Here is a 50637-nt window from a genome sequence, read left to right as displayed (position 1 = left end):
GGTTATAACGATATTGTCAATAAATGTTGTGATGCTTGGAATCGCTTCAGTGAAGACAAAAATAGAGTCATCTCACAATGTTATAGAGACTGGACCAATCTGGAAACTTAATTATCGGAATTGGTATAACCGCCTCAGATAAAGCATAAATTGTATAAGTATAGTTTTTATCTCCGGGTCCTTGAGAGCAAGGCGGGCTGTATTCATTTAAATCATTTAGATTATTAATACCAATCTCACCAAGTACTTGATCACTTTTAACTTGATCGTTACTTGCATCAATATTGTACAGATTCCAATAGGAATGCACGTCATCAAATGCGTTGTGATGCATCATCAATGCATAATACTTTGTTCCTTGAGGTGAACCACTCCAACTAAGAGGGGGGGTAACGCCTTCACCATCACAAGTATATGTAATAGGTAACTGCCCGCCATCAGTCATTGCTGAACTCGTTAATACAAAACGACTTTCATTAGATTGTGCTAATGAATCACTATTACTTACATCACACGCACTTAACGTAAAAGAGCATGCACTAATCAATAAAAAGACCTGCGACTTTTTCATTACTTAAAACTCCGATAAATAACATTACAAATAAGGTAATTAGCGGATCAGAATAATGACTAAATGTGTGGTAATTATGTAGATGGGATTATGTAGATGGGATTATGTTAATTAATTAAAACGAAGTCCTCCCCCACTTCCATTTTAAAATAGAAAATATAAAATATAAAATATAAAATATAAACCTAATTATGATGATAAAACCCCTTATGTTTCAATACATTGATAACTTATACTCGGAGGATTTAGGGTATTTTTTCATTTGTAATTAAGACATGAATTAGAGAAAGTTTATGAAAATAAAGAGAAAAAGTTAAAATATACAAACAATAAAGCCCCGATACTTTTAAAGTATCGGGGCTTTATTGTTTGTATATGGTGCCCGAGGACGGACTTGAACCGTCACTCCTCTCGGAAACGGATTTTGAATCCGTCGCGTCTACCAATTTCACCACTCGGGCTGAGTGACAAAGATTATACCTATGCTTCTTCTACAAACAAGGATTTTCAATCACAAAAAGTGTAAGCGATTAAAAAGCAATCGATCCTTACCTATAAAGAATCAAAATCATACTTAAATAAATAAAATGCCAAGCGATTAGTCATTTGTTACACTGTTTTTTCAAACTTTTAAGGGATTATCATGGTCAAGCATAACAATACAAAAACAGCAGAGTTGAGCCTAGCGGAACAATACCAAAGTTGTGAACGCGCATCATTTTTTAAACGTTTAGGTGCCTATATCTACGATTTATTTGCACTTGGTGCGGTATTAATGCTGGCAACTATATTAGCATTATTGGCCGTTGTTATTGCCAATAAAGCAGGCTTTATTGATTTAAGTGTTTATAAAGATACTGCTGATTATTTAGGGAAAAGTTTAGTTTTCTTAATTTACTTATCGGTTGTCATTATTGGTTTTTTTACTTATTTCTGGAGCCAAGCAGGACAAACAATCGGCATGAAAGCATGGCGCTTACGAGTACAAAATAGCGATGGTACTAATATCAGCTTTACCCAAGCATTAATTAGGTTATCAACATCAGCTTTTGGGCTAGGTAACGTTATGTCATTATTAAAAGATCGTAATGCCTTTCAAGACTTATGGGGTGAATGCGAAGTGATTGTGATGACCAAAGAATTAAGTAATTGGAAAGGCTTTAAAGGCATGGCATTTATGGATGAAGATAAGAAATAAATCATTTGACTGTGCAGTGCTTACTAATTGATTACAAATTAGAAAGCACTTACTAAGCAATCATTATAAGCTCTCATTAATAGACGAACACTGCTAGGCAATCATCACAAGCTAATGACTTGCTAGCTTTACCAAACAACATAAGTTGTAATTTATCGCCTTCTAAATATACAGCAGTCAGTTACTAGGCATTTAATATGAATCAATGCTTAACAACTGGCTGCTCATTATTTTTCTAAGTTTGTTTTCTTAATAAGTACATAGCAATTAGCAATACCAATATACTTGGCAATACCGCCCCTAATATAGGCGGTAACCCAAAGACTAAACTTGCAGGACCAAAGAGCTCACCTGATACATGGAATGCAAAACCACTCGCAATACCAAAGATTAAACGCGTCCCCATCGGTACGGTTCTTAACCCACCAAAAATGAATGAAACTGACAACAACATCATTACGACGACAGTAAAAGGCAATACTGCTTTGCGCCACAACGTTAACCAATAGGTATTTGCATCTTGATCATTACTTTCTAAATAAGTGATATAACCATATATATCACGCATCGACATTTTATCGGGCTCACTAATAATCACTTCAAACTTTTTCGGTGTTAGCTCTGTCTCCCAAGTAAATTCAGGGAAATTTTCAACTGATGTTTTATATTCAAAAAAACTGGTCTTGCTAACATCTTCTAATAACCAATAACCTTCTTTATAAGTCGCTTTATTAGCAACCATTGCATAATCTAACGTCAGTTCTTTAGTAAAGAAATAAAGTTGTACATTGTAAAGCTCTGCTTTGCTATTCATTCGTCCAATGCTAACAAAAGAATCGGCATCTTTAGCCCAAATCCCATATTTATTCTCTACTTTTTCACTACCATTTTTTAATTGGTCTCGCATAAAGTAGGCTTCTTTATCGGTCTGAGGCGCAACAAATTCGCCTAATAACATAACGGCAATAACCATTGGAATGGCCGTCTTTAATACCGAATTTGCAATTCTAAACTTAGACATGCCAGCAGCCTGCATTACTACTAGTTCACTACTACTTGCCAACGAACCTAACCCAATAAGCGCACCAATTAAAGCGGCCATTGGAAAGAATAATGCAATTTCAACTGGCATTTTTAATAATACAAAATAAGCAGCAGAAAATACGGTGTACGCCCCTGTACCAACACTTTTCATTTGCTCAACAAATTTAATAATGCTGCTCAAACCAATTAATACGAATAGGCTTAAAAATGTAGCGGCAAAAATAGTACGGCCAATGTATCGGTCTAAAATACCCATTTATTTATCCACCTTAGGCGTTTCAACATTTTTCAACTTTTGTTTTTTTGGCTTAACATTAAATTTCCCGATAGTTTGCAAATGTAATATAACGCCAATAAAAAAGAATAATATTTGTACTGCCCAAATACCAAAGTAAGGGATCACTCCGTCTTCAATTAAACTCTTTGAAGCACTTAATAACAAAAAGAAGCTTAAATAGAGTGCTAAAGCCGGCAATAGTTTTGCGTAACGCCCTTGACGAGGATTAACTTTAGCCATAGGAACGGCCATAAAAGTAATTAATAATATAGAGACGGGAATAGCAATACGCCACTGCAACTCAGCTTGATAACGTGTGTCATTAACACCAATGAGCGCTGAAGTAGGTAAAGCATCAACACTGCGTTTTTTATTCTCTACTGCTGCATTAGCAATATGTACTTGGTAAGTTGAAAATTGAGAGTTCTCGAATTCATTTTTACCTACAATACCAGCGTAACGTTGACCATCTTTTAAAGTTAGCCAAGTGCCGTCTTTTTTATTCGCAACATTACCTGTTTTAGCCGTGATCACTGAAGGAGATATTCCTTCTTCCTCTTTTGGCCAATGGGCAGCAAAAACATTAACTAACGTTTTATTTTTTTCATATTTTTCAACATAGACTACTCCACCATTACCAGATGCTTTATGAAAACGCCCTTCAATTAAGGTTGCAGTACCTGCATTGGCTTCAGCTTTTTCAATAACAGAAACCATTTCATCTTCTGCGGTAGGCGCTAAATATAAGCTATTAAAGCTAGCAAAAACAAAAGTGAGTACTGACAACATTAATGTTGCTTTCAGCACTTTATTTGGACTATAACCACAAGAGGTCAATGCCACCATTTCACTTTCACTGTGTAACCGACCATGCGCAAATAATATCGCGAGATAGAAACTAATGGGTAACATTAACGTACCCAAGGTAGGCATATTTAAATATAAAACAGTTAATACTAAATCGGCAGGGATAACACCATTAATAGCTTGAGCAAGGATAGTAATAAATTTCTGACTAACAAATATAAGAACTAAAACAAAGAGAATGCCAACTTGGCTTTTAAATGTTTCTAACATTAAATAACGAAGAATTATCAAGCTGATCTCCAATGTAAAATAAGATGCTACAAAAGCGGTAAAATAGTGGATTAAGCAAACTATTACGGTAAAATTGCTATTTTAGTAAGTTTATATTACGTTTCAAGGTCCACAATGACCAATGATAACTGCATTTTCATAAAAATAGCACAGTTAATCTCAATATAATCGTTTTAAGGATACATATGGAATTTCTCGTAAAAAGTGGTAGCCCAGAAAAACAGCGCAGCGCATGTATCGTTGTTGGTGTATTTGAACCTCGACGTTTATCTCATGCAGCTGAAGTTTTAGATGAAATCAGCGAAGGTTATCTAAGTTCATTACTACGTCGTGGTGATATTGAAGGTAAAGTAGGACAGGTATTATTTTTACACCATGTACCTAACGTATTAAGCGAAAGAGTTTTATTAGTTGGCTGTGGTAAAGAGCGAGAGCTAACTGAAACACAATACAAACAGATCATTGAAAAAACCATTTCAACATTAAATGATACAGGCGCACTTGAGGCCATTTGTTTTTTATCTGAATTGCATATTAAAGGTAGAGATAGCTATTGGGCAGTTCGCCAAGCGATCGAAGCAACGCAAGATAGCTTATACAACTTCGACCAATTCAAAACCAATAAAGACAATACTCGCCGTCCATTACGTAAATTAACGTTTAATGTACCAAGTCGTAAAGAATTAACGCGTGCAGAATTAGCCTTACAACATGGATTAGCTATATCTGCAGGTATGAAATTATGTAAAGATTTAGCGAATATGCCGCCAAATATTTGTACTCCGCTGTATTTAAGCCAACAAGCACAAGAGCTTGATCAACGCTTTGATAAAATCACAACTGAAGTGGTTGATACAGAGCAAATGAAAGCGTTAGGCATGAACAGTTACCTAGCAGTAGCACAAGGTTCGGCGAACCCTGCTTATATGTCAATTATCAATTATCAAGGCGGTCCAACGGATCAAAAACCGATTGTACTTGTTGGTAAAGGATTAACCTTTGACTCTGGTGGTATTTCATTAAAACCAGGCGCAGGTATGGATGAAATGAAATACGACATGGGCGGCGCTGCATCAGTCTTTGGTGCATTAGAAGCAATCGCTCAACTAGACTTAGGTATTAACGTGATTGGTGTGATTGCAGGTGCTGAAAATATGCCATCAAGCAAAGCATACCGTCCTGGTGATATCTTAACGACCATGGCTGGACTCACTGTTGAAGTATTAAACACCGATGCTGAAGGCCGTTTAGTCTTATGTGACGCATTAACTTATGTAGAACGTTTTGACCCAGAATGTGTTATCGACGTAGCGACCTTAACAGGTGCTTGTATAATGGCATTAGGTCATAACATCAGTGCACTAATGAGCCCACATAAAGGTATGGTTCATGAGATTTTAGGTGCATCAAACCAAACGGGTGATAAAGCATGGCAATTACCGATGGACGATGATTTCCAAAAGCAACTTGATAGCCCATTTGCAGATATGGCAAACATTGGCGGTCGCCCTGCTGGTTCGATTACAGCGGCTTGTTTCTTATCTCGTTTCACTAAAGCTTATAACTGGGCACATTTGGATATTGCTGGTACAGCTTGGCGCTCAGGCGCTAACAAAGGTGCGACTGGCCGCCCTGTTCCGTTATTAACACAATTTGTCATTAATCGTAGTGAACAAGAAATAGCGGAATTAGACGCTTAAATGTTAACGTTCAATAATAAGTTGAGTTCATAATGAGCCAAGTTATCTTTTATATTCACTCAGAAGATACTTTAGCATCAACAGCTGAAGCGAGTTTGCCAACACATTTTGTGCAAGCTTGCCAGCTCGCGGCTTTTTATTACCAACAAAATAAAAAAGTGTTTATTTATACTGAAAATCAACAGGATGCTTTTACTGTTGATGAGTATTTATGGCAGTTTGATGGCGATAGTTTTGTCCCGCATAACTTAATTGGTGAAGGTCCTCGTTATGGATCTCCGGTTGAGATTAGTTGGCTTGCACCGCAACACCCGCGTGCAGTGCTGATTAACCTCAGCCAAAACATTCCGGAATTTAATTTAAACTTCCAACAAATTATTGATTTTGTGCCAGCACAAGAACAACTAAAAATTAATGCGCGAATGCGCTACAGTGCTTATAAAAAATTAGGCCACACCCTCTCTACTCAAGATGTTAAGACTGCATCTCAAGAGTTAACTAACCAGACAGAAGACAAATGATGGAAAAGATATACAACCCAAGTGCGATTGAGCAAAGAAATTACCAAACCTGGGAAGAAAAAGGTTACTTCAAACCACACGGCGATACTGATAAAGAAAGTTTCTGCATCATGATCCCACCACCAAATGTCACTGGTAGTTTACACATGGGTCATGCATTCCAAGATACGATTATGGATACGCTTATTCGTTACCAACGTATGCAAGGTAAAAATACGTTGTGGCAAATGGGGACTGACCATGCTGGTATCGCAACACAAATGGTCGTTGAACGTAAACTTTTTGCAGAAACAGGTCAAACGCGTAAAGAATTAGGGCGTGAAACCTTCATCGAAAAAATCTGGGATTGGAAAGCCGAGTCTGGCGGTAATATTTCTCGTCAAATGCGTCGTTTGGGTACCTCTGTAGACTGGGATCGTGAACGCTTTACCATGGATGATGGCCTTTCTGAAGCCGTTAAAAAGACCTTTGTTGATTTGTATAATGATGACCTTATTTACCGTGGCAAACGTCTGGTTAACTGGGATCCTAAATTACAAACTGCTATTTCAGATTTAGAAGTAGAAAATAAAGATGTTAAAGGGTTTATGTGGCATTTCCGCTACCCATTAGCAAATGGCGTCAAAACAGCTGATGGTAAAGACTACATAGTAGTCGCAACTACTCGCCCAGAGACAGTATTAGGCGATACAGGTGTTGCTGTTAACCCTGAAGATCCACGTTATAAAGATCTCATCGGTCAAAGTATTTTATTACCTTTTGTTAATCGTGAAATTCCAATTATTGGTGACGATCATGCTGATATGGAAAAAGGAACGGGTTGTGTGAAAATCACCCCTGCGCATGATTTTAATGACTATGAAGTAGGTAAACGCAACAAATTACCAATGATCAACGTCTTAACCTTTGAAGCTTGTATTCGTGAAAGCGCTGAAGTATTTAATACTAACGGTGAAAAAAGTGAAGATTACCCAGCTGATTTACCAGCACAATTCCAAGGTTTAACTCGTGAGGCTGCGCGTAAACTAGTGGTTAGTGAATTAGATGCATTAGGTTTATTAGAAGAAGTTAAAGACCATGATTTAACAGTACCTTACGGAGACCGTGGCGGTGTTGTGATTGAACCAATGCTAACAGACCAATGGTATGTGCGTGTTGCTCCTCTTGCTAAAACAGCAACAGAAGCGGTTGCTAATGGTGATATCAAATTTGTACCACAACAATACGAAAACATGTACAACTCATGGATGAATGATTTAAATGATTGGTGTGTTTCACGTCAATTATGGTGGGGGCATCGTATCCCAGCGTGGTATGACGAAGCAGGTAAAGTTTATGTTGGACATACAGAAGCTGAAGTACGTGCGAAACATTACTTAGATGACAGCGTTGTATTACGCCAAGATGATGACGTATTAGATACGTGGTTCTCTTCAGGTCTTTGGACATTCTCTACACTAGGTTGGCCAAACCAAACAATGGATCTTAAAACCTTCCACTCTACTGATGTATTGGTAACCGGTTTTGACATCATATTCTTCTGGGTTGCGCGTATGATCATGATGACCATGCACTTTATGAAGAATGAAGATGGCACGCCACAAGTTCCCTTTAAAACGGTTTATGTAACAGGCCTAATTCGCGACGAAAATGGCGATAAAATGTCTAAATCTAAAGGTAACGTATTAGATCCTTTAGATATGATTGATGGTTTAGACCTAGAAAGTTTAGTGACTAAACGTACTGGCAACATGATGCAACCACAGCTTGCTAAGAAAATTGAAAAAGATACGCGTAAAACATTTGCAGACGGTATCGAAGCACATGGTACAGATGCACTACGTTTCACTCTAGCAGCAATGGCATCAACCGGTCGTGATATCAACTGGGATATGAATCGTCTTGAAGGTTACCGTAACTTCTGTAACAAGTTATGGAATGCGAGCCGTTATGTATTAATGGATGCAGAAGATCAAGATTTTGGTTTTGGCGATAACAAAGCGATGCAATTTAGCCTTGCCGATCGTTGGATTCAAGGTCAATTGCAAAATATGATCAAAGAGTTCCGCCAAGCATTAGATACCTACCGTTTTGATATCGCTGCAAACATTCTTTACGATTTCATCTGGAATGAATTCTGTGGCTGGTACTTAGAGTTAACTAAACCTGTTTTATTCAAAGGCAATGAAGACGAGCAACGTGGTACTCGACATACGCTAATCAGCGTATTAGAAACATTATTACGTGTTGCACATCCAATGCTACCGTTTATGACTGAAGAAATTTGGCAACGTGTGAAAGCCATCACAGGTCAAGGTGGTGACACTATCATGCTTGAAGCTTACCCTGAATATGATGCAGCGCAGGTTGATGAACAAGCCGTGGCGGACCTTGAATGGGTTAAGCAAGTGATTGATGCAGTGCGTAACATTCGTGGTGAAATGGATATTAGCCCGAAAGTACCGCTTAACGTGTTAGTTAGAAATGCAAGCAGTGAAGATACGCGTCGATTTGCTGATAATGAAGCATTTTTAGCGGCATTAGCAAAATTAGAAAGTGTTACTTTTGTTGCTAAAGGTCAAGAAACACCAGCGTCTGTTACCGCTTTAGTAGGCGGCTTAGAGTTGTTGATTCCAATGGCTGGTTTAATTGATGTTGAAGCTGAGCTAGCACGTTTAGCGAAGCAACTTGAGAAAGCAACGAAAGAGCTAGACAAGGTATCAGGCAAGTTAAGTAACGAACGTTTTGTGAGTAATGCACCAGAAGCGGTTATTACTAAGGAAAAAGCGAAACAAGCTGAATTCCAAACAACTTGCGACAAACTAAATGAGCAAATTGAGACAATCAAAGCGCTTTAATATAATGATTAATTAGTTTGACATTAACTAAGTAAAAACTAAAAAGGGACTTAATTTAAGTCCCTTTTTTATGACATATTGTCCAAATTAACATTTCAATGAATAAAATGATAAAGCTCAGCGTGCAAAGCGCACTTTAACCTATTAGTACTTTAAATTTTAATGATAAGAATATGCTGAAATTAACCATTTTGATGATCACTATACTCTCAATTATTTTTTCATCCGTCGGTCACGCTAAAGAAAAATCAGTTGTGCCTATTTCACCGAAAAAAATAATTGTTTGGCAACATACTATTGATAATCCTACCAAAGTAATTATGCAAATACTTAACCAAGCACTTGATATTACAAAAGAAGAATACGGTGATTATGAAATAGTTTCATCAATACCGATGGAACAAAGAAGAGCAATATCGAAGTTATCTAAAAAGCACAAAGGAGAGTTGGACATTGCACATTTTGCAAGTAGCGAAAGCAGAGAAAAAAGTGCAATTGCAGTTCGTATTCCACTACTTGAGGGGTTATTAGGCTATCGAGTTTGTTTAATCAGAAAGAACCATCAATATAAATTCTTTAACATTAACAACATGCAAGATTTCATTGATAAGAATATCACAATTGGACAACAGCAGGATTGGCTTGATACCAAAATATTAAAAAATAATGGGCTAAACGTTCAGACATCCTATAAGTATTCTTTGTTATTTAGACAATTAGAAAAACAACGTTTTGATTGCTTTTTACGAGGTATTAATGAAATTGGAGATGAGCTTGAGCTACAGAAAAACTCTAATTTAGTCGTCGAAAACAATTTACTTTTCCATTACCCTTTTCCATTATTCTTTTTTGTTAATGGCGATCGTCCAGACTTAGCTGAACGATTAACGGTAGGCTTAACATCACTTCAAGAAAAGGGTGTATTAACGCAATTATTAGAAGATTATTTTAAAGATAAACTTGAAGCATTACACTTGAATACACGCAAAGTTTTTCATCTCGAGAACTCTTTTATCTCTGAACAATCACTACACTCAATTAATACCATTCCTTGGTTACCTTTATAACGAGTGCACTCTCATATATAAGTTTAATTAATTGATTGCTTGAGTGATTGTTTACGGTTTAAAACAGTCAATGAATTAAGTATGAATATCCACTAATTAAAGCTACTCAATAAGCGGTCCATCGCTCGATAGTTTAACGCTTCACACAAGTGTGCTTTAGTAATATTTTGTTGCTGCTGCAGATCGGCAATGCTCCGAGCGACTTTCAACAAACTATGCCAAGCCCGAATAGACAATCCCATTTTCTCAATCGCTTGCTCTAAAAACAATGCATCCTCCTTCGTTAATACGCAATATATATTCACCTCTTGACTTGATAAGTAATGGTTTAACTTACCTTGACGTTGTAGTTGAATATTACGAGCAACTAAAACCCTTTCTTTAATATCTGCACTTTTTTCAGTTGAATTATGTAACCCTTGCTGTGAATCAGCCAACATTCCCTTAGGTAATAAGGGCACCATAATAGCCAATGCAAAACGGTCTAAAAATGGCCCTGATAAACGATTTAAATAACGTAAGATCTGATCTGGAGTACTGCGCCTGAGCTGTCCGGATATATGACCACAAGGACTTGGGTTCATGGCCGCAATCAGTTGAAAATGAGCGGGGAAAGTGACTTGATTGGCCGCGCGAGAAATAGTGACATTATGGTTTTCCATTGGCTGGCGTAAACTGTCTAACACTTGTCTTGGAAATTCAGGTAACTCATCGAGAAATAAAACACCATGATGAGATAAAGATATTTCACCCGGTTTAGGCTTTCCACCGCCCCCCACTAATGCAACCGCTGATGCACTGTGATGCGGAGCTCGATAAGGAGGAGAAAACCAATCATCACGTTGCTTGCCACATACTGAATATACAGCCGCCGTTTGTAATGCTTGCTGCTCTTCCAAATTAGGCAATAACGTCATAAACCGCTCAGCTAACATACTCTTTCCAGTACCAGGCGGACCAATCAGTAGTAAATTATGGGAACCAGTCGCAGCAATTTCTAATACCCTTTTAGCTTGCTCTTGTCCTAATACATCACTGAAATCAAGGTGAGAATGTTTGGCTGGCGGCGCTTCACTTTGCTCTGCTGAAGGTAATGTTAATTGTTGCTGTAAAAAGGCACAGACATCAATCAAATGTTTTGCAACAAAACCTTGTGCGCCAGTCAATGCACATTCATGCTCGTTGTCAGTACACACAATCACTTGTCGCTTTTGTTGTTTAGCCGCTAAAGCACAGGGAATGATACCATCGACGCAGCGTAACTCCCCAGATAAGGATAGCTCCCCATAACATTCAAAGTTTAATATTTCAGGACACTTTATTTGGTCTGATGCTAATAAAATGCCGATAGCAATCGCTAAATCAAATCGACCACCTTCTTTAGGTAAATTAGCAGGCGCTAGATTGACAGTGATTCTTTTACTTGGGAATTTAAAGTTACTATTCAAAATAGCACTACGTACTCTATCCTTAGCTTCTTTAACCGACGTTTCAGGTAAACCAACCAAAGAAAAGCCGGGTAACCCCGTACCAAGGTGCACTTCAACCTCTACTTCAGGTGCATCGACTCCTGAAATAGAGCGACAAACTAATCTTGCTAATGCCATGAAACTCCCTTTGATATTCATTAGTTAAAGAATTAATTAACGGTGTAATCAAACAAGTATAGAAGTCAAAAATTATTCAGCAAAAAATAGCACAACAATAACCGTGATTAAGTTATTTAATATATAAAATTTCAACCTAAATAGTTTAAGAATTCAATACAGTTACTTTTTATAATTAGTGATGGTTAGGACGGCGATTATTTAGCATAAAGGGTATTTAAAGTGGGTGGTTCTTCACGGTATTTTTTTATATTAAATAGTATCGTATGACAACTTAAACAATAATGAATGAATCAAGAACGAGGAAGTTTAAAATGAGAAGCAATAAAGAAATTGCATTAGATGCCATCGATTTAGTCACTCCAGCAATACTTAAATTATTTGAACGCACTAATCGAAAAGAGCTACACATTGTGATCATGGATCCTACGCTAAAACCATGGGAATCAGACTTTGATAACGCCATTTTAGTTGAACAATCACTAGGAAATCCAAGTGAATGGACTATTCCTTTTGACAAGTTAGCGAGAAAAAAAGCATACCAAGCTTGGCGTAATGGTTGTGCTAATGTTGATATTCAAAATAAACACCCTTCTTCATTACAAGATGACGACATTTTATTTTACGGTTCTTTCGTATATGGCAATATCGTTGTCGGTTGTAGTGGTGTTGAACAGCATTACGATATGTTAATGAGCAGTTGGATAGCATTAGCCTTTGAGCAATTAACCGTCGCAGAATACACAAAGAGTAAAGCTGAAACGCCAACAAAAGCGTTTAGATAATTTATTGTTATTTTGTTATTAATTCTAAAAAGGCTTCTAGCTGCTAGAGGCTTTTTTTATGTTTGCCATATAAGTCTTAATTTTTAAATATCTATCACTGCAAAACGCTATGGTCCCCAAGATCATGAAGGAAAGTCAAAAATAAAAGATTCACTTATTTACAGCTTTTGACCTAACTTTCTCGACCCTTCGAAGTTAATTACCTGTTGGTTTTAAAACAGAAATCACCACGAAACGCTGCGCTTCACGAAGGACACGAAGGAAAATCAAAACATCAGAACTATTTTTTAACAATAAATACAATATTTAGTGTTTTACTTATATAAAAGTTTTGACCTTACCTTCTTCACCCTTCGTGGCTTCGTGGTAAATTCACTTTTGATTTTAAAAAACAAAATTAACCACGAAGCGCTTCACGAAAAACACAAAGGAAAACAAAACATCAAAACTACTTTTTTAACAAAAATACAATATTTAGTGTGTTACTTATATAAAGGTTTTGACCTTACCTTCTTCACCCTTCGTGGCTTCGTGCTAAATCTGCTGTTGATTTAAAAAAACAACATTAACCACGAAGCGCTACGCTTCACGAAGAACATCAAGGAAAATAAAAACATCAAAAATATTTTTTTAACAATAAATACAATATTTAGTGCTTTACTTATATAAAAGTTTTGACCTTACCTTCTTCACCCTTCGTGCCTTCGTGGTAAATTCACTGTTGATTTTAAAAAACAACATTAACCACGAAGCGCTACGCTTCACGAAGAACACGAAGGAAAATCAAAACATCAGAACTATTTTTTAACAATAAATACAATATTTAGTGTTTTACTTATATAAAAGTTTTGACCTTACCTTCTTCACCCTTCGTGGCTTCGTGCTAAATCTGCTGTTGATTTAAAAAAACAACATTAACCACGAAGCGCTACGCTTCACAAAGAACATCAAGGAAAATAAAAACATTAAAAATATTTTTAACAAATAAATACAATATTTAGTGTTCTATTTATATAAAGGTTTTGACCTTACCTTCTTCACCCTTCGTGCCTTCGTGGTAAATCTGCTTTTGATTTAAAAGAACAACATTAACCACGAAGCGCTTCACGAAGAATACGAAGGAACAACAAAATATAACGCCTTCTTTCTATTTGATTTATATAAAAACTCGACCTAACCCTCTCCCCCCTTTCGAGGCTAATCCGCTTTTGATTTTAATAAAACCAAGCAATCCAAAGGATGATATCAGTGCTTATTTTATATTTAACAACTTACTAGTGAATATATGTTCAACAATCTGTTTAAAAATGTGACAAAAGTTGTTTGATAAGCGCTTTTTTGCTATAAATAGCACCCTTTTAAAAATCAATCTAGCCCCACTTTACAAGCGATTGATTGACCATCATTATTTCAGGAAGAACCCATGAACGGTGCACATTTTGTTGTACAGGCTTTAAAAGAACAAAACGTAACACAAGTGTTTGGTTATCCAGGTGGAGCCATTATGCCTCTTTACGATGCGCTTTATGATGGTGGCGTTGACCATCTATTATGTCGTCATGAGCAAGGTGCAGCAATGGCTGCCATTGGCTATGCTCGTTCAACAGGTAAAGTCGGCGTTTGTATTGCCACTTCAGGCCCCGGTGCAACTAACCTCATCACGGGACTAGCAGATGCATTACTAGATTCAGTCCCTGTCATTGCAATTACCGGACAAGTCCCAACGCACTTAATTGGCACTGACGCGTTCCAAGAAGTTGATGTGTTAGGTCTATCATTAGCCTGTACTAAACATAGCTTTATGGTCCAAACTGCTGAAGAATTAGGTTCAGTCATCGAACAAGCTTTCGAAATAGCGACGACTGGCCGCCCCGGCCCTGTTTTAATCGACATACCAAAAGATATTCAAGTTGGCCCTAGTGTTGCACACGCACTTGCTAAACTAATGAATACAGAAAAAACACTTAATATTGCCGCGATTGATCAAGCGAAAACGATGATCAGGGCGTCTCAAAAGCCACTTATTTACGTCGGTGGTGGTGTTGGAATGGCCAACGCAGTTAGTGAATTACGAGACTTGATTGCTGCAACAGAGATTCCAAGCGTTTGTACATTGAAAGCGATTGGTTGTATCAAACATGACTCCCCTTATTTCATGGGTATGGTAGGAATGCACGGTAGCAAAGCTTCTAACTTGGCGATTCAAGAATGTGATCTGCTTATTGCTATTGGCGCTCGCTTTGATGACAGAGTAACAGGCAAACTAGATGAATTTGCACCAAATGCAAAAGTAATCCATTTAGATATTGATGCAGCAGAAATTGATAAATTGCGACAAGTTACTCTCTCAATGACTGATGACTTAAAACAAGTGCTACCTGCTATTACAATCAAACCGAACATTGAACAATGGCAACAACATATTGCAGAAATGAAAGTGCAACACGTGAGTCGTTATGATCACCCTGGCGAACCTATTTTTGCACCTGCATTACTTCGCCAACTAGCACAAACAATGCCTGCCGATACCGTAATTTGTAGTGATGTAGGTCAACATCAAATGTGGGTTGCACAACACATGTTTGTAGACCGCCCTGAGAATCATATTTCAAGCTCTGGCTTAGGTACAATGGGATTTGGTGTCCCCGCAGCGGTTGGCGCGCAAGTTGCTCGTCCAAATGATACCGTGATCGCTGTTTCTGGTGATGGTTCATTTATGATGAACGTACAAGAACTGGGCACGATTAAACGCAGAAAATTACCTGTTAAAATTTTACTTATTGATAACCAACGTTTAGGCATGGTTCGTCAATGGCAGAAATTATTCTTTAACGGTCGTTATAGCGAAACCATTTTAACGGATAACCCAGACTTCGTAACATTAGCCAGTGCATTTGATATTCCTGGTGAAACCATTGCGACAAAATCGCAAATAGACCAAGCATTACAACGTTTATTAAATAGCGATGGCCCCTACTTATTACACGTGTCAATTTCTGAAGAAGAAAATGTGTGGCCATTAGTACCACCAGGCGCACCTAATGACAGAATGATGGAGAGTGTAGAATGATTAACGCATTAACAGTTGAAGCTAAAAATAGTCCAGAATTTTTAGAGCGTTTATTACGTGTCTGCCGTCATCGAGGTTTCACAATTCAAAGCATTAATGCGGAAGTGAATAATACACAGCACACAACGCAGATTAATTTAACCGTTTGTAGTGAAAGAGATATCAGTCTCTTAACCAAGCAAATTGACAAAGTCGTTGGTGTTATAGGGCTCACCCTATTGCAACAACCAGAAAACATTAAAGCAAGTGCGTAAATTGTAGATTGTCCCTTTAAGGATTATCTGTTTTACTGCAACTAACTATTATTAATATCAAGGCCAAGTTACTTGGTCGCAAGCAGTTTAAGGAAATAAGAATGCCAGTTTATCGTTCAAAAACATCCACACATGGTCGTAACATGGCAGGTGCTCGTGCATTATGGCGCGCAACTGGCGTAAAAGATGATGACTTTGGAAAGCCAATCATCGCGATTGCAAACTCATTCACACAATTTGTACCGGGTCACGTACACCTAAAAGACATGGGTCAATTAGTAGCACGTGAAATTGAGAAAGCTGGCGGTATTGCTAAAGAATTCAATACAATCGCAATAGACGATGGTATCGCGATGGGTCACTCAGGTATGTTATATAGCTTGCCTTCACGTGACTTAATTGCAGACTCAATTGAATACATGGTAAATGCTCACTGTGCAGATGCAATCGTTTGTATTTCTAACTGTGACAAAATTACACCGGGAATGTTAATGGCGGCATTACGCTTAAACATCCCAGTTATATTTGTATCAGGCGGACCAATGGAAGCAGGTAAAACTAAGCTTTCAGATCAAATCATTAAACTAGATTTAGTTGATGCGATGGTAATGGGTCCTGATAAAAACGTATCAGACGAAGATCTTGAAAAAGTAGAACGTAGTGCATGTCCAACATGTGGTTCTTGTTCTGGTATGTTTACAGCAAACTCAATGAACTGTTTAACAGAAGCATTAGGTTTATCACTACCGGGTAACGGTTCAATGTTAGCAACACATGCTGACCGTGAGAATTTATTCTTAGAAGCTGGACGTCGTATTGTTGACATTACAAAACGTCATTACCAAGAAGATGATTACTCAGTATTGCCACGCTCTATCGCAGGTCGCCCTGCTTTTGAAAATGCAATGGCACTAGATATTGCAATGGGTGGTTCTACTAATACGATCTTACATCTATTAGCTTGTGCACAAGAAGCTGAATTAGACTTTACCGTTGCAGACATGGACAAAATGTCTCGTCGTATCCCACAGCTTTGTAAAGTGGCACCTTCTACACCTGAATACCACATGGAAGATGTACATCGCGCCGGTGGTGTAATGGCTATCTTAGGCGAGTTAGACAGAGCAGGTTTATTAAATAGCGAAATCCCTACTATCCTAAGCCCGACCATGAAAGAGCAACTTGCTCATTACGATATTATGCAAACTAAAGACCAAGCGATTATTGATTTTTATCGTGCAGGCCCTGCAGGTATCCGCACAGTGAAAGCATTCAGCCAATCTTGCCGTTGGGATACAGTGGATAATGACCGTAAAAATGGTTGTATCCGCTCACTAGAAAACGCATTCAGCACAGAAGGCGGTTTAGCAGTATTATTTGGTAATATGGCGGTTGATGGCGCTGTTGTTAAAACGGCAGGTGTTGATGATGATAACCTAACATTTACTGGTCCAGCTAAAATATACGAAAGCCAAGATGATGCTGTTGAAGCAATTCTAGGTGGTAAAGTGGTTGCTGGCGATGTGGTTGTTATTCGCTACGAAGGTCCACAAGGTGGCCCAGGTATGCAAGAAATGCTTTACCCAACGTCTTACCTTAAATCAATGGGATTGGGTAAACAGTGCGCATTAATCACTGATGGTCGTTTCTCAGGCGGTACTTCTGGTCTATCAATTGGACATGTTTCACCTGAAGCAGCAGCTGGCGGAGTGATTGGTTTAATTGAAAACGGTGACATCATCGATATCAATATTCCAACACGCGCAATGGACTTAAAAGTATCTGAAGAAGTACTCGCTGAGCGTCGCGCTAAGCAAGATACTATCGGTTGGAAACCTGTTGACCGTATCCGCCCTATTTCAGCTGCATTAAAAGTTTATGCAATGATGGCAACATCAGCTGATAAAGGTGCAGTACGTGATTTAAGTAAACTTAAATAATCTACTTTTTTTAATACTATTATCCCGTTTGTAATATATTTACAAACGGGATTTTTTTATAGCTTATTATATATGAATAATACGTAACCAGATGGCTACATAGCCTTAAGTTAAACTCATCGTACTCATCTAATAACTATTTTTAATATTCTAACTTACTTCTCATTCACTACTCTATCTTGTGCCAATGCAGAAGCAAATAACCCAGTTGGTACAGCTATTACAGCTAAACCTATCGTTAAAATAACAAATGTAAATATTTTTCCACCAGCTGTTATAGGATACATATCACCATAACCGACTGTCGTTAGTGTAGTCACTGCCCACCATAAACAATGAAAAATAGATTTGAATAACTCAGGTTGTGCAGCATTCTCAAAATAATAAATTCCAACAGCCGACAAATATAATAAAATTAACACGATAAAACCAAATAAAATGAGTTCTTCTTTAACTGATAACAATGCATCTCTGAATCGTTTCAAGGCTTGATTATACCTAAATAATTTTAGTATCCGAATTAAACGTAAAAACCTAAAAATACGTATAGTGCGAAGATCTAGCCCAATGATATAGAAAGGGACTATCGCACATAAATCAACTATGCCGTAAAAACTAAAAACAAATTTGAATTTTCTTTTTGCTGTGATGATCCTTAATAAATATTCAATTGTAAATACCACTATAGTGAACAATTCTATTAAATTTAAAAGTTCGCGATACGAAGCTGAAAGGTCTGGCAGAGTCTCAAGTGAAAATGTCACTAAGGATAATACAATCAACAGCTGAATTGATAACATAAAGGCGACGCCATAAGTTGAATCTTCTCCTTCTAAAATTAATCTTATTCTATTTTTTGATAGCATTTTATTACCTTTATTTAGGAGATATTAATACGGACTTTACCTCTTTTCTTAATATTTATATATTTTAGATATAAAAAAACCGTGTTTAACTATTAACTAGTTAAACACGGTTTTTAAACAAAGAGAAAGTTAGCTAATTATAAAGCGTTAGCTGTTTCTACTACGTTTTTAACAGTGAAACCAAACATTTCAAATAGTTGATCAGCAGGCGCTGACTCACCAAAAGTAGTCATACCAATCACTGCGCCGTTTAGACCTACATATTTGTACCAGTAATCAGCAATACCTGCTTCAATAGCAACACGCTTAGTAACCGCTGCTGGTAATACAGATTCTTTGTATTCAGCTGATTGAAGTTCAAATTGCTCAGTACAAGGAATTGAAACAACACGCACTGCTTTACCTGAAGCTGTTAATTCAGCAGCAGCTTGCATTGCTAATTCAACTTCTGAACCTGTCGCAATTAAGATGATTTCAGCAGGTGTAGCGCTATCAAGCAATACATAACCACCTTTTGCAACGTCAGCTAATTGCTGAGCATCACGCGCTTGTGGTTTTAAGTTTTGACGGCTGAAGATAAGTGATGATGGTGCATCAACAGATTCAATTGCGAATTTCCAAGCGACAGCAGATTCAACACTGTCACATGGACGCCATGTGTTCATATTTGGTGTTAAACGTAAGCTAGCGATTTGTTCAACAGGTTGGTGAGTTGGACCATCTTCACCTAAACCAATTGAATCATGTGTAAACACTTGAATAGAACGTTGCTTCATTAATGCAGACATACGTAATGCATTACGTGCATATTCCATAAACATTAGGAAAGTAGCGCCGTAAGGAACAAAACCTTTATGTAATGCAATACCGTTGATGATTGCAGCCATTGCAAACTCACGTACACCGTAATGCAAGTAGTTACCAGTTGCGTCGTCAGCAGTAATCGCTTTAGTACCAGACCACATAGTTAAGTTAGATGGCGCTAAATCAGCAGAACCACCTAACAACTCTGGCAACATTGCGCCAAATGCTTCGATACAGTTTTGTGATGCTTTACGTGTAGCGATATTACCTTGGTTTGCTTGTAAATCAGCAATGTAAGCAGAAGATTTCGCTTCCCACTCAGCAGGTAATTCATTATTAACACGACGTTTGTATTCACTTGCTAATTCAGGGTAAGCCGCTGCGTATGCTGCGAATTTTTCATCCCAAGATTTCTCTGCTGCTTGACCTTGTTCTTTGTTATCCCAACCAGCATAAACATCAGCAGGAATTTCAAATGGACCGTGGTTCCAGCCAAGTGCTTTACGTGTTGCAGCAATTTCATCGTGACCTAATGGTGCACCGTGACAATCGTGTGTACCTTGCTTAGCAGGAGAACCAAAACCAATAATCGTTTTACAACAAATCATCGTTGGTTTAGTTGTTTCAGCTTTTGCAGAAATGATAGCCGCTTTAATTTCTTCAGGGTTATGCCCGTCAACAGAAATCACTTGCCATCCATAAGCTTCAAAACGTTTAGGTGTATCGTCAGTGAACCAACCTTCTACTTCACCATCGATTGAAATGCCGTTGTCATCCCAGAATGCAATCAGTTTACCTAAACCTAAAGTACCCGCTAAAGAACAAGCTTCATGCGAAATACCTTCCATCAAACAACCGTCACCTAGGAAAGTGTATGTATGATGATCAACAATTTCATGACCTTCTTTATTAAAAGAAGCTGCTAATGAACGCTCAGCAATCGCCATGCCGATAGCATTGGTGATACCTTGGCCTAATGGACCCGTTGTTGTTTCAATGCCCGGTGCGTAACCGTATTCAGGGTGACCTGGTGTTTTAGAATGTAATTGGCGGAAGCTTTTAAGGTCTTCAATTGATAAGTCATAACCTGTTAAATGCAATAGAGAATAGATAAGCATTGAACCATGGCCGTTAGACAGAATAAAACGGTCGCGATCAGCCCAGTTTGGGTTAGTTGGGTTATGCTTTAAAAAATCCGTCCATAATACTTGTGCGATATCAGCCATTCCCATTGGTGCGCCTGGGTGACCTGAATTGGCTTTTTGGACAGCATCCATACTAAGGGCGCGTATTGCGTTAGCTAACTCTTGACGAGAAGGCATCTGTTTCTCCTGATTACATTTTGAATTAATGAAGTTGCGGGTATATGTGGCGCGGATTATCCCAAATACCCAGTGTTTGGGCAATGGTAAAGTTACAATTTGATCACATATTTAAAGAAAATAAAGTTCAACTTGAATAGGTAATGATAAAGCGATTGAATATGAGGGACTGGAATAGGTAAAAGTAATTTAATCGCATAAGGAATAGACTAATATTCCTTATGGAAAATATGAGCGAGGTTAACTTTGTTGTTCAGCATACCCTGCATTTTTATTGGGACCAAAAACAAAAATAATGCCTTTATCTAATAAAATTTGCGTAGTTTTATCAAAAAAGGTAATCGCTTGATCAGTAGGCATATGTTTTAGAATCAACTCGATGGCGATATCAAACCCCGCAGCATCTGGTAATGCTTTAACCAATTCACCTGATTCAATAAAATATAGGTAAGTATTAATTTTTTCTTGTAGTGTAAATAAATGCACATCGTCATGATCCCAAACTAATGAATCAATAATACTTAAGAATACGCGTTTCGCTTCTGTTTCCATTCCAATAGCATCAATGCTATCCGTATCAACTACACTCATCACTAACCTTTTCTTTTATAATTTTCGATCACTACTTTTACTATTTTTTTCAAAAATAGCGCTTTAACTTAATGCGACTAACAACTAAGAATAAAAATATTTATGTCATTGGAAACAGTTGACGCCACATAGCCATGCCACCTTCAACGCTATAGGTGTCCTCATAACCTTGTTCAGCCAAATATTGAGCAACACCTTTACTACTATTACCATGGTAACAAACCACAAAAACAGGTGTATCAAACTCAACTTTATCGAAAAACTCTTTTAGGGTGTCATTATTTAAATTAAATGCACCTTCGGCATGATCAGCTGCATAAGATTGAGCATCACGCGTGTCCACAAGAACAGCTTCTTCATTGTCTAAACGTTGCTTTGTTTCAGCTATTTCTATTAACTTAAATGTGGGCATGCTTTTTCCTCTATTAACATAGTTTAATTTATTTAGTAATTGATTAGGATATATAGATAAAACACTGATATCTCTTTTAACTATGCGTATCATGCACTAAAATAATCCAATTTTCTATCCGACCTAAGTCATATAAGGATGAACGAACTTCATCAACATAGGTCGAGAGTAATGAGGGCCAAAAAACCTTCGCAATACACGCATAAATATCTAACTTGCTTAATATAGAAATGAGATGCAAATAAAATATTTGGACATCATAATACTTAAAAATTAAGTTTTATGATGTTAAGTGAATTAAATATTAATTTAAAACAATAAAACACTTTAACTCATCTTCACCTGAAAAATCGGTACACAATTAACATGAAAACATTTGTTATTAGTTTAAAAAAATCAATAGAGCGTCGAGAACGAATACAGCAAACATTATCTAAAGCTGGAATTGACTTTACTTTTTTTGATGCGATTGATGCCTGTCAAGAAAAGTTTAAATATTATGATAAAACAGCTCCTAAAAAAACTACAAAACGCTTTGGCTATATATTAACAAAAGGTGAAGTTGCCTGTTATGCAAGTCATTACTCAATGTGGAAAAAGTGCATTGAATTAAATGAACCATTACTAGTATTAGAAGATAATGCGTTATTTTCAGACCATATTAAAGAGTGCTTTCCATTATTTAAAGCGCTTATGACTAAATACGATTTTATTAAGTTAGGTGGTATTCATCAAAAAAACAAAAAAAATATAGGTGTAAATATCATAGAAGAAGTTAACGAAAAAGTTAATTTAATTCAATATCGTAAACGAGACTCTGGAGCTCGAGGTTACTTAATTACTCCCCAAGCGGCGAAAAAATTTGTAGAAAATGCCAATGAATTCATAGAGGCTGTAGATGATTATATGGAAAAACCATGGCGACATTCAATTAAATCGTATTGTTTTCAACCTAATTTAGTCATGCGAGCTACCATTCCATCAGTTATTGGCTCAAATAGGAAGAATAAAGAAAAGATATGCTTTAAGCATAAAATCCTTAAAGAATTTTATAGAGTTTATGAAAAAACTCGATACAACTTATATAAGTAACTGATATGTTTAACTTCAACTCGTTTCCTAAAAAGCAGCTAGATAACCTTATTTTATTGCCTTTACTATGGTCCTTTACAGGTATGTTTCTCTATCCAAATGGTAAGAAACTAATGGTTATATTAGTATTATTATCTACTATAGCTTCCATTTACTCCTATGGAGTAAAACCAATAATACAGAATATTAAAAGTAATAAATTAATATGGATTTTAGGCTTTTATTCAATCTTTGCCATTATTGCTAAAAATTATTATGGGTATAGTTCAAGCCTAATGAGAGGGTTAATTTGTCTCTTTGTCTACCTATCTATATTTCCTAATTTACTGACCAATAAAGTTAACTTTAAATATTTAATTATAATTGGCACGATTACTTCATTTTTCTTTGTAATGTATAACACTTTTATTTTAAATCAAGGTCGTATGTGGAGTATTAATCCTATTCCTTATGCTACATTTAGCGCATCACTATCAATCATCGCATTTTATTATTTGCTGCAAAGCAGAACGATTAAACATTGCCTATTATGGTTAATCACTTTTATCGCGGCTGTTATCCCATTATTGTATTCACAATCAAGAGGGCTTTGGCTTGCACTGGCCATTGTAATGATTGTTTCCATAATAAAATCATTATTTAACTATAAAAAATCGGCTTACCTTTTATTTCCTTTTATATTTGCATCTGCATCTGCATATTATATTAGTCATGATAAAATAATACAGCGTATAGATCAGACAAAAATAGAAATTGAACAAGTGATGCAAGGTAATTTAAATACCCCTATCGGTATGAGATTACAAATGTGGAAAGCGGCGACTATACTATCAAAAGAATCGGTGATTATTGGCTTGGGTGATAGTCACATGGCTTATAAAAAAGAGTTAGTGAAGCAAAAAATCATATCAGAGAAAATAGTTAAATTTACTCACTACCACAATCAATTTTTAAATGACTTGGTTAAATATGGTGTTTTAGGCTTAACACTTTTGCTTTTTTCAATAATGTTACCTTTCTATTATTTGATGAAAAATAACAATCAATATACTTGGCCAGGTAGTTTAATTATTACTATTTATGTTATTGCTTCATTAACCGATGTACCTTTTCAGCATGCACAAACACTAACTTTTTACTTCATTATTATGTATTTGCTTTCATCGCACTCTAATCAACATCAAAATGAAACATATAACAATAATTGAAAAGATTCATTATAAAAGGCAAAAATAATTTATGAATATTTTAATCTGCAGCTCATACCTACACGCATGGAACAGTGTGCGCCCTGAAGCAGAAATGTTTATTGGCTTTGTTAAAGCAGGGCATAGTGTCACAATTATGACTCAAGGCGAAGCCGATTATGTAAAGCGTTTTAGAGAAGAAGGGGTAGAGGTCATTGACTGTTACCCAACTAAAAAAGTGTGTTTAAAAACGATTAAAAAAATACATCAAGTTATCAAACAAAAGCACATCGATATTTGTTATGGGTTTAACTCAAAGACCATTCCAAATGCGGCCTTTGCATGTATTGGCACCAAAGCTAAAATGATCGCTTATCGAGGTACAACGGGTGGTTTATATCGCCATGACCCTTCTGCCTATTTAACACAATTACACCCTCGAGTTGATGGCATTATATGCGTATCAAAAGCAGTAGAAAGGGATGTGGCTCAACGAGTATGGAAAAATAAAGAAAATGTAGTAACCATCTATAAAGGTCACAAATTAGAATGGTACCAAGTTGAACCAACGGACCGAAATGAATTTGGTTTAACGAACGAGCATATCATTGCAGTATGTGCCGCTCATGTAAGACCAAGCAAAGGTATTTCCTTGTTACTGCAAGCAACTCATTATATTGATAATCCAAACTTTCATCTATTATTAGCAGGTAGTGGATTTGAACCTTATTTTGATGAACTAAAAGCAAGTCCAATGAGTAAACGTATTCACTATATAGGGCATAGAACAGATATTCCATCATTGATGACAATGGCAGACTTTCAAGTTCAACCTTCTATTAGTGGTGAAGGTTTACCTAGAACAATCATTGAAGCAATGGCTAATGCAACAACATCAGTAGTGACAACAGCAGGTGGCTCACCAGAGCTTGTTATAGATGGTGAAACAGGGTATGTCGTAGAAACTGGAGATGTTAAAGGTTTTGCAGATGCAATGAATAAACTTATTAACGATAAAAACAAATGTATTGAAATGAGTAAAGCGGCACAGATTAGATTAGATAATTACTTCAGCTCTTCTGAAACAATAAAAAAACATCTCACGTTTTTTACCAACTTAATCGTAAATAAATCCAATCTATAAATAACAATAGAAAGCCTTTAATATAAATATTGAAGGCTTTTCAACTAACCCAAAGAAATATCCTCTTTCCAATTAGCTGTAATCTGCTTTAAATTGTAATAATCGCTGGTATTGCTTATCTGTTACTGCTTCAACTACCTTATCAGTACTTAGATAAGTTTCGTTTAGTGCGATCACTTCTTTTAGAGATGTTAATAAAGTATCTGTCCCTTTTTCGCCTTGACCAAAACCAGTAAAAATTAAGTTTCCCCATTTGGGCTTTATTTTAAATGTTTTACTAATAAGCTTTTTCCCACCCACCTCAATCATTTTTAACAGAGGCATCGCTTTTTGAGAAATAAAAGGCAATGAATGAAAAGTTAAATTCAACTGCATGCTCTCTGAAAAGTCATACCATTTCTCTTCACTAAACAATGGTGAGAACTTAACAGGGCTCCACTTAATCCTCATAGCATCTGCAACTATTGCACCATGCATAGCTTCCGTAATAACCCTTTTACAACCTCTAAGTTGTTCCAAAAAGTCTTCTACTGGTTGTTTTGCAGATATAAATTGAATGCCTAATTGATCACATATTTTTTGCCAATCTACATATTTCTCACTGCCATGATGAGGAATAAAACCAATATCATAAATTTTATCAACAGCAGGTAACTCAATTTTTCTTAACAAATAAGCACCATCACCAATGACTTTATCCTCAGGTAACCCTAAGCGTTTCGCCGTTCTTGGACCTCTCACTCCATACACTTTACATTTTTCTGGTAATGAAGGAGCAGAATCTCCCCATGTTCCAGAAGAAAATATAACAATTTCTTTCGCATCAGCTAATTGAACATTTAGCCTTTTTGAAGTTAAAACAGTCCCTATACCAACAAAATAGACTTCATCTTGTTGAGTAAAGAATTCATCACCTAATAATTTTGGCCATAGCCAAGGATTAAGATCATCACCAAAATTATAAGTTTTTGAACGGCAATACTCGATAATCATTATATATTCTCATTTCTATTATTTTCTAATAACCACAAACCAGCATATTTATTAAAATTGCCATGTGCATAACGCATTGCGACAAGAAAGCCAATACTACCATCTAGCATGCCAAGTCTTAATACATAGATATGAAAAAACACCCACATAGAACGTAACAATGCTATAAATAAGCCGTGTGATTTCTTTCCCTTACGGTAATACTTTTGAGATCCTAACCACGCATATTTAGCTGACTTATCTAATCCATGTTTAAAATCACGATGTGTAAAATGTAGTAATATGCCTTTTAATGTACCAATATTTTCACCAGCTGGAATCACTTTTTCATGTACTTCATCTAAAGAAAATGTTGCGCCTTCTCTTTTAAATAAGCGTAAAACTGCTCGAGCACTTCTTCCATACTTAAGTGTCTTTCCATGAATAGTGACTCCCCAGGGAAGCTTATAAGCAACATGTTTTATAGATGACAGCGATAACAATGTACTTAACTCTTTTTGCATAGTTTTATCTAATGCTTCATCTGCATCAATGGACAATACCCAATCACAGGTTGCTTTATCTAGCGCTCGTTGTTTTTGTTTACCAAAGCCGGGCCAATCAGTACAATACACGTGCTCTGTGTATTGTTTACAAATAGCAACAGTATCATCAGTTGAACCACTATCTAAAATGATAATTTCGTCTGCTATATTTTTAACAGACTCTAGACAACAGGTAATCCTATCTGCTTCATTTTTTGTAATCACAATTACAGATAAACTGTATATTTTACTAGTCATCATATTTTCCAATAATTTAATTTTTTACGCATTTTAAAGTTACGTATAATGTTCTTTGGTTTCAAGTCACACCACCCACTCTGTAAAATATTAGAAACTCCCGCTAATACTCTTTTAGATGAATTCCCATCCAAATAAGGAGTAACAGTCGCACCATATTTTTCTATATTTAAGCTTAGTTCCGCTGACGGACAGAGTGCAGACTCAATAGCATTTTCTAAATTATTAACTTCTGTAATATTTATAAAACAGTCAAGCGGTGAACGGTTGTTAATGGTGACAACCGCTTTTTTTAATAGCAAAAATTCTTGAAAAATGGAAGAGTTATCACAAACCATAACATCTGCTCGGTGCATACATTCAATTACTCTATTATTATCCATAAAGATTAGATTATCATTTTCTAATGCTTTATATTTTTTAACTGTGGTGGCCGACATTTTAGGGTGTAACGTTACTAACCACTGCCATTTAGAATCTTTGCTTAGTCGTTGAACCTCTTCATATGCTAATTCAGCACATGAAAGCGATGGACTAAAAGTAGATGAAAACAGTATTTGAGGGCGAGCGTATTCTTCTAATGATTCGTAATTTAAAAGACTATCTAATTTAATCCAACCGGTTTCAATAACATCAAAGTAATCTTTCTTTACTGACGTTTTAGTTAATGAAAAAGTTCTTTCAGGACCTTCAGTACAATACAAGTCAAACAACCCTCTTTCAGGATACTCATTACCCCGTTTACTCTGGTTTAACCCATGGAACACTTCAACTTTAAGCCCAGGAATAAAGTTTGGAACAGTGTTGCCGGGAACAAAAACTGCGTCAGGGTTATATTTAACAGCTAACTTAATCGTCTTAATTTGAATTTCATCTTGATGAAGAAAAAGTGGGTTAACATCTTCCCCTATCAATAGCCAACACACTTCGTGTCCTTTCTTTAAAGCCTCTATTTGTAGAGGACGCAAGATATCAAATGAATAATTTTGCTCTACATAAAACAAAAATTTATATTTAACAGATATATTTGAATTTTGCATAAACTAGCCTTTTAAAAGTATATTTTTATCTAAAAATAAAATTAGTGTAAACTATATAAATACTTAGATAGCGAACTAATTAATACCATATGCGAATATTATATACATTACTACTTACTTTAGTGTCTCCTTTTTTTCTTTATTCTCTCTATAAATCAAAACCTAATAAGCCTAAGTTTGGGAAACGTTGGCTTGAACATTTTGGGTTTACACCAAGATTAAATGATTCTAGTGATCATGTAGTGTGGTTTCATACTGTTTCAGTAGGCGAAACGATTGCTGCAACTCCTTTGATAAAGGCTTATCACCAATGTTACCCAACACATACTATTGTTGTGACAACCACCACCAGCACGGGTGCAGAACAAGCAACAAAAATAGGTGACTTTGTTCAACACCGTTATATGCCTGTTGATTTCTCTTGGACGGTTCGTCGTTTTATAACCATCGTAAAACCACAAAAATTATTTATTATGGAAACAGAGCTATGGCCAAATACATTAACTATGGCAGCACAGCAGCATATTGAAGTCACCATTCTTAATGCAAGGTTGTCAGAGCGATCCTTTCTTCGCTACAAAAAATTTCAAGCCGTCTTCAACTTACTTTCTAACCCTATTAGTCAAATATTATGCCAAACACAGGCAGATGCTGATCGTTTCATTGCCCTTGGCATTGCAACCCGAAAAGTACAAGTGACTGGGTCTCTGAAGTTTGATATTGATATATCGCCTGCTGTCATTGAATCAGGATATAAATTAAGAGAAAGCATAGGTATAAACCGTCCAGTGTGGATTGTCGCAAGTACCCATCAAGGTGAAGACGACATTATATTAAGTGCCCATAAAAAGCTCCTCGAAAAGAGAGGCGACCTATTATTAATCATTGTACCGAGGCACCCAGAGCGTTTTGATCAAGTTGCACAACTAAGTGAACAGCAGGGCTTAAAAATACAACGCAGAACCACCACTAAACAAGCTATTGATTCTTTAACACAAGTTTTTATTGGTGACACAATGGGCGAAATGCTGACCTTCATTGGCGCGGCAGATATCTGCTTTATGGGGGGAAGCTTAATTGGAGAGAAAGTCGGCGGACATAACTTATTAGAACCCGCGGCATTAGCGAAACCTTGTTTAACAGGCCCAAGTTATTACAACTTTAAGTTAATTACAGAGCAATTATTAACCGTCAATGCTTGCACTATCTGTAATGATAGTGAAGCAATCATTACAGCGGTTGAACAGTTAATAGGAGATAAAAATTTACAACTCTATGCTGGGGATGCGGCTTTACAGATAGTTAATACAAGCAAAGGAGCACTGCAAAAAACCTTACAGTTACTGTAGTGATTTTAGGTTATTAATATTCGAGGCTTAAAAAGCTTTAAGCATCGAATATTAATAAGTTTAACGCTATTTAAGTTACTTAACATTCATGATTATTGATAACCACTCATTAAAGATTGCCAATCAGCCTCACACCAATGAATGGCTCTCTTTTTAAGCTCTTTGCGAAAAGATCGTAATAAACGTTTTAGGTTATTCTCTTTCCAACTATCTCCGACTTGTTGATAGCATTTATCAAAGTCAATAATCCAAACCCGACCATTTTTATCTAATAAAATATTATGGATATTTAGATCAGTATGATTTACCTGTGCTTGATGCAGTTTTTTAATTTCTTTACCAATATTTAAATATTCATGTTTCGTTAATTTTCTTTGTTGTAATAGGTCAACGAGATCTGTTGCATCTGGAATTTTTTCTGACAAGATATCAGCTTGGTATAAAAAACCACAACGTTTAACATTAGCGGCAATGGGTGTTGGCACATTAACGCCTTGCCCTTGTAGATGATTTAATAAATGAAATTCTGCGATACTTCGCGCTTTTTGATAACCAGTAAAAAAATAGCTATCAGATACTATTTTTCCAAATAATCCACCTCGTCGATAATGACGTAATGCTGCTTGTATGCTATCAAGTTCAACAAACCAAGTCGTCCCACGCCCTTGCGCGCTGCCGATAACCTTCGCTTTATTTTGCCAATATTGTGGCTCAAAACATTCAGATACATCATCAATCAACTTTTCATTGTAAATGGTATATGCACCTTGGCTTTGAATAATTTTGAACATCTTGTTAACCTTTTAATAAATACTCGCGACTCCAAAAAATATTGAAACCTAAAATAACGTTAGTATTGTATACTGAATAAAATCACTTGGAATATCATACTACTATGCCATTATTTTCAACAGCACCTAAATCGATATGTCTTCTACGTTTATCAGCTATTGGCGATGTATGTCATGCTGTTGCTATGGTACAAGCAATTCAAAAGCAATGGCCAAGTACCAAGATAACCTGGATCATGGGAAAAATAGAAGCGCAGTTATTACATGACTTACCTGATGTTGAAGTGATTATTTTTGATAAAAAAACTGGCTACTCAGGTATGAAAGCAATTTGGAAACAGCTCTCAGGACAACGCTTTGATGCATTATTGCATATGCAACTCGCGTTGAGAGCAAGTGCGCTAACCCTAGGTATTAAAGCTAAATATAAAGTGGGTTTTAATTTTAAACGTGCGAAAGAAGCACAATGGTTATTCACTAACCAAAAAATTTCAGATACCGCTTCACAACATGTTTTAGATAGCTTCTTTGAGTTCGCCTATTACTTAGGTATTGAAAAAACATCACCAACTTGGGATATCCCACTTTCATCTTCAGACGTTAAGTTCGCTCAAACAATAAGCCCACATAATAAACCATTATTTATTATCAGCCCTGCTGCCAGTAAAGATGAACGAAATTGGTTAACAGAGCGTTATGCCGCAGTGGCAGATCATGCCATCACACAAGGTTTTGAAGTGGTATTATGTGGTTCCCCTGCGCCTCGTGAAGTACTGTTAGGTGAAAATATACAAACATTAATGCAGCACAAAGCGATCAATTTAATCGGTCAAACTTCGTTAAAGCAACTCACAGCGACCTTAAAACAAGCTTCGCTAGTGCTAGCGCCTGATTCAGGCCCTGCTCATATCGCAACAACACAAAACACGCCTGTTATTGGTTTGTATGGACACAGCAATCCATTACGAACAGGCCCCTATTTAAGTGCTGAATATGTGATTAGTGTTTATGAACAACATGTACAAGAGCAACATAAAAAATCGTTATCTGAACTACCTTGGAGTGCACGCGCAAAAGGTGAGCACATTATGCAAGACATCTCCACTGAACAGGTCATTGAACAATTTACTGCCATAACAGGCTCTGATCATTAATCATTTTAGATTTTTAGTAGCAGGCTTACGTGTTAAAAAAGACAAGCCAGAAAGTAAAAAGGCTAACAAAAGTTAGCCTTAAAAAGATTATATTCATTAGATTCGATTTATCACTAATAACCGAATCACCATAGAAACTACTTAGCGTAAAAGTCTTTATACCATTTAACAAACTCAGCAACACCTTGCTTCACTGTGACTGCAGGTGTGTAACCTATCACTTTAAATAAGTCAGTAGTATCAGCATAGGTTTGATATACATCGCCTGCTTGCATTCCACGGAAATTTTTCTTCGCTTCTATGCCTAGTTCGCTTTCAATCGCTTGTACAAAATCCATTAAGCTGATTGGTGAGCCGTGCCCTATATTGTAAACAGCATAAGGTGCAGAACTCGTTGCTGGGCTACCCCTTTCAACAGTCCAATCAGGATTTTTAACAGGCTCAACGTCTGCGATACGAATAACACCTTCTACGATGTCATCAATATAAGTAAAGTCACGCCACATATCGCCATTGTTATTGATATCAATCGTTTCACCTTCCAGAATCTTTTTAGTAAAGATGAACGGTGCCATATCTGGACGTCCCCAAGGACCATAAACGGTAAAGAATCGTAAGCCTGTTGTTGGAATATCGTAAAGATGAGAGTACGTATGTGCCATCAATTCATTTGATTTCTTAGTGGCAGCATACAAAGAGATAGGATGATCTACTGAATCATTGGTTGAGAATGGTACTTTTGCGTTTAAACCGTAAACAGAACTTGATGAAGCATAGATCAGATGACCTACTTTATTTTGACGACATCCTTCCAAAATATTGACGTGCCCCACTAAGTTGCTATCAGCATAAGCCAATGGGTTCTCAATCGAGTAACGTACACCCGCTTGTGCGCCAAGATGAATTACGCGGTCAAACTTCTGTTCTGCAAATAAATCTTTAATGCCTTCACGATCTGCCAAATCTAATTTAATAAATTGAAATGATGGATTTTTAATACGCTTTAAACGAGCTTCTTTTAACGCAACATCATAATAGTCATTGATATTATCAATACCAATGACTTGGTGACCCGCTGCAGTTAAACGTTCAACGACAACGCTTCCGATAAAACCAACAGCACCCGTTACAAGGTATTTCATATTGAACTCCAAAAATGTACACATGATTGTATTAACGACATAAACTCAATCATATAAAGCCGCTATAGTAATGGCTTATCTACAATGAGTAAAATACAAAGACAAAAAAACGGTTAACACATATTAAATAATATGTGTTAACCGTTAAACATAATGATAAAAATTTAAATCTAAAACGCTACTTAAAAAAACTTACTTCCACGCTTTCCAAGCATTGATCAAGCCGTTCGTTGAACAGTCGTGACTTTCTACACAATCGTTATTACTTAGCTCAGGTAAAATTTGTCCGGCTAATTGCTTACCTAATTCAACACCCCACTGATCAAAAGTGAAGATGTTCCAAATAACGCCTTGCGTAAAGATCTTTTGCTCGTACATTGCGATCAGTTGCCCTAATGTTTTAGGCGTAATTTTCTTAACTAAAATTGAGTTAGTGGGTTTGTTACCTTCAAATACTTTATAAGGTACTAAATCAGCCACTTCTTCTGCTGATTTGCCAGCAGCCTTAAACTCAGATTCCACTTGCATCTTGGTTTTACCAAAGGCTAATGCTTCAGTTTGTGCAAAGAAGTTAGATAACAATTTAGCGTGGTGATCGCCCGCTGGGTTATGACTAACGGCAGGTGCAATAAAGTCACAAGGGATTAATTTTGTACCTTGATGAATCAATTGATAAAACGCATGTTGACCATTAGTACCAGGTTCACCCCAGATGATCGGCCCCGTTTGGTAATCTACAGGGTTACCGTTACGGTCGGTACATTTACCGTTCGATTCCATATTGCCTTGTTGAAAATAAGCAGGGAAACGGTGCATATACTGATCATAAGGTAAAATAGCTTCTGACTCGGCACCATAAAAATTGTTATACCAAATACCGATAACCGCTAATAAGACCGGAATATTATTTTCAAATTCAGTCGTCGCAAAGTGCTGATCCATCTCATGTGCACCAGCAAGTAGCTCTTCATAGTTTTCAAAGCCAACGGTTAATGCAATAGATAATCCGATCGCAGACCAAATAGAGTAACGTCCGCCGACCCAATCCCAGAATTGGAACATATTAGCCGTATCAATACCAAACTCAGTCACTGCATCTGCATTAGTCGAAAGCGCAGCAAAATGTTTAGCAACAAACGCTTCATCCTGTGCAAAATTTAAAAACCAATCTCGCGCACTATGCGCATTGGTCATGGTTTCTTGTGTGGTGAACGTTTTAGAAGCGATTAAAAATAAAGTGGTTTCAGGGTCTACTTTGGTTAACGTTTCAACAATATGAGTGCCATCAACATTAGACACAAAATGCGTTTCAATACCTTCGACTTTATAAGGGCGTAGGGCTTCAGTGACCATGAATGGACCTAAATCAGAACCACCAATACCAATATTTACTACATCCGTAATACGCTTGCCTGTATAACCTAACCATTCACCAGAATGTACTTTTGCACAAAACGCTTTCATTTGAGCCAATACTTCGTTGATTTTAGGCATCACATCTTCGCCATCAACTAGCACGGGTGTATTACTGCGGTTACGTAATGCAGTGTGTAATACCGCTCGCCCTTCTGTAATATTAATTTTTTCACCAGAAAATTGCGCTTTAATTGCTTCGCTTAGATCGACTTCTTTAGCAAGATCAATCAAGCTAGCTAATATTTCTTCGGTAATTAAGTTCTTAGAGAAATCTAATAAGAAGTCTTCGTTAAATTGACGAGAAAAGGTGTCGAAACGCTGTGAATCTTCGGCAAATAATTCAGATATTTGCATATCAGCATGGTCATCAAATAGGCTTTGTAGCGTTGACCAAGCAGCAGTTTGTGTCGGTTGGATATTTTTCAACATAAGAAGTTCCCAAGTTTATGATATTAAAGCTTTATGAATGGTTATAACGTATTTTCATTTATAACAACAGTCACACTGATCATTAAATATTGATAAAAAAGGTAAAACAATGTGATAGAACAACTAATGTACCTTTTATGTGAAGAGACTTAAATAACTCTGTTAATAATTAACGATATAATCAATATGCTCTGATTTGATTTATTAAACAAATATATACTCGTCATCGTTCAAAATGTAAAAATCAGCAAGTCGTGAGGTAAAAAATCTAGGCATAGAGGTAAAGATCTAACGGATTAAATCGAGACTCTATGACAATGTATAACAATGAAGGTGATTGCCTCTCGACTTGCCCTGCGGGTCGCCAATTCGAAATCAATACCACGTTGTAACATTTGATAAGGACTAGCCAGTCATTGTCATCATGTTATGCCTTGTCTTTATGTTTGAGTTATGAGGTTCGAGTTAACGACTGAATAATGTCTCTTGATTGATAACGGGTATAATATCCAATAATTTAGTAAAGCTTTGTAATAAAGCGTAACATTAAAAACAAAATCAATGATTTAAAACATAAAATTAGGCAAACAATAAAGATCCAAATATTGTTGAAAAATTGCTATCATGCAATGATATCTAATCAAGCAATAATTTTTATCCGGAAGGTAAAGAGATAACCATGCAAGAAACCCCAGACAATAAGACTCACTTTGGTTTCAAAACCGTTGAAGAAGATAAAAAAGTTGAATTAGTGGCTGATGTATTCCATTCAGTTGCCGCTAAATATGACATCATGAATGATGTATTATCTATGGGTATCCACCGCATTTGGAAACGCTTTACCGTTGACTGCTCTGGTGTTCGCCAAGGTCAAAAAGTCTTAGACTTAGCTGGTGGGACAGGTGATTTAACCGCAAAGTTTTCACGTATTGTGGGTGCACAAGGCCAAGTGGTTTTAGCAGACATTAATGATTCGATGCTGAAAGTGGGCCGTACCAAATTACGCGACATGGGTATTGAAGGAAACGTAAGTTACGTTCAAGCCAATGCTGAAGAGTTACCGTTTCCAGATAATCACTTTGATTTAATCACGATTGCGTTTGGTTTACGTAACGTGACCGACAAAGATAAAGCCTTAGCTTCTATTTACCGAGTGCTAAAGCCTGGTGGTCGTTTACTGGTATTAGAATTTTCAAAACCAGTTTATTCGCCAGTTGAAAAATTCTATGATTTTTACTCGTTCAATATTTTGCCTAAGCTAGGTAAATTAATTGCGAACGACAGTGAAAGTTACCAATATCTAGCTGAAAGCATTCGTATGCATCCAGATCAAGATACGCTTAAAGAGATGATGAATAATGTCGGTTTTGAAGGGACAGAGTACTTTAATTTAAGTGCGGGTATTGTCGCTCTACATCGCGGTTATAAATACTAATCCGATATTGCAAACATTAACCAGTCACTTCTATAACGAGAGTCAACATGCCATTAACTAACTTACTGTGCGGTTTATTAGAAACAGGTGTAAATCAATTACATCAATTAGATAGTAGCGCTGTCATAAAACGTAAACAACTTAATGGCACTATCATCTCTGCAAGCTTAAAAGAACTTAATTTCCCGTTGTATTTTGTTATTTCAGATCGACAAGTCGATGTATTAAATAAATTTGAAGGCCAAGCTGATTGTAATATTAGAGTCAGTTTTAGTGCCTTAAATAAGTTGCAAGATAACCATCAACTAACGCATTTAATTAAAACTGGGCAACTAGAAGTTGATGGCGATATTCAATTAGTACAGCAGTTTGCAAAATTATTGACGGATATGGATATAGATTGGGAAGAGCATCTATCTCATAAGGTCGGTGACGTCATTGCGCACAAACTTTGTTATCACGCCAAAAAGATCCATCAAGGGTCGTTGGCTCAATTTAATAAAGTTGAAAAACAAACGGCTTTATATGTAACAGAAGAAATTAAACTGGCCCCTAGCGGTTTAGAAGTTGCTTACTTTTGCGAGCAAGTCAAAACACTAGAAACACAAGCAGATACATTATTACTAAGCCTTAACAATAAGCTAGAGCAGTTAGAAGCAAAGTCTAATAAACGACTCGGCACTAACTCACTAGCTGGAAAATAAATGATAAAAATAACAGAGTTATCGCGCCTATATCAGATAAATAAAACGTTTATTGAATATGGTTTAATTGAGTTAGTCCCTAAAGCACAAATACCTAAAAGTTATTGGGTTTTACGAATTTGTTTATTTTGGTTACGTAATCAACACAAAGAGATGGGATTACCTGAACGTTTGCGCTTAAGTTTACAATCATTAGGGCCTATCTACATAAAACTAGGGCAAATGCTGTCGACTCGTCGTGATTTATTGGCGCCTATTTATGCAGACCAATTAGCGCACTTACAAGATAATGTACCGGCCTTTTCTGGTGATTTAGCGATTAAACAAATAGAAAAATCTTTTCAACGTCCAATTAATGAGATTTTTGATAACTTTAATGAAGTTGCGCTTGCTTCAGCATCAATAGCACAAGTTCATACAGCAACACTTAAGGAAGATGGCAGAGAAGTCGTCATTAAAGTAACAAGACCTGGTATTGCTAAAACCATTGCCGCTGATATTCAATTAATGAAGTGGATGGCTTCATTAATGCAACGTTTTTTAAAAGACGCTAAACGTCTGCGTCCTGTTGAAGTGATCAGAGAGTACGAAAAAACTATTATCGATGAATTAGATTTAATGCGTGAAGGTGCTAATGCAATTCAATTACGTCGTAATTTCTTAAACTCTAAAGTGTTATATGTCCCTGAAATTTATTCAGATTATTGCACTAAAGATGCATTAGTCATGGAACGTATATATGGTATTCCAGTATCAGATATTGAGGCATTAAAAGCACAAAATACCAATTTAAAACTACTTGCAGAACGCGGCGTAGAGGCCTTTTTCACGCAAGTATTTCGTGATAGTTTCTTTCATGCTGATATGCACCCAGGTAACGTATTTGTATCTTACGAACACCCAGAAGATCCACTTTGGATAGGTATTGACTGTGGCATTGTAGGGACATTAACCAATGAAGATAAACGCTATTTAGCAGAAAACTTCTTAGCCTTTTTCAATCGAGATTACAGACAAGTAGCACAATTACATATCGACTCAGGTTGGGTGCCAGCAGATACACCTGCGGAAGAATTTGAATTTGCTATACGCGCGGTTTGTGAGCCTATTTTTGAAAAACCATTATCAGAAATTTCATTTGCTCACGTATTAATAAATTTATTTAATACCGCTCGTCGTTTTAATATGCAAGTGCAACCTCAATTAGTTTTATTACAAAAAACGTTACTCTATATTGAAGGTTTAGGGCGCCAATTGTACCCACAGTTAGATTTATGGGACACCGCAAAACCCTTTTTAGAAAACTGGATGCGAGAGCAAGTTAGCCCTCAAACACTGTTTAACAAACTAAAAGTGAAAGCGCCCTTTTGGTTAGAAAAATTACCAGATATCCCAGAATTGGTTTATCACAATCTAGCGCAAACTAAACAAGTACAACAACAGCAACAATTGTTAATGCAGCGTTTTAATGATCAACAGCAAAAAAACAGTAAAAACCAAGTGATAACATCTTTAGCGGTTACGTTGAGTATTATTACTGCTTTATTCTATCTACAGTCTGATGATAGTTTTAACTTGTATTTAACGATTCCAGCAGTAGTATCATGGGTAATTGCTTGGCGATTTAGTCACAAATCTTAATATCTTTAGTGGCTGATAAAAAATGCGACTAACATTGATTAACTTTAATGGATTATTTACGTAAACAGGCTTTATTTATAAAGCCTGTTTAAATCAATACACACAATGACTTACAACATTATTTACATATAGGAAATATATTATGGGCGGTATCGGAATTTGGCAATTAGTGATTATTGCAGTGATTGTTATTGTTTTATTTGGCACTAAAAAACTGCGCGGTATTGGTGGTGATTTAGGGGGTGCAATTAAAGGATTTAAAAAAGCCATTAAAGAAGAAGATACCTCTTCTCCTGAATTAGATAAGAAATCTGATGCTAGCTTCAAAGAAGAGCAAAAGACGGAAGCTGAAAAAAGCAAACAAGACTAAACCATTGATTTTAAAAGTAGCCTGTGATGTTTACAGTCATCTTTACATAATGGTGAGTTATAGGTGCTTATAAACTTCTAATGAGAAATATATTCTTAAAAAAGGCGGTTATAACAATGACCCGCAACAAGGTGTATTAATTAATGTTTGATATTGGCTTTTGGGAAATCATGTTGATTTCCGTAATAGGATTAGTCGTACTAGGGCCTCAGCGTTTGCCTATCGCTATTCGTACTGTTTTGAAATGGGTTAATACTGCTAAAAGTATGGCGAACTCGGTAAAAAATGAAATATCTCAAGAGCTTGAATTACATGAAATGAATGAGAATATGATCAAAGCCAGTAAACAAGGCTTAGATAAAATAGATCCTGATTTAAAAGCATCAATCGATGAAATGAAAGAGAATGTTGAGCAATTAACACGTCCTTATAAAAACAACGTTGATGACTTAATGAATGCTCAAGCTAAATCTCAAAAAGAAGCGAAAATAGCCGAAGCTCAGACACAAGTTTTAACAGAAAATGAAAAGTCAGAACCGAACATTTCAGAAGCAAAAACTTCAGAGCCAACACCTTCAAAAACAATATCGCAGCAGGAAAAATAATTAATGAGTGAGCAATCGTCAGATCAGGCACAACATAGTTTGCCATTAATTACTCACCTTTTAGAATTACGCGATCGTATTCTCAAGGTCGTTGTCGTAGTGTTAGCGATATTCCTTAGCTTGGTTTATTTTTCTAATGATATTTACCACTATATTGCCATTCCGTTAACCAGTCAGCTGCCTGAAGGCTCAAGTATGATTGCCACTGGTGTCGCAACCCCCTTCTTCACGCCAATTAAATTGACCATCGTACTCTCTATTTTTATCGCAATACCTGCGATCTTATATCAAGTATGGGCTTTTATTGCGCCTGGTTTATATAAACACGAACAAAAACTTGTTGCTCCATTAGTAATTAGCAGCGCATTGCTGTTTTACTTAGGCATGGTATTTTCTTATTACGTTGTGTTTCCTTTGGTATTTTCATTCTTTACCAGCACGGCACCTGAAGGCGTGACCATTGCCACTGATATCAGCAGTTATTTAGACTTTGTATTGAAGTTGTTTTTTGCCTTTGGTTTAGCGTTTGAAATACCCGTTGCCACTTTATTACTATGTTGGACGGGTGCAACAACACCTGAATCTTTAAAAGCAAAACGACCTTACATTGTAGTCGGCGCATTTATTTTTGGTATGTTATTAACGCCTCCAGATGTGATATCTCAAACCTTATTAGCTGTACCAATGCTTATTTTATTTGAATTAGGTTTATTATTTTCGCGCTTTTATGTGAAAAAGCCAGCGTCAGATGATGAGCTAGATCCAGAAGAAAACACTATCCACAAAGAGCCAAAAAACTAATGATTGATATTGGCGTTAACTTAACTAATCAGCGTTTTGATAAAGACTTAGCATCCGTCATTGACAATGCCAAACAAGCAGGCCTCACCAAGTTAATGGTAACGGGTACTAATATTGTTGAAAGTCAGAAAGCGTTAGTTTTAGCCAAAGAAAACCCTGGTTTCATCTACAGTACAGCGGGTATTCACCCGCATGATGCAAGCTCAATGACAGCAGAATCGGTAGTGCAATTACGTGAATTATTAACGCAACCTGAAGTAAAAGCGGTCGGTGAATGTGGGCTGGATTTCAATCGAAACTTCTCAACACCTGCAGAACAAGAAAAAGCGTTTATACAACAACTAGAATTAGCAGTCGAATATCAGTTACCTGTTTTTATGCATGAACGCGATGCTAATCAACGCTTTATTGAGCTATTAACACCTTACATCAAACAACTACCTAGTGCAGTATTGCATTGCTTTACAGGCACTCAAGAAGAACTCGAGCGTTGTTTAGCTTTAGATTTACATATTGGCATTACGGGTTGGATATGCGATGAACGCCGAGGAACACATTTACTAGAATTAGTAAAAATGATCCCCGATAACCGTTTAATGATTGAAACAGACAGCCCTTACTTATTACCTCGTTCAATGCGCCCTAAACCGAAATCAAGTCGCAATGAGCCGAAGTATTTGCCTTATATTGCGCAAACCATTGCACATGCTCGTCAGCAAGATTTGCACGAGTTTTTAATCTCTACTGAAAAAACAAGTAAGGCTTTTTTTAACCTAACTTAAAGCGCATTATTAATGCTAGCCCTAACGTTCAATTTAGCTTCTTTTAATTGGCTTTAAGGTAGTAAATTTTTTCTTTGTATTTAACATTACTTTTGAATGATTACTTGCGAACAACAATTTTCGAACGACTATTGTCGAAGCATTAAATACAAAACTAACCACTCACACAGGGGACACCATGACTCTTTCTCAATCTTTTCCTGCCCGTCGTTTACGTCGTTTACGCAAACACGATTTCTCACGCCGTTTAGTACAAGAAAATCAGTTAACAGTTAATGACTTAATTTATCCAATGTTTGTTGTAGAAGGCACGAATCGCCGTGAAGCAATTCCTTCGATGCCAGGAATTGAACGCTTATCATTAGATTTATTAGCAATTGAAGTCAAAGAGTTAGCGGCTTTAGGTATTCCTGCAGTAGCGATATTTCCAGTAACACCGAGTGAAATTAAAACTGAAATGGCAGAAGAAGCTTATAACGAAAATGGCTTAGCTCAGCGTGCAGTCATGTGCATTAAAGAAACCTGTCCTGAATTAGGCGTGATCACTGATGTTGCATTAGACCCTTTCACGACACATGGTCAAGACGGCATTATTGATAGTGAAGGCTATGTACTTAATGACATCACCACTGAAATTCTAGTTAAACAGGCGCTTTCTCATGCTCAAGCAGGTGCAGATATCGTTGCCCCTTCAGACATGATGGATGGTCGCATTGGTGCAATACGTGAAGCATTAGAAAATGCAGGCTTCATTAACACACAAATCATGGCTTACAGCGCGAAGTATGCTTCTAGCTACTATGGCCCTTTCCGTGATGCAGTAGGCAGTGCAGGTAACTTAAAAGGCGCGAATAAATCAACTTATCAGATGGATCCTGCTAATAGCGATGAAGCGATTCATGAAGTTGCATTAGATATCCAAGAAGGCGCGGATATGGTGATGGTTAAACCAGGCATGCCGTATCTAGATATTGTTCGCCGAGTTAAAAGCGAATTAAAAGTGCCAACATTTGCTTATCAAGTGAGTGGTGAATATGCGATGCATAAAGCGGCCATTGATAACGGTTGGTTAAAAGAAAGAGAATGTGTTTTAGAGTCTTTATTATGCTTTAAACGTGCAGGTGCAAACGGCATTTTAACCTACTTTGCAAAGCAAGTTGCTCAATGGCTGAAAGAAGAAAGTAAGTAGTTAATTTATAAAATCAATTCACATTAATAAATAATGGGAGCCATATTTAAGATATGTCCTCTGTTATTTATTAATGATTTAAAATCGTTCTTCTTAACCAAATTTAAACTTACATCAAAAATAATTACAAATTCAACATTGAATGATCATCGATTATTGAGTCTGCAATATCGGCTATTGAACATTTTTTTATCATTGATTGTTCTCTCAAAAATTTATAAGACTCTTGCTCTGTTATATTTTTCAATTCAGATAATATTGCTACCGCCTGCTCAACCTTTCTCCTTCCTTTTAACGTTTCGTCTAAGGAGTTAATGCGTTTTTTTAATCTTTTTTCATGTTTAGAAAAACTTATCGCTGTCGTTAACACTGCTAATAAACCAAAAATACGAATAGGTTTCGAAATAACGCCATGCACATGAAAATAATCCAACTCAACTAATATTTCAGGTGTTTCATAAGCAATAACACCAATACGTGCAACACTTTCATCATTGGCCATCCAAGAAATAGAGTTCTTGTTATTTTTATTATCAATTAAAAAAATAACAACATCTATATCTTGTTCAAGCACTTTTGGAGCTGGCCAAACATAATCAATATTGCAACCTATTCGCTTAATATGATCAATTAATATCTTTCTATCTGAATCATCTGGGTGTATCACAAGAACACGCATTTGTCTTAAACGACGAATTAATTGATAATCTTTAGCTGGAGAGCTACTCATTAGTTACCTATATCTCAATGATAATTTAAACTTCAATAGAACGGTCATAAGCGATTAAATAAGGATCCGCTTTAATTACAGATGGTGATTCCCATAAAATATCATAACTTCCTTCTCTATTCGACTTTGCCACATAAGGCCTTAAAGTAAGGTGATTCGTATTTAAATCTAAAAAAAGATCGCCACCAGGTGATTCAATTGGTGCTTCTGAAAGCGCTGCTAGAATACTTTCAGTGTCGTCATACTTTGCAGATAATAAAGCATTAGCAAAAACATTAACAAGAGAGTAAGCCACTTCACTAAACACACAAGGACTTGTATCTTCTCCAAAACGCGTTTTGAACTTTTTAATAAAAGCTTTATTAGCCTCCGTTTCTAATGAAGAAAAGTAAGATGCGACGGATATATGCCCTTCCCTTTTATCTAACTCTAAAGCTTGAATACTAGATTCAACTGCAGTTAAAGAAGCAAGAGGAGGTTTTACACCATCGAACTCTAATTCTGCATAAACACTATATAAATTAATACTATCTAAGCCAACAACCGTAGAAAAAATAACATCTGGTTTATTTTTTAGAATATCATTCAAATTTAATCTAAGGTCCGCAGCATCAGCAGAAAAGTTTAAATATTTTTCAGCAACTACTTTACCGCCACTGGCATTTAAGAACTCAGTAACCACACGGTTAATTTCTCTTGGGTATAAATAATCGAGACCTATTAGTGCAATATTTTTACCGTAGTTATTAAAAATATATTTTAATAACGGTAATACTAATTGGTTAGGTACTCCTCCTCCATAAATAACATTAGGCGAATACTCGAACCCTTCATAAACAGAAGGATAAAAGAGGATCCCATTAAAACGCTCTATAATCGGAAGTACTGCTTTTCGACTAGAAGATAAACAGCAGCCAAAAATAATATTAACTCGATGTTTTAGTAACAATTCTGTTGCCATTTTAGCATACAGTAAATCGTCTCCTGCAGGATCTAAAATAATAGGTTCTAATTTCTGACCTGCGATCCCACCATTATTATTAACTTCTTCACACGCCAATAATACTCCACGTAAGTGAGAAGATTCAGAAATAGCCATAGGTCCCGACTGAGAGAAAAGAACACCAATTTTTATAGTTCTTTTTTCATACTCAGTATTTTTTACTGTATCTTGCATAAAAGTAGCTCTATTTTAATTATTTGTAGATAGTAATTAACTGTTTAGGTTTCAGTATATTAAATCAACAATAATGATTGCTGTTGATTTATAAGAAAATGCCTTTAAAAAGGTTAGGAAATACTTTTCTTTAAAGGCATTATCGAACTTGTTTACGTTCTTTATACTAAACCAATAGCAATGATTGAGTGCTTCTTTAATTTATACTGAATTTTTCTTTAAAGCACTTTCAAGTTTTATAGCAATCGCTAACAGTTTTTCATCTTCATTTGGTTTACCCATTAACATCATCCCAATTGGTAACCCTGATTTAGAGAGGCCAATAGGAATTGTCACACAAGGATAACCAGTCATATTACCTAATACACAAAACCACAACATACTTTTATGAGCATGGACTTTTTTTCCACCAAACTCTTGTTCTTCCTCATTTAAAGTGGGTGCAGTAACCGGTAAAGTAGGTGTTACAACAATATCCCAGTCTCCTAACTCATTAGCAAAGGTATGCATTAATTGACTACGCAATCTTTGCGCTTGTAATACATCTAATGCAGAGAGTTGCGAGCCTGCTTCTAACTTAGCCCTCAGCCCTGATGAAAATCCACCCGGATTTTTTTTCAATAAAGGTTGATGATAAGATGCCGCTTCACTAAAGATAATCGCTTCCCAAGCTTCATAGTAATTATCAACATGAGATAATCCAGCTTCTTTCACTACTGCAGAAGAAGCTTCAAGCGCTGTCTTTACAGCAGTATCAATTTCATCACTTCGTTCTAACCCTTCGCCAGTTAAGTGAATAACATTGATTGCTTCGTTATGCTCTACTACTTTAAATTTAGCCGAAGAAGCAGTAGATAAATCTTTTGAATCTTCACCTAAAAAATAGGGTAATAACAACTCAATATCTTTTAAAGAACTCGCTAAGGGGCCAGGAGCATCGAGTGACCAACTTAATGGTAAAACACCATGGCGGGATGCTCGCCCATAACTAGGTTTAAAACCATAAATACCGCAAGCAGCTGCAGGCATTCTAATAGAACCACCTGTATCACTTCCTAATCCTGCCGAAACAATACCAGAGGCAATAGCAGCAGCAGATCCACCGCTACTCCCACCAGTGACATGATTTGTATTATGGGGATTTAGCACAGGGCCAATATTAGAATTAACATTAGTAGGGCTAAATGCCCATTCATCCATATTGGTTTTACCAAAGATAACAACACCTGCTGCACGCAAGTTAGCAATGATTGTTGCATCTTGTCCACTTGGTTCTAATGGCAAAGCGCCTGAACATGCTGTAGTAGGATAATCTTTAGTGAGATAATTATCTTTAACTGCAATTGGAACACCATCAATCGGGCTAAGACAATTTCCATTTGCTCGGCGTTTGTCTGAAGCCATTGCTTGATCTAATGACTTTTCTCTATCAAGAACGACAAATGCATTTAAATAGGAGTATTCCTCAGCTTTATCAAGTGCCTTGATGGTCAATGAGACCGACGTTTCCTTTCCAGAAGCGAGATCCGCACATTGCTCTGTTAAGTTTTTATTATTTTTTAGCATTGAAAACTCCTGGGTTAAAAATATGAGCAGGCTCTTCAAATTGTAAGTCGAGAGGAATATTTAACCCAGCTCTAATTCGCTCTAGAATATCAACAACTTCTTGTTTTTGTTCAACGGTTAATGGCACGTTTACTTCTTTATCACTCATTTTTAAACTCCTAACAATTCTTTTTGTAACGTTTTATTTGCACGTAAACTGTCTCGATCAATTTCCATATGAACCTCTCCTTTATCCATTACATAGGCCCGTGTAGCGATAGATAAACAAAAATCTAAATCTTGTTCTGCAACAAGAATAGCGATGTTATTTTCTTTATTAATACGCTTTAAAACACCTGACATTTCATCAATAATCGAAGGTTGTACCCCTTCTGTCGGCTCATCCAATAATAAAATTTTAGGTCGTGTAGCAAGTGCCCGAGCAAGTGCTAAAACTTGTTGTTGACCACCAGAAAGTCCACCTGCAAGTTCATTTGCTTTAGGAACTAAAATAGGGAAATCTTCCATAAGTTCTTCCACGGTATTTTTGGGGTTATAACCATTTGATGCAGCAGCCACGGCGATATTTTCAATCACAGTCATTCGAGGAAATACGAATCGCCCTTGAGGCACATACCCTAACCCCATTTTTGCTCGCTTTGCAGGAGAATTAGGCATCGGTATTCCTTCGATTTCAGCATGCCCCGCCATAGCAGGTATCAACCCTGCTGCATAACGCATTACTGTAGACTTACCGACACCATTTCTTCCTAATAAAGCAACAATTTCTCCAGCCTTAACTTCTAAAGAAATATCACGAATAATCGTTGTTTTACCGTATCCTCCAGTCGCATTAAGTATCTTAAACATGTTTGCGTCTCCCTAAATAAACATCAAGCACGCGTTCATCTTTACGTAACTCCTCGATATTCCCTTCGGCAAAGACTTCTCCTTGATGTAACATAGTGACATGCCCTTCCAAAGTACTTACAAAATCCATATCATGCTCAACGACTACTACTGTTGTATGTAAGGCAAGAGTACGAATAAGGAGTGATAGTTCACGAGTTTCTTCTTTCGTCATACCAGCAGCGGGTTCATCTAACAAAATGATGCGCGGTGCTAAACATAACACCATACCAATATCGAGCCATTGTTGTTGACCGTGAGAAAGAGCTGATGCATTTACACCTAACTGCTCTTCAAATCCCAACATACAAAGCACTTTATGGCTAATATCTAAAGCTATCTGTTGATCATGAGTACGTGAGTAGGCTGCAATCCAAAGATTATCTATGACAGAAAGGTCACCAAACACTTGAGGTTTTTGATTTTTAACTCCCATTCCCTTTTTAACACGTTCAAAAATAGGTGAAGAAGTAATGTTGTCGTCGCCTAAATTAACAACGCCACTTTCAGGCTGATATATTCCAACACAGGTTTTTAAAAAAGAACTTTTTCCTGCGCCATTCGCGCCAATCAATGAATATGGCTTGCCTGGTATAAAGTTACGATCAACTTTATTAACAGGTATGACACCACCGAATTTTTTAAACAGTTGAATGGTAGAGAAGTTTTTTGCTGGGCCTGCTTGTTTTTCAGCGTCAATAAGAATCTGTTTTAATACTTCAACATCAATTTTAACCGAATTTGTATTTCTAGCTGCAGCATTAGGGTCAGGTAAAAATTTTCGCCATAAGGAATCTAATGATCCTAAAATCCCATTTTTAAGAAATAGAACAAGTAGTATCAGCGTAACACCTAAAATTAAGGTCGTTTGCCCACCAGCAGCTCCCCCTAACACAAAGGACATAATACCTATCATCAATGCGCCAACAAAAGGGCCAGCAAGCGTCCCTAATCCACCAATTAAAACATAAATAGGCGGAAGAAAAGCTTCTTGAATAGAGAAGACAGAAGGACTTAAAAAATTTGACCAAAGCGCATAAAGAGTACCTGCAAGTCCAGCTATTGCACCTGCGTAGATAAAATTAAGTAGTTGATATTTTCGAACATCATAACCAAGCAATTCGGTTTTACTGCTATCAATTCGAATACAATCAATAATACGTCCAAAGTGACTATGCATTAATTGACGAGTTAAAAAATAGAGTATTGCAACAATAATGATAACCGTCATTAACGCTTGATTTGGGCCCAATGATTCAGCTTCAGCTCCAAAGCCAATAATAATGCCAGGAATATTAGATAAACCACTATCTCCGAGAACAGAAGCACTTCCGATATCGATTTTAAAAGTTTGTATTACCGACCAAAGCAATAAAGTGAATGTATAAGATAAAATAGTACTTTGTAATTCCCCCATACGAGCATAAAAGATCACATAACCTAGCAACATTGCTGATAACGCACCAAAAAGACTACCAATAGGCAAAGCCCAAATAATTGAATTCCCTGTAAGCTCTGAGAAATTAATAGCAGCAATACTGCCAAAATATCCCCCCATGCCATAAAATGCAGTTTGACCTAAACTTAGTAGTCCTCCTCTTCCCCATACAATATCAAGACTCATTCCTAATAGACCAAATATAAGCCAAGACGTAGAAACAAAAGCGAGGTAAGGATCAATTAAAAAAGCAACGACAAGTGCGGTAAGCGTAGCAATAGCAGGTAAGGTTAAACCTGCTGATTGATAAATTTTTTCTGATAAAGTCATAGTATTTCCTAAAGTTTTCTACGCCATTTAGCTGATATTCCACATGGATATAGCCAAAGTAGTAATGCAGTGATAAGAAAAAAGAAAACTTCACCAATAACTGAAGATAGGAAACTGGCTGTAATTGAAGAGCCGCCACCTAAACCTAAAGTAGTTAGTACGGTTCCAGTTAGCGCAACAGGTCCAGCAACAACAACAGCTAAAAATGATTTTACTGCGAAAGCAAGTCCCATTGTTGGAGTAGCAGGAACCAGCGGTAATAAAATTGCCCCAGCAAAACCAGCAAGTCCGCATCCAATAGAAAAAGTAAGCGTATTAACGCGATTAGAATCAATACCTATCGCTTGTGCCATCTCAGGTTGCTGAATAGAAGCACGTGCTTTCATTCCATACACTGTTTTTGTCATCAACAGATAAACAAACAAAAACATAAGAGCAGCAACTAAGATCATCAGGAGTCGATATCCATCTAAACTGTATTCGCCAATACTCACATTAAATTGAGGGATAGTCGCAACACTTACAGTACTCGTACCAAAAATCACCACAACAAGCTGCATGAAAAACATACTAAGCCCCCAAGTAGCTAGCATGGTGTCAAATAATCTACCGTATAAACGACGTACTATAAGCATCTCGACGATGGCACCAATAGACATAGTAATCATAACGGCGATAGGGATAGATAAAATATAAGGGACGCCTGCTTTAGTAACAGTCAATGCGGCATAAGCACCAATCATTAAGAACTCACTATGAGCAAGATTAATAACCCCCATTAACCCAAAAACAACAGCTAATCCCATCGCAGCGATTAACAAAATAGATGCGCTTGATAATGACGATAATAATATGGTCGCCAAATAATCGAGTTCCATAAATTTCCTTATTTATAATTATTTGCTTAAAAAGATCATTAATAATTAAAGAAAATAGAATAAGCCTACTAGTGCCTAACTCCTTTAAAGGTAGCTGCTAAGATATATTTTTAACTTTTTTAAAATCAAAGTTAATACCTTGTACCATTAAATAAATTGACTATGTATAAATGTTAATTTTACTTAAAATCTATGGCTGTAAGCTTATTCGTATTTTCATAATCAGTTAATATTTAAGCCTTTGGTGTAAAGTGTTTAACTAATTTTGGATTCGCAATAAGGTCACATTTTTGATTTTCATAACTCGGAGCAACGGCTTTAAAAGTTTCTAAAACTTCAAAACCATAGTTGTCATCTCCCATTGCTATGTATGTATTTTGCTTAACATGATGAGAACCAGGCTCCATACTTACATCGCCATTTGGACCTTTAAAATTAATTTCACCACTTTCTAACGCTGTGTATACAGATTTTGATTTAAATGTTCCTGCTTTTTCAACAGAGTTAGCCCAAAGGTGAACGGCATTCCAAGCGGTAACGGCTTCAGGTGAAATAGTTTGTCCCTTTCCGTAAACTTCAGCCCATTTCTTTAAAAAGGCTTTATTTTCAGGATTATCTAAACTCGAAAAATAGACATGACTTGAGACAATACCTTTACCTGCATTCGGCGTGAGTAAAACTTGTTCATTAGCTGTACTATAATTTGACGATACAACGGGGATACTGTCTTTCAGACCAGCTGAAGTAAATTGCTCTAAAAAGCCCACTTGATTTGGACCGACTGGAATAGCAACAACGAAATCAGGTTTAGCTCGCTGAATTTTTTGAATAGTAGGGGTATAATCAGTAACGGTAAGTGCAAGAAAATCTTCTCCAACAACCTCACCATTAAATTGTTTTGCGTATTCGTGATACCAAAGAGCAGAAATAGTCCCATAATTGTAATCAGGAGCCATGATAAACATTTTCGGGCCATATTTTTTTATTGCCCATTCAACCAATGGTTTAATTTGTTGAGAAGCTGAAGGAGCCGTTACAAATGTTTGCTTGTCACAAGCACCACCTTCATACAAAGTACTATAAAAATATGGAATATTAGCTTTTCTAAAAATGGGGCGTATGGCTTCTCTAGATGAACTTGTCATACCGCCAAACACAACTGCAGGTCTATCTCGAAGCACAGTGGTATTCGCATATTGTGTATATTTACTCAGCTCTGATTGTGTATCATAAGTAATTAAATTAAGCTTCTCTCCAAGCAAACCACCCTTAGCATTAATATCATCAATCGCTAATTTCACCGCGTTGCTTTGCATTACTCCAAATATACTAAAACTACCTGTTACGTCATAAATAGCACCGACATTAACATCTGCAAATGTAGAACTAGCCCCAAAAACTGCACCACATACAAACATACTTTTGATAATATAATTTTTCATTACTTAGTCCTTCCTTAGCTAAATTATAAATTTAAGGCAAAAAAAAACGCAGCTGAATAAATCAAAGTTTAAAACTTTGTATTTATTCAGCTGCGCCGCTGATTCTTTGCTTAATTCACATAAAAATAAAAATTAAGAGCAATTACCCTATCTTATT

General features: G+C 36.6%; 44 protein-coding genes and 1 tRNA gene. 22 read left to right on the top strand and 23 right to left on the bottom strand.

Annotated features, from left to right (window positions below; all coding sequences use genetic code 11):
- Nucleotides 1-67: 67 nt before the first annotated feature.
- Both SP041_RS09865 and SP041_RS09860 read right to left on the bottom strand, forming a co-directional pair.
- Complete coding sequence (locus SP041_RS09865) at nt 68-571, bottom strand: hypothetical protein (RefSeq protein WP_025565220.1); 504 nt, start codon at nt 569-571, stop codon at nt 68-70.
- A gap of 376 nt (nt 572-947) precedes the next feature.
- Nucleotides 948-1032, bottom strand: a tRNA-Leu gene (locus SP041_RS09860).
- A gap of 182 nt (nt 1033-1214) precedes the next feature.
- Here SP041_RS09860 and SP041_RS09855 point away from each other — a divergent pair.
- Complete coding sequence (locus SP041_RS09855; protein WP_025565221.1) at nt 1215-1769, top strand: RDD family protein; 555 nt, start codon at nt 1215-1217, stop codon at nt 1767-1769.
- A 235-nt stretch (nt 1770-2004) separates the two neighbouring features.
- Here SP041_RS09855 and lptG read toward each other — a convergent pair whose 3' ends face one another.
- A complete protein-coding gene (gene lptG / locus SP041_RS09850; protein WP_025565222.1) occupies nt 2005-3069 on the bottom strand; it encodes an LPS export ABC transporter permease LptG in 1065 nt (354 codons plus the stop codon).
- Nucleotides 3070-4188 (bottom strand): LPS export ABC transporter permease LptF, encoded by a 1119-nt coding sequence (gene lptF, locus SP041_RS09845; protein ID WP_037049678.1) that lies wholly within the window; start codon nt 4186-4188, stop codon nt 3070-3072.
- Nucleotides 4189-4373: 185 nt separating this feature from the next.
- On the opposite strand from lptF, the gene pepA reads away from it, so the two are divergent.
- From pepA to SP041_RS09825, 4 genes are all read left to right on the top strand, one after another.
- On the top strand, nt 4374-5888 hold the full coding sequence (gene pepA / locus SP041_RS09840; protein ID WP_025565225.1) for a leucyl aminopeptidase: 1515 nt from the start codon (nt 4374-4376) through the stop codon (nt 5886-5888).
- Nucleotides 5889-5920: 32 nt separating this feature from the next.
- Nucleotides 5921-6409: a DNA polymerase III subunit chi gene (locus tag SP041_RS09835; protein ID WP_025565226.1), complete on the top strand. Its 489-nt coding sequence runs from the start codon at nt 5921-5923 to the stop codon at nt 6407-6409.
- Complete coding sequence (locus SP041_RS09830; protein ID WP_025565227.1) at nt 6409-9267, top strand: valine--tRNA ligase; 2859 nt, start codon at nt 6409-6411, stop codon at nt 9265-9267. The genes SP041_RS09835 and SP041_RS09830 overlap by 1 nt, the downstream gene beginning before the upstream one ends.
- Nucleotides 9268-9440: 173 nt before the next feature.
- Nucleotides 9441-10334: a transporter substrate-binding domain-containing protein gene (locus tag SP041_RS09825; RefSeq protein WP_025565228.1), complete on the top strand. Its 894-nt coding sequence runs from the start codon at nt 9441-9443 to the stop codon at nt 10332-10334.
- A 92-nt stretch (nt 10335-10426) separates the two neighbouring features.
- On the opposite strand, the gene SP041_RS09820 is transcribed toward SP041_RS09825, so the two are convergent.
- Nucleotides 10427-11941, bottom strand: a complete 1515-nt coding sequence (locus SP041_RS09820; RefSeq protein WP_025565229.1) for a YifB family Mg chelatase-like AAA ATPase — start codon at nt 11939-11941, stop codon at nt 10427-10429.
- Between the two features lie 314 nt (nt 11942-12255).
- Between SP041_RS09820 and SP041_RS09815 the strand changes: the two genes are divergently transcribed.
- From SP041_RS09815 to ilvD, 4 genes are all read left to right on the top strand, one after another.
- Nucleotides 12256-12726 (top strand): hypothetical protein, encoded by a 471-nt coding sequence (locus SP041_RS09815; protein WP_025565230.1) that lies wholly within the window; start codon nt 12256-12258, stop codon nt 12724-12726.
- A gap of 1423 nt (nt 12727-14149) precedes the next feature.
- Entirely contained in the window at nt 14150-15796 is a 1647-nt protein-coding gene (ilvG, locus tag SP041_RS09810; RefSeq protein ID WP_137297670.1) for an acetolactate synthase 2 catalytic subunit, read from the top strand.
- Complete coding sequence (gene ilvM, locus SP041_RS09805) at nt 15793-16050, top strand: acetolactate synthase 2 small subunit (protein ID WP_137297669.1); 258 nt, start codon at nt 15793-15795, stop codon at nt 16048-16050. Before ilvG ends, ilvM begins: the two co-directional genes overlap by 4 nt.
- A gap of 101 nt (nt 16051-16151) precedes the next feature.
- Complete coding sequence (gene ilvD, locus SP041_RS09800) at nt 16152-17990, top strand: dihydroxy-acid dehydratase (protein ID WP_137297668.1); 1839 nt, start codon at nt 16152-16154, stop codon at nt 17988-17990.
- Nucleotides 17991-18145: 155 nt separating this feature from the next.
- Here the strand turns inward: ilvD and SP041_RS09795 are convergent, their stop codons facing one another.
- From SP041_RS09795 to glpE, 4 genes are all read right to left on the bottom strand, one after another.
- Nucleotides 18146-18856, bottom strand: a complete 711-nt coding sequence (locus tag SP041_RS09795) for an ion transporter (RefSeq protein ID WP_137297667.1) — start codon at nt 18854-18856, stop codon at nt 18146-18148.
- Nucleotides 18857-18993: 137 nt separating this feature from the next.
- Nucleotides 18994-20982 (bottom strand): transketolase, encoded by a 1989-nt coding sequence (gene tkt, locus SP041_RS09790; RefSeq protein ID WP_025563265.1) that lies wholly within the window; start codon nt 20980-20982, stop codon nt 18994-18996.
- 240 nt (nt 20983-21222) lie between these two features.
- Nucleotides 21223-21573, bottom strand: coding sequence for a DUF6572 domain-containing protein (locus SP041_RS09785; protein WP_025563264.1), 351 nt, complete (start codon nt 21571-21573; stop codon nt 21223-21225).
- A 100-nt stretch (nt 21574-21673) separates the two neighbouring features.
- Nucleotides 21674-21985 carry a thiosulfate sulfurtransferase GlpE gene (glpE, locus tag SP041_RS09780; RefSeq protein WP_025563263.1) on the bottom strand — a complete coding sequence of 104 codons (312 nt, stop codon included), beginning with the start codon at nt 21983-21985 and terminating at the stop codon, nt 21674-21676.
- Nucleotides 21986-22351: 366 nt separating this feature from the next.
- On the opposite strand from glpE, the gene SP041_RS09775 reads away from it, so the two are divergent.
- From SP041_RS09775 to SP041_RS09765, 3 genes are read left to right on the top strand one after another with little or no spacing between them, the layout of a single operon-like run.
- Entirely contained in the window at nt 22352-23077 is a 726-nt protein-coding gene (locus SP041_RS09775) for a glycosyltransferase family 25 protein (RefSeq protein WP_025563262.1), read from the top strand.
- 5 nt (nt 23078-23082) lie between these two features.
- The gene (locus SP041_RS09770) at nt 23083-24285 is read left to right on the top strand and encodes an O-antigen ligase family protein (protein WP_025563261.1); all 1203 of its coding nucleotides are present in this window, start codon (nt 23083-23085) and stop codon (nt 24283-24285) included.
- A 31-nt stretch (nt 24286-24316) separates the two neighbouring features.
- A complete protein-coding gene (locus SP041_RS09765; protein ID WP_025563260.1) occupies nt 24317-25408 on the top strand; it encodes a glycosyltransferase family 4 protein in 1092 nt (363 codons plus the stop codon).
- A gap of 72 nt (nt 25409-25480) precedes the next feature.
- Here the strand turns inward: SP041_RS09765 and SP041_RS09760 are convergent, their stop codons facing one another.
- Genes SP041_RS09760 through SP041_RS09750 form a run of 3 tightly spaced genes read right to left on the bottom strand, consistent with a single transcriptional unit; the run spans nt 25481 to nt 28223 of the window.
- A complete protein-coding gene (locus tag SP041_RS09760; RefSeq protein ID WP_025563259.1) occupies nt 25481-26401 on the bottom strand; it encodes a polysaccharide pyruvyl transferase family protein in 921 nt (306 codons plus the stop codon).
- Nucleotides 26401-27183, bottom strand: a complete 783-nt coding sequence (locus SP041_RS09755; RefSeq protein ID WP_025563258.1) for a glycosyltransferase family 2 protein — start codon at nt 27181-27183, stop codon at nt 26401-26403. Before SP041_RS09755 ends, SP041_RS09760 begins: the two co-directional genes overlap by 1 nt.
- Nucleotides 27183-28223 (bottom strand): CDP-glycerol--glycerophosphate glycerophosphotransferase, encoded by a 1041-nt coding sequence (locus SP041_RS09750; protein ID WP_025563257.1) that lies wholly within the window; start codon nt 28221-28223, stop codon nt 27183-27185. The genes SP041_RS09755 and SP041_RS09750 overlap by 1 nt, the downstream gene beginning before the upstream one ends.
- 89 nt (nt 28224-28312) lie before the next feature.
- Between SP041_RS09750 and waaA the strand changes: the two genes are divergently transcribed.
- Nucleotides 28313-29572 (top strand): lipid IV(A) 3-deoxy-D-manno-octulosonic acid transferase, encoded by a 1260-nt coding sequence (gene waaA, locus SP041_RS09745; protein WP_025563256.1) that lies wholly within the window; start codon nt 28313-28315, stop codon nt 29570-29572.
- 92 nt (nt 29573-29664) lie between these two features.
- Here the strand turns inward: waaA and SP041_RS09740 are convergent, their stop codons facing one another.
- Nucleotides 29665-30363, bottom strand: a complete 699-nt coding sequence (locus SP041_RS09740; RefSeq protein WP_037048200.1) for a 3-deoxy-D-manno-octulosonic acid kinase — start codon at nt 30361-30363, stop codon at nt 29665-29667.
- Nucleotides 30364-30467: 104 nt separating this feature from the next.
- On the opposite strand from SP041_RS09740, the gene SP041_RS09735 reads away from it, so the two are divergent.
- On the top strand, nt 30468-31517 hold the full coding sequence (locus SP041_RS09735; protein ID WP_025563255.1) for a glycosyltransferase family 9 protein: 1050 nt from the start codon (nt 30468-30470) through the stop codon (nt 31515-31517).
- 137 nt (nt 31518-31654) lie between these two features.
- Here SP041_RS09735 and SP041_RS09730 read toward each other — a convergent pair whose 3' ends face one another.
- Nucleotides 31655-32659, bottom strand: a complete 1005-nt coding sequence (locus SP041_RS09730) for an NAD-dependent epimerase (RefSeq protein ID WP_025563254.1) — start codon at nt 32657-32659, stop codon at nt 31655-31657.
- Nucleotides 32660-32851: 192 nt separating this feature from the next.
- Nucleotides 32852-34504, bottom strand: a complete 1653-nt coding sequence (gene pgi / locus SP041_RS09725) for a glucose-6-phosphate isomerase (protein WP_025563253.1) — start codon at nt 34502-34504, stop codon at nt 32852-32854.
- A 679-nt stretch (nt 34505-35183) separates the two neighbouring features.
- On the opposite strand from pgi, the gene ubiE reads away from it, so the two are divergent.
- The 8 genes from ubiE (at nt 35184) to hemB (ending at nt 42031) form a co-directional block, all read left to right on the top strand.
- On the top strand, nt 35184-35939 hold the full coding sequence (gene ubiE, locus SP041_RS09720; protein ID WP_025563252.1) for a bifunctional demethylmenaquinone methyltransferase/2-methoxy-6-polyprenyl-1,4-benzoquinol methylase UbiE: 756 nt from the start codon (nt 35184-35186) through the stop codon (nt 35937-35939).
- 47 nt (nt 35940-35986) lie between these two features.
- Complete coding sequence (locus SP041_RS09715; RefSeq protein WP_025563251.1) at nt 35987-36643, top strand: SCP2 sterol-binding domain-containing protein; 657 nt, start codon at nt 35987-35989, stop codon at nt 36641-36643.
- Nucleotides 36644-38284 (top strand): ubiquinone biosynthesis regulatory protein kinase UbiB, encoded by a 1641-nt coding sequence (gene ubiB, locus SP041_RS09710; protein ID WP_037048197.1) that lies wholly within the window; start codon nt 36644-36646, stop codon nt 38282-38284.
- A gap of 142 nt (nt 38285-38426) precedes the next feature.
- The gene (gene tatA / locus SP041_RS09705) at nt 38427-38654 is read left to right on the top strand and encodes a twin-arginine translocase TatA/TatE family subunit (protein WP_025563249.1); all 228 of its coding nucleotides are present in this window, start codon (nt 38427-38429) and stop codon (nt 38652-38654) included.
- A gap of 143 nt (nt 38655-38797) precedes the next feature.
- A complete protein-coding gene (tatB, locus tag SP041_RS09700) occupies nt 38798-39259 on the top strand; it encodes a Sec-independent protein translocase protein TatB (RefSeq protein ID WP_025563248.1) in 462 nt (153 codons plus the stop codon).
- A gap of 3 nt (nt 39260-39262) precedes the next feature.
- Nucleotides 39263-40060 (top strand): twin-arginine translocase subunit TatC, encoded by a 798-nt coding sequence (gene tatC / locus SP041_RS09695; RefSeq protein ID WP_025563247.1) that lies wholly within the window; start codon nt 39263-39265, stop codon nt 40058-40060.
- On the top strand, nt 40060-40842 hold the full coding sequence (locus tag SP041_RS09690) for a TatD family hydrolase (protein ID WP_025563246.1): 783 nt from the start codon (nt 40060-40062) through the stop codon (nt 40840-40842). The genes tatC and SP041_RS09690 overlap by 1 nt, the downstream gene beginning before the upstream one ends.
- Before the next feature lie 178 nt (nt 40843-41020).
- Nucleotides 41021-42031, top strand: coding sequence for a porphobilinogen synthase (gene hemB, locus SP041_RS09685; RefSeq protein ID WP_025563245.1), 1011 nt, complete (start codon nt 41021-41023; stop codon nt 42029-42031).
- A 124-nt stretch (nt 42032-42155) separates the two neighbouring features.
- Here the strand turns inward: hemB and SP041_RS09680 are convergent, their stop codons facing one another.
- The 8 genes from SP041_RS09680 to SP041_RS09650 form a co-directional block, all read right to left on the bottom strand.
- Complete coding sequence (locus SP041_RS09680) at nt 42156-42761, bottom strand: ANTAR domain-containing protein (RefSeq protein ID WP_025563244.1); 606 nt, start codon at nt 42759-42761, stop codon at nt 42156-42158.
- A 25-nt stretch (nt 42762-42786) separates the two neighbouring features.
- Nucleotides 42787-43938, bottom strand: coding sequence for a transporter substrate-binding domain-containing protein (locus SP041_RS09675; protein ID WP_025563243.1), 1152 nt, complete (start codon nt 43936-43938; stop codon nt 42787-42789).
- A gap of 201 nt (nt 43939-44139) precedes the next feature.
- Nucleotides 44140-45504, bottom strand: coding sequence for an amidase (locus tag SP041_RS09670; RefSeq protein ID WP_025563242.1), 1365 nt, complete (start codon nt 45502-45504; stop codon nt 44140-44142).
- On the bottom strand, nt 45491-45652 hold the full coding sequence (locus tag SP041_RS20865; protein WP_170968541.1) for a hypothetical protein: 162 nt from the start codon (nt 45650-45652) through the stop codon (nt 45491-45493). Before SP041_RS20865 ends, SP041_RS09670 begins: the two co-directional genes overlap by 14 nt.
- A gap of 2 nt (nt 45653-45654) precedes the next feature.
- Complete coding sequence (locus SP041_RS09665) at nt 45655-46353, bottom strand: ABC transporter ATP-binding protein (RefSeq protein ID WP_025563241.1); 699 nt, start codon at nt 46351-46353, stop codon at nt 45655-45657.
- Complete coding sequence (locus SP041_RS09660) at nt 46346-48160, bottom strand: ATP-binding cassette domain-containing protein (protein WP_025563240.1); 1815 nt, start codon at nt 48158-48160, stop codon at nt 46346-46348. The genes SP041_RS09665 and SP041_RS09660 overlap by 8 nt, the downstream gene beginning before the upstream one ends.
- A gap of 8 nt (nt 48161-48168) precedes the next feature.
- Nucleotides 48169-49038, bottom strand: coding sequence for a branched-chain amino acid ABC transporter permease (locus SP041_RS09655; RefSeq protein WP_025563239.1), 870 nt, complete (start codon nt 49036-49038; stop codon nt 48169-48171).
- 233 nt (nt 49039-49271) lie between these two features.
- Nucleotides 49272-50480 (bottom strand): ABC transporter substrate-binding protein, encoded by a 1209-nt coding sequence (locus SP041_RS09650; RefSeq protein ID WP_025563238.1) that lies wholly within the window; start codon nt 50478-50480, stop codon nt 49272-49274.
- Between the last annotated feature and the right edge of the window lie 157 nt (nt 50481-50637).

It is taken from the genome of Psychromonas sp. SP041 (genome assembly GCF_000470315.2).
Classification (GTDB): Bacteria; Pseudomonadota; Gammaproteobacteria; order Enterobacterales; family Psychromonadaceae; genus Psychromonas.
Note: the sequence above shows the minus strand (reverse complement) of the source record. Positions and strands in the feature narration are given on the sequence as shown.

What these genes read in the sequence shown, in the direction of transcription:
- SP041_RS09865 (WP_025565220.1), bottom strand. Translation starts at nt 571, where the DNA reads ATGAAAAAGTCGCAGGTCTTTTTATTGATTAGTGCATGCTCTTTTACG.
- SP041_RS09855 (WP_025565221.1), top strand. Translation starts at nt 1,215, where the DNA reads ATGGTCAAGCATAACAATACAAAAACAGCAGAGTTGAGCCTAGCGGAA.
- lptG (WP_025565222.1), bottom strand. Translation starts at nt 3,069, where the DNA reads ATGGGTATTTTAGACCGATACATTGGCCGTACTATTTTTGCCGCTACA.
- pepA (WP_025565225.1), top strand. Translation starts at nt 4,374, where the DNA reads ATGGAATTTCTCGTAAAAAGTGGTAGCCCAGAAAAACAGCGCAGCGCA.
- SP041_RS09835 (WP_025565226.1), top strand. Translation starts at nt 5,921, where the DNA reads ATGAGCCAAGTTATCTTTTATATTCACTCAGAAGATACTTTAGCATCA.
- SP041_RS09830 (WP_025565227.1), top strand. Translation starts at nt 6,409, where the DNA reads ATGGAAAAGATATACAACCCAAGTGCGATTGAGCAAAGAAATTACCAA.
- SP041_RS09825 (WP_025565228.1), top strand. Translation starts at nt 9,441, where the DNA reads ATGCTGAAATTAACCATTTTGATGATCACTATACTCTCAATTATTTTT.
- SP041_RS09820 (WP_025565229.1), bottom strand. Translation starts at nt 11,941, where the DNA reads ATGGCATTAGCAAGATTAGTTTGTCGCTCTATTTCAGGAGTCGATGCA.
- SP041_RS09815 (WP_025565230.1), top strand. Translation starts at nt 12,256, where the DNA reads ATGAGAAGCAATAAAGAAATTGCATTAGATGCCATCGATTTAGTCACT.
- ilvG (WP_137297670.1), top strand. Translation starts at nt 14,150, where the DNA reads ATGAACGGTGCACATTTTGTTGTACAGGCTTTAAAAGAACAAAACGTA.
- ilvM (WP_137297669.1), top strand. Translation starts at nt 15,793, where the DNA reads ATGATTAACGCATTAACAGTTGAAGCTAAAAATAGTCCAGAATTTTTA.
- ilvD (WP_137297668.1), top strand. Translation starts at nt 16,152, where the DNA reads ATGCCAGTTTATCGTTCAAAAACATCCACACATGGTCGTAACATGGCA.
- SP041_RS09795 (WP_137297667.1), bottom strand. Translation starts at nt 18,856, where the DNA reads ATGCTATCAAAAAATAGAATAAGATTAATTTTAGAAGGAGAAGATTCA.
- tkt (WP_025563265.1), bottom strand. Translation starts at nt 20,982, where the DNA reads ATGCCTTCTCGTCAAGAGTTAGCTAACGCAATACGCGCCCTTAGTATG.
- SP041_RS09785 (WP_025563264.1), bottom strand. Translation starts at nt 21,573, where the DNA reads ATGAGTGTAGTTGATACGGATAGCATTGATGCTATTGGAATGGAAACA.
- glpE (WP_025563263.1), bottom strand. Translation starts at nt 21,985, where the DNA reads ATGCCCACATTTAAGTTAATAGAAATAGCTGAAACAAAGCAACGTTTA.
- SP041_RS09775 (WP_025563262.1), top strand. Translation starts at nt 22,352, where the DNA reads ATGAAAACATTTGTTATTAGTTTAAAAAAATCAATAGAGCGTCGAGAA.
- SP041_RS09770 (WP_025563261.1), top strand. Translation starts at nt 23,083, where the DNA reads ATGTTTAACTTCAACTCGTTTCCTAAAAAGCAGCTAGATAACCTTATT.
- SP041_RS09765 (WP_025563260.1), top strand. Translation starts at nt 24,317, where the DNA reads ATGAATATTTTAATCTGCAGCTCATACCTACACGCATGGAACAGTGTG.
- SP041_RS09760 (WP_025563259.1), bottom strand. Translation starts at nt 26,401, where the DNA reads ATGATTATCGAGTATTGCCGTTCAAAAACTTATAATTTTGGTGATGAT.
- SP041_RS09755 (WP_025563258.1), bottom strand. Translation starts at nt 27,183, where the DNA reads ATGACTAGTAAAATATACAGTTTATCTGTAATTGTGATTACAAAAAAT.
- SP041_RS09750 (WP_025563257.1), bottom strand. Translation starts at nt 28,223, where the DNA reads ATGCAAAATTCAAATATATCTGTTAAATATAAATTTTTGTTTTATGTA.
- waaA (WP_025563256.1), top strand. Translation starts at nt 28,313, where the DNA reads ATGCGAATATTATATACATTACTACTTACTTTAGTGTCTCCTTTTTTT.
- SP041_RS09740 (WP_037048200.1), bottom strand. Translation starts at nt 30,363, where the DNA reads ATGTTCAAAATTATTCAAAGCCAAGGTGCATATACCATTTACAATGAA.
- SP041_RS09735 (WP_025563255.1), top strand. Translation starts at nt 30,468, where the DNA reads ATGCCATTATTTTCAACAGCACCTAAATCGATATGTCTTCTACGTTTA.
- SP041_RS09730 (WP_025563254.1), bottom strand. Translation starts at nt 32,659, where the DNA reads ATGAAATACCTTGTAACGGGTGCTGTTGGTTTTATCGGAAGCGTTGTC.
- pgi (WP_025563253.1), bottom strand. Translation starts at nt 34,504, where the DNA reads ATGTTGAAAAATATCCAACCGACACAAACTGCTGCTTGGTCAACGCTA.
- ubiE (WP_025563252.1), top strand. Translation starts at nt 35,184, where the DNA reads ATGCAAGAAACCCCAGACAATAAGACTCACTTTGGTTTCAAAACCGTT.
- SP041_RS09715 (WP_025563251.1), top strand. Translation starts at nt 35,987, where the DNA reads ATGCCATTAACTAACTTACTGTGCGGTTTATTAGAAACAGGTGTAAAT.
- ubiB (WP_037048197.1), top strand. Translation starts at nt 36,644, where the DNA reads ATGATAAAAATAACAGAGTTATCGCGCCTATATCAGATAAATAAAACG.
- tatA (WP_025563249.1), top strand. Translation starts at nt 38,427, where the DNA reads ATGGGCGGTATCGGAATTTGGCAATTAGTGATTATTGCAGTGATTGTT.
- tatB (WP_025563248.1), top strand. Translation starts at nt 38,798, where the DNA reads ATGTTTGATATTGGCTTTTGGGAAATCATGTTGATTTCCGTAATAGGA.
- tatC (WP_025563247.1), top strand. Translation starts at nt 39,263, where the DNA reads ATGAGTGAGCAATCGTCAGATCAGGCACAACATAGTTTGCCATTAATT.
- SP041_RS09690 (WP_025563246.1), top strand. Translation starts at nt 40,060, where the DNA reads ATGATTGATATTGGCGTTAACTTAACTAATCAGCGTTTTGATAAAGAC.
- hemB (WP_025563245.1), top strand. Translation starts at nt 41,021, where the DNA reads ATGACTCTTTCTCAATCTTTTCCTGCCCGTCGTTTACGTCGTTTACGC.
- SP041_RS09680 (WP_025563244.1), bottom strand. Translation starts at nt 42,761, where the DNA reads ATGAGTAGCTCTCCAGCTAAAGATTATCAATTAATTCGTCGTTTAAGA.
- SP041_RS09675 (WP_025563243.1), bottom strand. Translation starts at nt 43,938, where the DNA reads ATGCAAGATACAGTAAAAAATACTGAGTATGAAAAAAGAACTATAAAA.
- SP041_RS09670 (WP_025563242.1), bottom strand. Translation starts at nt 45,504, where the DNA reads ATGCTAAAAAATAATAAAAACTTAACAGAGCAATGTGCGGATCTCGCT.
- SP041_RS20865 (WP_170968541.1), bottom strand. Translation starts at nt 45,652, where the DNA reads ATGAGTGATAAAGAAGTAAACGTGCCATTAACCGTTGAACAAAAACAA.
- SP041_RS09665 (WP_025563241.1), bottom strand. Translation starts at nt 46,353, where the DNA reads ATGTTTAAGATACTTAATGCGACTGGAGGATACGGTAAAACAACGATT.
- SP041_RS09660 (WP_025563240.1), bottom strand. Translation starts at nt 48,160, where the DNA reads ATGACTTTATCAGAAAAAATTTATCAATCAGCAGGTTTAACCTTACCT.
- SP041_RS09655 (WP_025563239.1), bottom strand. Translation starts at nt 49,038, where the DNA reads ATGGAACTCGATTATTTGGCGACCATATTATTATCGTCATTATCAAGC.
- SP041_RS09650 (WP_025563238.1), bottom strand. Translation starts at nt 50,480, where the DNA reads ATGAAAAATTATATTATCAAAAGTATGTTTGTATGTGGTGCAGTTTTT.